The sequence below is a fragment of the Gordoniibacillus kamchatkensis genome, assembly GCF_000829455.1.
In the GTDB taxonomy this organism is placed as follows: domain Bacteria; phylum Bacillota; class Bacilli; order Paenibacillales; family NBRC-103111; genus Gordoniibacillus; species Gordoniibacillus kamchatkensis.
Map to the genome: position 1 here is coordinate 57,672 of NZ_JXAK01000018.1, position 48,494 is coordinate 106,165.

A 48,494-nucleotide genomic window follows, 5' to 3' on the forward strand; every position below is an offset into this window, starting at 1 on the left:
GATGTCCAGGCAAATGGTGATTGAATTTTCGGTACTATCCTGAAGAAGGTTGGCAGAATGATACTTGGTGCCTTTCCAAAGGCATCCGGCCAAGAAACATAACTTAACATAAAGCTTATTGTTCGATAGTTCGGAGCTAGAAATTTGATTGTAATGAACATCGAATAAAGAACGGTCTTTTTGCAAAAGAGCGTAATGCAACCAATCAGGCGAATCCAGCAAATGCTCGTAAGGTTGAATAACCTTTAAGATGCGGCTGGCTAGTTCGGCATGCCCCACCATTAATGATAAACGGAATAGTAATAAAGCATTAGACACCGAGTCTGAGAACGGGAGAAGCTTATCCATGAGTGAATAGATCGAGTCTGCCGTTTCCGTATAGTATAACAGTTCCATCAGTTTCTTGAGCGAAAAATAGTCCGTCGTATTCGCCTGAATTGTTTTCGTCAAAAAGTAGACTGCTTGGACGGGGTCGTTACTCTCAAGAGCAATATCGCTGAGAAATTTAGCAGGAAGGTAATTAGCGAAATCTTGTCGGATTATTTCGTTGGCAGAGAAGTTTTCAACGCGTGATTGGTATAAGTTTAAACATACTTTGAATTGCTCGGCAGCCAAATCGTTGCAACCGAAAGCATAATAAACCTGTCCAAGAAGAAAGCGAAAATCAATGTGTTTAGGCCATAACTTCATCGATATTTGAATGTTTTCGTAAGCTTCTTGAAATTGTTCTTGCTTCAAATATGCTGTTATGAGATTAACGTAACAAAAGGGGGTCCAGGGTTGGGGTGAACTAGATTTCTGCAATGCCCTTACATAGTTGTAAATGGCTTTCTTATTATCGCCAAGGGAAAAATATTCATTGCCTAAGGTGAAAAAGTCATAGGGCTCTTGAGAAGAATGGCGCTTGAAAATCTCCATATTTCTTTCGGATTTGCTCTTCGCTGCGACGACGCTGGAGATATACCCAGTATGAATAATGACGAATGAAGACGAGAGGGACGTTAAGCTGACTACTTCTGTTCGAAGCTGTTCATGTATGGGTCGTTCGTATTTGATGCCAAAATGGTTTGTAAATATCCGTAAACCAGTCGACTCCACAAAACTGGTAATGCTTTGCGGCGTTTCTCCTTGTCCGTTCAATATTTTGACAATGACCCCAGTTGGCCCCTTTATTTCGTGCTGTTTCAAAAACATCCTAATCATCTCGCCTTGCCCAGGTTGCAAATATTCATCGGCATCCATCACAAGAATCCATTGAGCTGTAGCTCTGCCGATGGCTTCGTTTCTTGCAGCTGAGAAGTTATTATTCCAGACGAAATCATATACGTGATTAGTATATCGGTAGGCAATCTCCTTGGTTCGGTCTGTAGAGCCGGTATCGACGATAACGATCTCGTCTGCTATACCTTGCACGCTGTCTAAGCAATGGGCTAAGGTATTTTCTTCGTTCTTAACGATCATGCAAAGGGAAAGTAATTTATCCATGAAATCCTCCAATTAGTAGTGCCTAAGTAATATATCGACAATCGCTCAGCTCTTTGTTAAATATTGAGTATCATGAAATTATCGAGATTTGTCGATATAGAAAATATAATGCAAATGTACTGCATACAGGTATTTTCTATTTTTTAGATTCGAATATAAACTGATTGTAAGGGGGAACAGCTATTTTGGCGCCTAATTATGAAATGGAATCTATATATAAAAATTTATTTGAGATGGATAAAGGTCTAAACTTGTCAGAGAATGCAGGAATTGTCGTTAAATACTTAAAGAGCCACGACAATATATTTTTTGATCTCTTGAAATTAATTTCTGAGAGAATTATAAACAAAGAATTAATATGTAATTTGTTAGCTGTTGAAGCGTTTAATAGGCAAGAATATGATTATGTTATTCCATTTTTAAAAGTAGTATTAGATATAAATGACTCTCATAGAGATACGTTATTTAATCTTTGCTTGATTTTATCACAATTCGGTGAGTTTGAATTGGCGAGAAAATACGCATATCGTATTTTAAACAAAGATAGTGAATTTTTTGAATTATTAAATCGGATCAATCGCTCGCAACAATTTGCTAATCAAAGTGAATCAAAGAAATATCCCGAATTAATCGCAACTAGTGACGTTGATAAGGTATTAGGAGAAGACATTCTGTCCACTTCCAGTTCAATGGTCGTAAGCGTTTTAGGCATGCATCGCAGCGGCACTTCACTTTTAGCTAGATGTCTGTTTGAGTTGGGAGTTTATTTGGGAGAAGAACACAATTTAATACCAGCTAACGAGGATAATCCGGACGGGTTTTGGGAACATAAGTGGATCGTTGATTTACATGATAAGATTTTAAGTGAATTTGGGTTGGAATGGCACTCTAGGGAAATACTTCCTGAAAATTGGTGGACATTCTCTAAAATCGACGAATATAAGGAAAAACTCCGATCCGTTGTAATGGAACAATTTTCGAAAAGGACAATTTGGGGTTGGAAAGACCCTCGGACCTCTTTAATGATACCCATATGGAACGAACTCCTGGAAAAAATGTCCGCAAGACAAAAATATATTATTTGCATCAGAAACCCTCTAGAAGTTGCAGATTCTTTGAAAAAACGAAACGAGTTTCCATTAGAAATCTCCTTAACTTTGTGGGAATATCAAACCCTTTCTGCATTATTTTGGACATCTGGGAAGGATCGCATTATCGTTCATTACGATAAATTATTAAATTCACCTATGCAAGAATTGGAGAGAATTACCGACTTCCTTGAACTGGATAGGAGTTTACTGAATAAGGTACAGTTGAACCAATTGATTAAACCGCAGCTGCGACATAGTTCCAAATGTTTATCTGATCTAACGACGCTTGGTTGCAATGGAATATATGAAATATATAAAGCGTGTATAGAAAATGAGAAGAATGAAAATCAAGATAAGTTCAATCAATTTGTCTATTCGAGCTACAGAAATTACTGTTTTTATTCGAGGGGGCTTTCTAAAGCGACTCCGAACTCCGGAGTGAAGATGCAGATTTTTTGGAAAACAAAATCCGAAGGGTTTAGCGAAGAAAGTTCGCTTAAGATTTCTACATTTACTGATAATAGATTCCATATCTATAGAATTAATTTACCAAATTGTGTATACGGCCCAATTCGTATCGATCCTACCGATCATGCCTCGGAAATAGAAGTTAGGAGCATAAAATTATTTGATGGAGAGGAGCTACTTTCTTCTTCAAATATACTAAATAACTTTGCGTATCTCTCTATTATGAATGGACTTATTCCAATAGAAAAAACAAGTGACTCCTTAGTGTTTATTTCGCCAAGTACAGATCCCCATTTCTTATACGATGTAATAGTTGCAGACAAGAACGCACTCATACTTGAAATAGAGATGCGAGTCAGTCCACACATTCAAATGAAATACTATAATAGTTTATTAAATCAAGTCCAGCCGCTAAATAAATATGTATAGACATGCAAAATATAAATCTATCAGGATATCCGAAGATCTGTAAAAGGACAAGTCTTTATGAGGTGAATATATGAAAACAAGCATTATTATTTTAACTCATAACAAATTAGAATTCACAAAATTGTGTATAGAAAGCATACGCCGATATACAGAACCGGATCAATATGAGCTTATAGTTGTCGACAATAACTCAACTGACGAGACTGTTGAATACTTAAAGCAACAAGAGGATATTATTGCAATTTTTAATAAAGAAAATGTTGGTTTTCCGGCAGGGTGCAATCAGGGAATAGAAATATCCACAGGAGATAATATACTGCTTCTTAATAACGATACTATTGTCACATCCAATTGGTTAGATAATATGATAGCTTGTTTATACAGCCGCGAAGATATTGGCGCGGTTGGTCCAGTAACCAATTCGTGTTCAAACAATCAGGCTATCCCAGTAAAATATAATTCAAAAAAAGAAATGCAACTTTTTGCGGAATTATTCAATAAAAGTAATTCAGATTTATGGGAAGAGCGTCTAAAGCTAATTGGTTATTGTATGCTTATAAAAAGAAGTGTTGTTGAAAAAATCGGATATTTGGATACTATTTTTTCGAGAGGGAACTATGAAGATGATGATTATTCCATTAGAATAATTGAAGCCGGATACAGACTTTTCCTATGCAAAGATACATTTATACATCATTATGGAAGTGTATCTTTTAAAGAAGTTCCTAAGGAGTATACAGAGCTGATGGCCAAGAATCGTAGATTGTTCATGGAAAAATGGGGGTTTGATATAGCCAAAAGTTCAATTTATCATCAAGAGTTTGCGAAAATGTTAGAGGTGGCTGACCACGAGAATAAAAATATTCTGGAGATTGATTGCGAATGTGGGGCCACTTTGCTTGATATAAGAAACCAATTGAAAAGCAATCGATTATATGGTTTAGAGTCTAATCCATACTGCGCTAATATTGCCAAAAAACTATTGTTTGCTGATGTGAAAGTAGGAAGTGTCGAGCAAAAAGATATTGATTACCCTAAGCGTTTCTTTGACTACATTTTACTATCCGATTCCTTCGCCAAATGTTTTGAACCAATACTTGCGTTAGCAAGACTAAAAGAATATTTAAGTGAGGAAGGTAAAATAGTCGCCAGCTTTACAAACCATAATCATTTTGAAATTATGAAAAAAATTTTAAATGGAAGGGCACGAAGACAAGACCTGCTCACTTTTTCCATAGATGAAATTCAAACCATGTTTTTTGCAGCAGGCTTTAAGACGGTTGAAATCACAGGTTTGCCATTGATGGCTAAGACAGAATATGACAAAGACTTTGTTCAAATATTGAAACACGTTTCAGGTAATAACAAAGATGATATTTACCAATATTACAAATTGCTTGTACTAGCAAGTTAGAGAAGGGAGCCAACGTGACAATGGCTGTAAGCAGTTTATTAGAAAATAGTGGCGAACCCGGCTTTCAAGAATTGTCTTTTGAAAACGAATTAATTAATACTTTTTCCAAACATGATAATCTCCCGCTCGTTAGTATCATTATTAGAACTTGCAATAGGTTAGAGTTACTAAGACGATGTTTACATAGCATAAATATGCAAATATACCCAAATATAGAGGTGGTTGTTGTTAATGATGGAGGAGATGATGTCAACGCCCTTCTAAAAGATACGTTAAGACACCCTTATATTTACATCAGTCATTCTAAAAATTTTGGCCGCGGGGCGGCGCTTAATAGCGGTCTTAGAGTATGTAGGGGAGAGTATGTGAACTTCTTGGATGATGATGATATGTTCATGCGGGTTCACATCGCTGTACTAATGAAAACAATTATGGACAAAAATGTCGATGTTGTATATGGCGATGCTATTCAAAGAATAGAAAAAGAAGTTAACGGGAAATGGCAAATAATAAGTCAGGAGTTACTTTATTCTCAAAAACATAATTTTCAGTTGTTGTTGAGGACTAATTATCTACCTATTCAGACTGTAATGTTTAAACGAGACCTTTTGTTTGATATTGGTCTTGTAAGAGAAGATCTTTCGGCACTTGAAGATTGGGAGTTTTGGATAAGACTTGCCGCCAAAACGGATTTTCATCATGTGAAATTGATAACGTCAGAATTTTCTCAGAGAATATATGGTGATAATATAACGCAGAATAATTCCGCCGATTTTGCAACAAACAGGATCCTTGTGCAGAATATTCATCAAAATGAAGTGGATTTAACCTGGATTGGACAAGAGTGGAAACCTCTTGTGTTCCCACAAAATGAAATACTTAGGATAGGTTTGTTTACAGACTCCTTGCAGGAAGCTGAATACTATTTATCAAAACTAGAGCCACTCTACCAAATTAGCAGTAGGGTTGGGTTTTATATTTTTTACACCGAAGAGTATGCGGATAGTTTCATAATTTTAGAGAAGCAAACAAGTCAAAATTCAAAAATTCACTTCAAAAAAATTGCTCAATTGGATGTAAATTCTTCGTTGTTGTATCAATTTCATTTCATTTTGAAAAGCAGATTTATCAATGTTTTCGAAATAATATTGAGAGATTTAGATATAAAGGCGTTACCTTGGGAAGAGTTTAAGCTTCGTCTAATGGCAGACCCGATTTATTTTGTTTTTGCCAGCATGCTCCCTACGCCATCCTTATCTATGTCTTTTCTAGATGACACCAAATCAGAAGAAAAGATTACATTATTTCTGGAGTATGTAAATCGTTTTTTTTCATTGGGCAATTACGAAGAATGCGAGCGTTTGCTAAAAGAATGTCTCGAAGTGTCTCCGAGAGACCACAGACTTTGGCATAACTGTCTCATCTTATATGTCCACACCGGCAAAGTTGAATTAGCGGGAGATTGTTTTAAATATTTAAATGAATCCGATAAAGATATTCAATATCTTAAAGCCTTGTGGTTGATGCAAAAAAACGACCTTAACCAAGCGATTCATATACTGGAGAATCTGCATATAATGTTTCCAGAAGATGAAGCAGTTTTGCAAAGTATCAATTATATGAAGGCTTTAACTTAACATCTTGAAATTACTGAAGGAAAACCCCAAAAAGTTTCTTGTTTGGCCTATCAAAATGTTTTAGATCTACTCAAGGGCTTGGCTGACCTGAACAAAACTAGCACCAATTTCATCTTTGATTAAGGTTATCGCTCCCTAGAATATGGTGTTTATAATTAGGACGAGATTCTTATTTAGTTCGTTGTATACATTGCCGGATTGTACAGCATGTATTGTCATTCGGGAGATAAGGGAGCTTATTTCTGAGAAAGAAATCTCCAATGACTTCCCTTATCTCCCTTTTCAATTGCTTTATAATAATCTCCTCATGATGGTTCCATCCTCTTAGAAAAAGGTCAATAAACACGAAGACATTAGTTAACAAATCGTAGAACTAATTTGGCCACTACATCTCGCCTCTTCGCTTGCCAAATTTTAGAAGCAGATCTTAAAATAATTATTGGAAACAAGAACCTGATGGCCTGTGGACAATGTGCATAACTCTGTGTATAACTCTGTTAATAAACCGTAAATCCCTAATGAAAACAAGCTTTCGCCACATATCGACATTGTTGACGTTATGTGAATACCCTAATATTCAAAAAATTTCGCGCATTGGCCTTGAAAGCCTTATCATTTTCGTTGACACGCCCTTAAGCGGGGTGATATAGTCAAGAAAGTAGGTAGGGCTACATTTATTTGATAACGAAGGGAATGTGTTACATGCAAGGTAAAGTGAAATGGTTCAACGCTGAGAAAGGCTACGGATTCATTGAGCGCGAAGACGGTGGCGACGTATTCGTACACTTCTCCGCAATCCAAGCAGACGGCTTCAAAACTTTAGAAGAAGGCCAAGCGGTCGAGTTCGACATCGTCGAAGGTGCTCGCGGCCCACAAGCTGCCAACGTGATCAAGTTATAATCATCCGGCCGCACGCGGCCCTTTATAGATGATTTACCTTACATCTGGCTTTCGAAGCATCCCGATGCTGTTTCGGGGTGCTTTTTTTATGCCAGAGGGAGATGCGCCGAAAAACATTATTCTGTTTTGTTATTGAGAACTTGGTCAATATTATGGCTTAAAAAATGAATTTCTTGTGGTGAGCATGAGAACCCAACATCCGCTCATCATCCGTCCCTGTCGCATAGACTTGCAGCGATCAAGTACCACACAGGATCGCTATTTCATTTTTACCACGAACAACATCCAAAGCTACTACTTCCAGCTTCTCGGTTGTGAGAAACTCATTAATAAAGTATGATGAGGCATAGTTGAGTTCCAAAAAAAGTATAGCAACAAATGGAGGATTTATGACTTTAGTTGACATCCATGGTTCGTGTTTGAGTCGTAATATTTTCAATTTTAATAAAAATACTAATATAACTGTCAATCAATATTTTAGTAGGAATAACATTGTTTCTAGTATGATGCCTCCAGCGGACATTTCTACAAGTAGAGAAGAATTGCTTTTCTTTGATAGTGAATATTCTCATCGTTGTTTACGATATGCTATTGAAAAGAAAGCTGTGCCATTACTTAAAGCTTCCATTGCGGAATTTCTTGTAGTGGATTTCTTTGACTTTTGCCAGCCGGTTGCAGCATACAAAAATACTACTTTCTCTACATACGATTATTCGTTTTTTAATACGGCGGCTTATAAAAACGAACCTGAAAAATTTAAAGAGGTTAATTTTTTTGAATTACCAAATTGGTTGTGGTATGGATATGTTGATTTATATTGGCAACTAATGATAGAGAAGTTTGGTGATAGAATAGTTTTAGTTAGACTGAACTGTTGTAATAAGTACATAAGCAAAGATGGGATAGTTAAGCCAACTCCATCTAACCTCCTAAAATATGGAACACCCAAATATAACAAACAGTTACACGAATTAGAGGAGTACATTATTGATAAATACAACCCTTATGTAATAGACGTTTCTAAATACTTTATTGCAGATGAAAATTATAATCCGGACGTATCACCGGTTCATTTTGAAGAGAATTATGGATTAAGCTCATGGCAATTAATGCAGACTATTATTTTAAATAAACCAAAACAGAAATATTATGATACCCTTACACCACGAGTGGTTGCAGATTTATTGAATAGACCAATTGACGATCAAAATTATAAAATTATTTGGAGTGAGTCGGAACATTTTTTTGTTGCATGTGATTTGCTTGATGACATAAGTTCACAAAGTGAGCATTTAGGTATAATAAAAAATAGAAAATGGCTAGCGTCCCTTTATAGCAAGGCAGATAACATTTTTTCAAAGCCATATCTCGAAATAACTGAAAAGCTATCGCTGATAAACCAATTTATTGACGATCTTAAACACCCAGAAACAGAAAATGACTTTACAAGAGAATACGTTCAAAAACTCAAAGAGAAACAATATTATTTGAATCAGCCTGTAGAGCAATTGTTGGAGAACTTTCTTAATGCTTTAGATACGGGCGATTTAAAGTGGGTACAAATGCTCAATTGCATAGGCATATTGCTGCCAGCAAATGAAGACGTTATTTATTATCAATTGGAATATAATAAGGCAATCGGTGAAAAAAATATGGTTACCAAGTTAAAGCAACGGCTAGGATTGATGGAGAGTTAATTGAAGATTAAAAGATAGGTTGGATTGTGAGGATAACGGGAGTAATACGATTCAGGAAAGATCAAAAAAAGCAATTCAAAGAAAATAGATAAAAACGGTATTAAAGGAGCCGTTTGCCGACACGGTGCAGTCCATTCTAGAGGTGAAGCTTGCGACGAAGTTAGGCTACTCTCAGCCTCACAAGCTGCTAATGCTGGAAAATAGCTTTCGCACATTGACCGCCTGAACGAGCTGATCACGGAGTGATAATGTATGGCACTTTTTGTGGAGGACCTATAAGTGGGTAAACGAACTGCCGAACAAATCCTTGGCGGTAATCGGTACTGAATGACACAGTTTCAAATGCCTAGACATCTATGTTCGTGTGCAGGAATGATCCCGGGCCACGATGAAAGCAGGGGAAAGAAGAGTTCGGTCGAAACATGCAAGGAAAACAAAAAACTACGAAACGCCCTAGTTGAATAAGTACGATCGGCCGACCGCAAGAAGGAATTCCTACTTTGGCAGTGGTATCATCACAAAGCAGCAAGATGGGGAAAGAATGGAGTCGCGGGGGCTGTAGGACATACTATTTTAACTATAAACGCGAAAACAAGTGTATGGGGAACTTGGATTTGATACTTCGAGCCAACGAAAATGCGATATCTTGAAAAAAAGTCCGCTCACGAGATTGGAATCCGTTGATCTCAACAGTTGTCTTCAAGAATAAACCGCTTAAATGATCGAGCCAATTTAAAAGAACCATTACTGAGGACTTAGGCTACTATAGCCTTGAAACAGCGTAGAGGAGCGACGGTCTAAAGTGCTAAGAGTTAAATCTTGTGCTTTTACTGCGCCCATCTTGAGCTGATTCCTGCTTCGGTAAAAGCGCTTCATCCCAAAGGACGGAGCAAGCCATTCATCCATGTGTCTTCGCGGGGCCGTAAGTATCGCGGTTTATAAAGATTTTGTAAAAACGCCTTCCCAATTATGGTATACTGGAGGTGTAAGCTGAAAGGAGGAGTAACAGGATGAAGATTAGCATTCGCGGTCAACACATGGAAGTGACGGAGGCACTTCGCAGCTATGTGGAGAAGAAGCTAAGTCGACTGGAACGTTATTTTGAAACTCCCCCCACTTCAGAAGGCTATGTGACACTCAGCGTGGTCAAAGGCATGCAAACCGTCGAGGTGACGATTCCGCTGCCGGGCATGTTGCTCCGTGCCGAAGAAAGAAACAACGACATGTATGCATCCATTGACTTGGTTGTGGACAAGCTGGAGCGGCAAATTCGCAAAAACAAAACGAAGGTCAACCGCCGCTTGCGGCAGGAAGCCGGGATGCGCGATTTGTTCCGCGTGGATCCATCCAGGTTTCAGGACGAGGAAGAAGATCTGGAGGTCGTCCGTACGAAGCAATTTACGCTTAAACCTATGGATGTCGAAGAAGCGATTTTGCAGATGAACATGATAGGGCACAACTTTTTCGTGTTCGCCAATTTGGATACCGAGCAAATCAATGTGGTTTATAAACGAAACGACGGGAAGTACGGCTTGATCGAGCCGGCTATGTAACCTGAAGACGATAACGAATACGAACGCAAGCAGGCCGAGGAGGCCTGCTTGTTTGTTTTCGCATGTTTTGGGGAGCCGCTTCCCATAATTGAAAAATCGTGCAAAGGCCTTTGGTTGCGGCGCTTTCTCCAAACTGGTACAATTTAAGGATAATGACGAAGGCCGAAAGGGGTTCACCGGATCGATGCTAGGACTAGTTAAGAAAATATTCGGCGATGCGAACGAACGTGAACTGAAACGATATTGGAAAGCGGTAGAGCAGATTAACGGCTTAGAAGCGGTAATGGAGCCGCTGTCGGACGGAGAGCTGGCTGCCAAGACCGCAGAGTTCCGCCGGCGTCTGGCGGAAGGGGAGACGCTCGACGATTTGCTGCCGGAAGCGTTTGCCGTTGTGCGGGAGGCTTCGAAACGGGTACTGGGCAAGCGCCACTACGACGTTCAGCTCATCGGCGGCATGGTGCTGCACGAAGGCCGCATTGCCGAAATGCGCACCGGCGAGGGCAAGACGCTTGTCGGTACGCTCCCGGTATACCTGAACGCGCTGGCCGGCGAAGGCGTGCATGTCGTAACCGTCAACGATTACCTTGCACAGCGCGATAGCGCGGAGATGGGGAGAATTTATTCGTTTCTGGGCATGACCGTCGGAGTCAATCTGCATGATTTGACGCCCGAGCAAAAAAAGGAAGCCTATAACTGCGACATCACGTACGGTACAAATAATGAATTCGGCTTCGACTATTTGCGCGACAACATGGTGCTGTACATCGAGAACATGGTGCAGCGGCCGCTGGCGTTCGCCGTCATCGACGAGGTGGACTCGATCCTGGTTGACGAGGCGAGAACGCCGCTCATCATTTCCGGCCAGGCGCAGAAGTCGACGGAGATGTATTATGCGGCGGATCGTTTTGTAAGCAAGTTGAAAGAGGAAGAAGATTATACCGTCGACATCAAGGTACGCTCCGTGACGCTCACGGAAGCCGGGGTGGCGAAAGCGGAGAAGGCGTTCAATCTCGAAAATCTGTTCGATCACCAGAACGTGCAGATCAACCACCACATCCAACAAGCGCTCAAGGCGCACGTCATCATGAAGCGCGATGTGGACTATGTCGTGCAGGACGGCGAAGTCGTCATCGTGGACGAGTTCACAGGCCGTCTCATGACGGGCCGCCGTTACAGCGAAGGGCTGCATCAGGCTATCGAAGCGAAAGAGCAGCTTGAAGTGCAGAACGAGAGCATGACGCTGGCCACGATTACGTTCCAGAACTACTTCCGGATGTATCGCAAGCTGGCCGGCATGACCGGTACGGCGAAGACGGAGGAAGAAGAGTTCAAGAAAATTTACGGGCTCGAAGTTATCGTCGTGCCGACGAACAAGCCGATGATCCGCGTCGATATGCCCGATGTCGTATACAAAACCGAGAACGGCAAGTTCCGCGCCGTCGTCGAAGAGATCGTCGTCCGCAACAAGAACAAGCAGCCGGTGCTCGTCGGCACGGTGTCGATCGAGAATTCCGAGCGCTTGTCCGAGATGCTGAAGAAGAAGGGCGTCAAGCACACGGTCCTGAATGCCAAGTATCATGCGCAGGAGGCGGAAATCGTCTCGCAGGCTGGGCAACCCGGGGCGGTGACGATCGCAACCAACATGGCGGGGCGCGGTACCGACATTATGCTTGGCGAAGGCGTACCGGAGCTTGGCGGCTTGCATATTATAGGTACGGAACGGCACGAAAGCCGCCGTATCGACAACCAGCTGCGCGGCCGTGCAGGCCGGCAGGGCGATCCGGGCTCGTCGCAGTTCTACCTCTCGCTGGAGGATGAACTGATGAAGCGTTTCGGCGCCGACAACATTATGGCCATGATGGACCGCCTCGGCATGGAAGAGGACCAGCCGATCGAATCGAAGCTGATCACCCGTGCCATCGAATCGGCGCAAAAGCGGGTCGAAGGCAACAACTTCGACGTACGGAAGGTTGTTCTCCAATATGACGACGTCATGAACCAGCAGCGCGAAATTATTTACAAGCAGCGCCGCGAGGTTTTGGATTCTCCTGATATTAAGGAAGTCACTCTCGGTATGATTATGCCGGTTGTCGAGCGCATCGTGAACGCCCATTGCCCGGAAGACCAAGTGCCGGAGGAGTGGGATTTGCAGGCGATTGCGGACTATGGCAACAACACGTTTCTGCATCGTCCGGTGTTGACGAAAGACGAGCTGTGGGGCAAGGAACGTGAGGAAATCATCGAATATATCCAAGGCATCGTCCGTTCCCAATACGATGAGCGCGAAGCGGAGATCGGCTCCGAATTTATGCGCGAATTCGAAAAAGTTATCGTGCTGCGCGCCGTCGATTCGAAGTGGATGGACCATATCGATGCGATGGATCAGCTGCGCCAGGGCATCCACCTTCGCGCTTACGGCGGCACCGATCCGCTGCGGGAGTACCAGTTCGAAGGCTTCGAGATGTTCCACGAAATGGTCGAGCATATTCAGGAGGAAGTTGCGACCTACATCATGAAGGCGCACGTCCAATCGAATCTTGAGCGCGAAGTGGTAGCGATCGGCCAAGCGGTCGATCCGAAGGCGGAGTCCGGAGGCAAGAAGCCGATCGTACGCGAGGCGGGCGAGCGCATCGGGCGCAACGATCCGTGCCCTTGCGGCAGCGGCAAGAAGTTCAAGCAATGCCACGGCAAAGATCTGTAACGCGCACAAGCGCGAGCCAAGCGGGCGCCCGGCGACGGGCGTCCGAGTTATGACAATCATGAGGAGTGGACGACGATGTTAGATCCGCAAGTGAAACAGGATTTACGAGAAACGGCGAGACGATTGGCCGAGCTTAGGGGGTCTCTTTGACTTAGATCTGAAGCTGGAGCAGATCGCCGATTACGAGGAAAAAATGTCGCAGCCCGACTTCTGGAACGACAACGAAGCCGCGCAGAAGCTGATCGCCGAAGCGAACGTGGTGAAGTCGGTAGTGGAGCAGTTCCAGAAGCTCAACTCGGATTATGAAGACCTGGAAGTGATGGCGGAGCTCGCCGAAGAGGAAGGCGACGAGGGAATGGCGGCCGAAGCGGCTGCAAGCGTCGCCGGACTCGTGAAGCGGCTCGAAGACTTCGAGCTGCAGCTATTGCTCAACCAGCCGTACGACCGGCTGAACGCCATCCTCGAGCTGCACCCGGGCGCGGGCGGCACCGAGTCGCAGGACTGGGCCGAGATGCTGCTGCGCATGTACCGCCGCTGGGCGGAGAAGCGCGGTTTCGGCGTCGAAGTGCTGGACTACCTGGAGGGTGACGAGGCCGGGGTCAAAAGCGTTACGCTGCTCATTAAAGGCTACAACGCGTACGGTTATTTGAAGGCCGAAAAAGGCGTCCATCGCCTCGTCCGCATTTCGCCGTTCGACGCCTCCGGGCGCCGGGCATACGTCGTTCGTATCGTGCGACGTGATGCCGGAGATCGATGACGACATCGAAATCGAGGTGCGTCCAGAGGATCTGAAGGTCGACACATACCGGTCGAGCGGCGCGGGCGGCCAGCACGTCAACAAGACGGAGTCGGCCGTGCGGCTGACGCACATTCCGACCGGGATCGTCGTCGCCTGTCAGACGGAACGGTCGCAGATTCAGAACCGCGATCGCGCCATGAAGATGCTCAAGTCGAAGCTGTATGAGCGGAAAATCGAAGAGCAGATGAAAGAGCTGGCCGAGTTGCGCGGCGAACAGACGGACATTGCGTGGGGCAACCAGATTCGCTCGTACGTGTTCCATCCGTACAGCATGGTTAAGGACCATCGCACCGACCACGAGACCGGGAACGTGGGCGCCGTCATGGACGGCGAGCTGGATCCGTTCATTGACGCTTTCTTGCGTATGCAGATTAAGGACAAGGAAAATCCTACATCATAAGCGATGTAGGATTTTCTTGCTCCATCAGAAAGTATAAGCTGCGCCTATACTTGGCTGATTCCGTGCGAGAAACGGGGGGCCGCCTGGAACGGACGGCCTTGGCCGTTTCTTCTTACTATGGAGAACAGGGAGCTGAGAGCAAGTATGGCAAGAAGAAAACCGTTATTTCCTCCCGGCAGCCCGTGGCTGCCCGCGGTCGAATATATGTTGCTAGGATTTGGATCGCTGGTGATGGCTGCTAGCTTTAATATGTTTTTGCAGCCGAACCAGATTGCCTCCGGCGGTGTCGCCGGTTTGTCGATCCTCGTCCAGCATTGGTTCGGCATCCAGCCGGCGCTGACCCAATGGGCTCTGAACATTCCGATTTTTCTGCTCTCGTTATGGGTATTCGGAGGCAAGTTCGGGGTGAGGGCGGCGGTCGGGTCGCTCGTGTTTCCGCTGTTTGTGCTGCTGACGAGCCGGCTGCCGCCGCTGACGACGAACACGCTGCTGGCCAGCTTGTATGGCGGGATCGGGACGGGACTCGGTCTCGGGATCGTTTTCCGCGGGCGGGGTTCGACGGGCGGTCTAGGGCTTGCAGCGCAAATCGTACATAAGCTGACGGGCATCAGCCTCGGCATTTGCGTGGCGATATTCGACGGGCTCGTCATCGTGGGAGCGGGCATCACTTTCACTCCGGAGAAGGCGCTTTTTGCGCTGATCGGGCTGTTCGTCATGAGTAAAACGATAGACATCGTGCAGGTCGGCTTCCGCTATTCCAAAGTGGCTTTCATTATTTCCGGCGAGACGGAGGCGATTCGGCGGGCGATTTTGTACGAGCTGGACCGCGGGCTGACGCAGCTGAGCGGCTGGGGTGGCTATACGCAGGATGAGCGGACAGTGCTGATGGTGGTCGTCGCGCAGAACGAGGTGCTGAAGCTGAAAGCGCTCGTGCGCGCGGCTGACCCGGATGCGTTCGTGATCATTAGCGATACGGCAGAGGTGCTGGGCGAAGGCTTCCGGCGGCACGGGTAACGGCTGTGGCAATGGATTGCTTCGATGTGGACGGGCCTCGCGGCCTGTAATTTTTCATTGAATTTTTATTCCGTCGACTGTATAATAATTCATAGTTTATTCATGGGAACGGATAGGGGAGAGGCACGTTGGCAACTATTACAGAGACTTCAGGGACGATTCGCGCGGCGATCGTAGGCTCGACGGGGTACGGCGGGGTAGAGCTGATTCGCCTGCTGCAGGCGCATCCTTATGTAGATATTACGTCGGTCATTTCGTCGTCGTCGGCCGGAGCTCCTATTGCTGATGGGTATCCGCACTTGTCGGAAATTCGCACGGACGCGCTCGATGCCGTCGATGTGGCGCTCATGAAAGAGAAGGCGGATGTCGTGTTTTTGGCGACGCCGCACGGCGTGGCGGCGAAGCTTGTACCGCAGCTGCTGGAAGCGGGGCTTAAGGTGATCGACCTGTCCGGCGACTTCCGCCTGCGTTCAGCGGCCGAGTACGAAGCGTGGTATAAGCACGCTCCGGCGGACGAGGCTTATTTGGCGAAAGCAGTATACGGGCTTTGCGAGGTGTACGGCGACCGCGTGCACGGCGCGGATTTTATTTCCAATCCGGGCTGTTACCCGACGGCAACGCTGCTCGGCCTCATACCGGCGGTTGCTGCGGGTTGGATCGATCCGGCGACGATTATCGTCGATGCGAAATCCGGCGTATCGGGAGCGGGTCGCGGCGTCAGCCTCGGCGTGCACTATTCGGAAGTGAACGAGAACTTGTCCGCGTACAAGGTGAACCGTCACCAGCATATTCCGGAAATCGAGCAGACACTCAGCGACGTAGCCGGAAGCAAAATCGTCACGACGTTCACGACGCACCTCGTTCCGATGACGCGCGGCATTATGAGCACGATTTACGCCAGCGTGATGGGCGGAGCGGGGGCGCGTTCGGAGGCGGATTTCATCGCGCTGTACCGCGACTACTATAAGGGGCGCCGCTTCGTGCGCATCCGGCCGCAGGGGAAGCTGCCGGCGACGAAGGAAGTATGGGGCTCGAACTATTGCGATATCGGCTTAGCCGTGGACGCCCGCACGGGACGCGTGACGATCGTCAGTGTCATCGACAACCTCGTGAAGGGGGCCGCCGGGCAGGCGATTCAAAATTTGAACCTGATGATGGGCTGGGATGAAACGACCGGGCTGCAGTTCGTACCGGCGTATCCGTAACCGCATAAGGCAGCCGAGTTGAATGGGAGAAAGGTGAGGACTGGATGAAGGAGCAATTCACGATTATTCCGGACGGCAACGTTACGACACCGGCCGGCTTCCGCGCGGGAGGACTGCACTCCGGACTGAAGAAAACGGACCGCAACGACCTCGGCGCCATCGTCTGCGACGTGCCGGCTTCGGCGGCGGCAGTATACACGCTCAACGCGTTCCAGGCGGCGCCGCTCCAGGTGACGCGGGATAGTCTCGCCGCCGGCGCAAAGCTGCAGGCGGTCATCGTCAACAGCGGCAACGCCAACGCGTGCACAGGAGAGCAAGGCGAAGCCGACGCTCGCGAGATGCGCGCGCTGGCGGCGTCCGCGTTCGGCGTGCAGGAGCGCCACGTGGCTGTGGCGTCGACTGGCGTCATCGGCGAGCCGCTGCCGATGGGCAAAGTACGCGCCGGGATCGCGGCGCTGCCTTCGCGGCTGAAGGCGGACGGGGGCGACGATTTCTGCCAGGCGATCCTGACGACGGATCTCGTGCAGAAGTCGCTGTGCGTCAGCCTCGAAATCGACGGCAAGCAGGTGCGCATTGCCGGAGCGGCCAAAGGCTCGGGGATGATCCACCCGAATATGGCGACGATGCTCGGCTTCATCACGACAGACGCAGCCATCGGCAGCGCCGAGCTGCAGAGCCTGCTGAGTGCGGTGACGGATTCTACCTTCAATATGATTACGGTAGACGGCGACACGAGCACGAACGACATGGTCGTCGTCATGGCCAGCGGTCTGGCGGGCAACGCCCCGCTGACGCCGGCGCACCCGCAGTGGGAAGCGTTCCGCGCGGCGTTTGAGCACGTTGGCGAACATTTGGCCAAGGCGATCGCCCGCGACGGGGAAGGCGCGACGAAGCTGATCGAAGTGAGCGTTACCGGCGCCGCCACGAGCGAGGCCGCACGTGCGATCGCAAAAACGATCGTCGGCTCGAGCCTCGTCAAGACGGCCGTTTACGGTGCAGACGCGAACTGGGGCCGCATCATCGCCGCAGTCGGCCGGGCCGGTCAGCCGGTCAACGTCGATACCGTCGACATCCGGCTCGGCGACATCGTCACGCTGCGCCAGTCGCAGCCCGTGAAATTCGATGAAGATGCGGCGCTTGCCTATTTGAAGGGCGATACGATTCACATCTTCGTCGATTTACATATGGGCGAAGGCCGGGCCACGGCTTGGGGCTGCGATCTAACTTACGATTACGTACGCATCAACGCCGCGTACCGGACGTAAGGGGGCGCAGCACACGAAATGAACGGAACAGCGGTAGCGGACAAATTTGTGATGAAATGCGGCGGCAGCACGCTGGCGGCTTTACCGGACGCATTTTTCGAGGATATGGCGGCGCTGAAGCGGCGCGGGAAGCTTCCGGTCATCGTGCACGGGGGCGGCCCGGCGATTTCCGAGACGCTGACGAAGCTCGGCATCGAGACGGAGTTCGTGAACGGGCTGCGCAAGACGAATGAAGCGGTGCTCGACGTTGTGGAAATGGTGCTGGCCGGCCAGATCAACAAGCTGATCGTGCGCCGCATCGGCCACGCCGGAGCCCAAGCGCTCGGTTTGTCGGGTCTCGACGGCAACCTGCTCGTCTCCGAGCCGGTCGACAATGCGCATGAGGTCGGGCTCGTCGGGCGGGTCGTCGAGGTCAATGCCGCGCTTGTGGAAGGCGTCGCCGAGCTCGGCTACATTCCGGTCATCGCCCCCGTCGGCATCGGCCGTGACGGCATGCAGCGCTACAACATCAACGCCGATACGGCGGCGGGTGCGGTGGCGTCGCAGCTCGGTACGGAGCGGCTCGTCGTAGTGACCGATGTGCCGGGAATTATGAAAACGATAGATGGCGAGAAGAAGGTGCTGCCGAGCGTGACCGTGGCCGAGATCGAGGCGATGATCGCAATCGGCGAGATCTATGGCGGCATGATCCCGAAGGTGCGGGCGGCGATCGACTGCATTCAGGGGCGCGTGCGCGAGGTTGTTATCGTGAGCGGGACGGAGCCGCGCATTTTGAGCCGTGTGCTCGAAGGCGAAGCGATCGGAACGCGGATCGTGCGCGAGTGAGCGGGATGCCGGCGGCAGCGGCTGTTGAGTACGAAGAGCCTATGCGTAGACTTCGAGCTGTCGGAAGAAGTTTAAAGGCCAAACGGGCTTTTAGCTGAGGGTGAATGTGCGAGGTCGGGTCGGCGTTTATGCGCGGCGATCACAAGCAGGCGAAATTGCGTACGAACCGAGCATTTCCGGGTGAACCGACGTACGAATCATCCGAACGAACTATTGGGAGGAGTGAACGGCATGAGTGAAAACCTGCAAGGATTGTTGTTCCCGAACTACAGCAAGTTCCCGATTACGTTGGTGAAAGGGGAAGGCAGCAAGCTGTGGGACGATCAGGGCAAGGAGTACATCGACCTGATGTGCGGGGTGGCGGTGACGAACCTCGGCCACGTGCCTGCGAAGGTAAAGGCGAAGCTGCAGGCGCAGCTGGATGAGCTGTGGCATGTGAGCAATCTGTTTCACATCCCGAATCAATACCGTCTTGCGGAGCTGCTGACGGCGAATTCGTGCGCGGACCATGTGTTTTTTTGCAACAGCGGGGCGGAAGCGAACGAAGCGGCGATCAAGCTGGCGCGTCGTTACTACCAGAAAGTAAAAGGCATGAAAGACAAGTACGAGATCGTCACGTTCAAGCAGTCGTTTCACGGCCGGACGCTGGCAACGCTGACGGCAACCGGGCAAGATAAGGTAAAGGAGGGCTTTCATCCGCTGCCGGAAGGGTTCACGATTCTGCCCTATAACGACATCGAAGCTCTGCGCGGAGCGGTAAGCGGCAAGACGGCGGCGGTGTTCCTGGAGCTAGTTCAGGGAGAAGGCGGCATCCATACGGCGGAACCGGCGTTCGTCGCCGAAATCGCGAAGCTGTGCGAGGAGCACGACGCGCTGCTGATTCTCGACGAAATTCAGACGGGCATGGGCCGTACGGGCAAAATGTTCGCTTACGAGCATTACGATATCGAGCCGGATATTTTCACGCTGGCCAAAGGGCTCGGAAGCGGCTTCCCGATCGGCGCCGTGCTCGGTAAAGCGAAGCTGAAAGACGCGTTCGCAGCCGGCAGCCACGGTTCGACGTTCGGCGGCAACCTGCTGGCCACGGCGGCTGGCATTGCAACCGTCGAGACGATGCTGGAGGAAAATGTGCCGCAGCAGGCCGCTGAGCTCGGCGAAAAGGCGGCTGTGTTTCTCCGCGGACGACTCGCGGGCAACCCGATCGTGAACGATGTGCGCGGCAAAGGGCTGCTGATCGGCATCGAATGCACCGTAGCCGTTGGCGACATTGTAAGCGACTGCCACCGCAGCGGCGCGCTCGTCATTACGGCAGGCACGAACGTGCTGCGCCTCGTGCCGAGCCTGGTCATTCCTGAGGAGCTGCTGCTGCAGGGGCTCACCATCGTATGCGAGGCGCTGGAGCGCGCTGCGGCGCAGGCCGGTGCGGCTGCCGGATCGAAGGCGTTCGTGTAAAAGCAAGGTTACCGTGGCGTGGCAGCGGCGTAAGGGCCGCACGAACCGGACAATTCGACGCTGGGTCGTACGAAGCGGCCAGCCGAGCCGCCGTGCGAGCGGCCGCTTGCAGAGGACAAAACCGCTGCCGGGCGCAACAGCCGGTGCGGGTCGGCTAAAACCGCCTTACACCGGCGCCCGCGAGGACAGCCGGCGTAAAGCGGCTGAACCCGGTGGGGAGACGCCGCGGACGGTGTTTAAACGATATGCGTAATCGGCGGCCGGAGGCGGCTGATGAAGCATTTTCACGATAAAGGAGGGGTTTCGGTGACGGCAACGTTGCAGGAGGAAATCGCGGCCAGGCTTAAGGGGAAAGATTTCCTCGGGCTGGTTGACTATACGAAAGAAGAAATCGAGTATTTAATCGCGCTCGGCATCGATCTCAAGAGCAAGCTGAAGGCAGGAGAGACGTATCAGCCGCTGAAGGGGAAGACGCTGGGGATGATTTTCGAGAAGTCGTCCACCCGCACGCGCGTTTCGTTCGAGGTCGGCATTTACCAACTCGGGGGGCAGCCGCTGTTCCTGAGCAAGAACGATCTGCAGCTTGGACGGGGCGAGCCGATCTCGGATACGGCACAGGTGCTGTCGCGTTACCTTGACGGCATCATGATCCGCACGTTCGGCCACAAGCGGGTCGTGGAGCTGGCGCGCGCGGCGACGGTGCCGGTCATCAACGGGCTGAGCGATTTGTCGCACCCGTGCCAGGCGCTGGCCGATTATCAGACCATTTTGGAGAAGAAGGGCCGTCTGCAAGGCCTCAAGGTCGCTTACATCGGCGACGGCAACAACATGCTGCATTCGCTGCTTGTCGGCGCGTCCAAGCTCGGCATCGATTTTGCGGCGGCGTCGCCGGAAGGGTATGACGCGGATCCGGAAATGGTTGCCATCGCCAAGGAAAACGCCCGCAAAAGCGGCTCCAATGTGCGGCTGGTGCGCGACCCGCGCGAGGCGGCGGAAGGCGCCGACGTTATATACACCGACGTGTGGGCGAGCATGGGCTTCGAGGAGGAGCAGAAGGAGCGCGAGAAGGCGTTCGCGAATTATCAAGTGAACGAGGAGCTGGCGAAGTACGCGAAGCCGGACTACCTGTTTATGCACTGCCTCCCGGCGCATCGCGGCGAGGAAGTGAGCGAGGGCGTCATCGACGGCCCGAATTCGATCATTTTCGATCAGGCGGAAAACCGGCTGCACGCGCAGAAGGCGATCATGGCCGCCATTATGTAAAACGGGGCGTCACCGGCGATGGCCCCGGTCCTGCCGGTGTTGGCTGCCGCCGGGGGAACCGATCCAACCGGTCTCGGTCTCGCAAGTTCTGCCTGCGTCTGGCGCTTATTGGACCGGCGTGCGGGAGAACAGCGACAATACTCGATTAGGGAGAGAAGCAGATCATGGCTAAGCAAAAAATCGTGCTCGCCTATTCCGGCGGCCTCGATACGTCCGTCATTTTGGCGTGGCTGAAGGAAACGTACGACGCGGAGATCATTACGTTTACGGCCGACATCGGCCAGAAGGATGAGCTCGACGGGCTCGAGGAAAAGGCGCTCAAAACCGGCGCGTCCAAAGTGTACATCGACGATCTGCGCGAGGAGTTCGCGCGCGACTTCATTTTCCCGATGTTCCAGGCGGGGGCTCTGTATGAAGGGCAGTACCTGCTCGGCACGTCGATCGCGCGCCCGCTTATCGCCAAGCGGATGGTCGAGATCGCCCGCGCGGAAGGCGCAACGGCGATTGCGCACGGCGCAACCGGCAAAGGCAACGACCAGGTGCGCTTCGAGCTGACGGCTGCGGCGCTGGCGCCGGAGCTGGAAGTGATCGCGCCGTGGCGGAACGAGGAGTTCCGCGAGTCGTTCCCGGGCCGCGCGGAGATGATCGCCTATGCCGAAAAGCACGGCATCAAGGTGCAAGCGACGGCAAAGAAGCCGTACTCGACCGACCGCAACTTGCTGCACATTTCGTTTGAGAGCGGCATTCTGGAGGATCCGTGGTTCGATCCGAGCGCGCCGGAGAACCGCGACATGTTCGTGCTGAGCGTCGATCCGGAGCTGGCGCCGGATACGCCGGAATACATTGAGCTCGATTTTGAACAAGGCAATTGCGTGGCCGTGAACGGAGAGCGGATGGACCCGCTGGCCGTGATGGAGAAGCTCAACGAGCTCGGCGGCAAGCACGGGATCGGGCGCGTGGACATGGTCGAGAACCGTTTTGTCGGGATGAAGAGCCGCGGCGTATACGAGACGCCGGGCGGATCGATTCTGTTCACGGCCCACCGCAAAATGGAGTCGCTCACGATGGACCGCGACGTCATGCATCTGCGCGACTCGCTGATTGCCAAATATGCGCAGCTCGTGTACAACGGCTTCTGGTTCGCGCCGGAACGGCTCGCGCTGCAGGCGCTCGTGACGGAAAGCCAGAAAAACGTGACCGGCACGGTGCGGCTCAAGCTGTACAAGGGCAACATCATCGGCGCCGGCGTGAAGAGCCCGGTATCGCTGTACAACCCGGATATCGCCACGATGGAAGCCGATCCTTCGCAGGCGTACAACCAGGGCGACGCGACCGGCTTCATCCGACTGAACGCGCTGCGGCTTAAGGTGGCGTCCGGCGTAGAGCAAAGCGCCAAGAAGTAAGGCGCCGGGCTAAGGCGCTGGCGCCAGCGGCTCTTGCGGGAGCAAGTGACCGCCTTATGGGAAGGCGAGAGTGCAGTTTCAGCTTGAAGCTTGGGTTCTTGAGGCTACAGCTGGGGTGGTCGGGGCTAGGCTGAGGCCCGGGTTTGCGGATTGAGGCTAATTCGGGGTTCCGGACGAACGTTGAGCTTGGGACCGATGCTGCTGGTGTTAAAGCCAGGGCCCGGGCAAAGGCTAAAGCTAAGGCTATGGCTAAGGTCAAAGGCCAATGCCAAAGCCAATGCTAATGCCAATGCCATGCCAATGCCAATGCCAATGCCAATGCTAAGGTCAAAAGCCAATGCCAAAGCCAATGCCAAAGCCAAAGCCAATGCCAAAGCCAAAGCCAAAGCCAAAGCCAAAGCCAAAGCCAAAGCCAAAGCCAAAGATAGAGGCTTAAGGATTAAGTGCCGCTTTGGGCGTAGGAGGGGCCGCGGGGGACGCGGCCTTCTCAGTTTGTCGAGAAGGCGGCGATCAGAATTTTGGGTTGGAGAGCGGCAATAGAGACCTTCTGAGATTGTGTTCCCTCCGCTTTATCGATTTAGTGAGGCGTCGGTTCCGGTTAGTTACTCACCTCAGGCATAGGTTGCAGGAAATAACGGAACATAGTTCCGCTATCGGCGGCATTTCCCGTTATTTCCCAGAATTAACGGAACGGTGTTCCGCTATTCGCCCAAAAATGCGTGCTAGCAGCGCAGATGGCCCGGCAATCGCGTCCGATAGCGGAATAGCGTTCCGTTATTTTGCCGCAATCATCCTCATTTTCGCAAATAGCGGAACGCTGTTCCGTTATGACTTCACGCGGGATGAGGATTCGTAGGGTAAGCCGGCAATTGGCGCGTTTTTTGAACGAGGAATTTTACTGTAAGGCTCTTGAGCAAGGGCAAAAAAGAATTCCATGTTGCCGGGAACCCGTTTGCCGAATCTACAGCGCCGGCCATCTTTCCCGACAGACAGGGCCGCGGGGGAGCGGCCAAGCGTCGTTGCACCGCGCCGCGGCGCGGCCGGCGAGCCGGAGAGCACGATGCGATACGAGAGGAGCAAAGGTAGTGTCGAAGCTTTGGGGTGGACGTTTTACGAAACAGACGGATAAGCTTGTCGAAGAATACACGGCATCTATTACATTCGATAAAGAGCTGGCCGAAGAGGACATTCAAGGCAGCCTGGCGCACGTGACGATGCTGGGCAAGTGCGGCATTTTGCCTGCGGAAGACGTGGAGAAAATCAAGGACGGCCTTATGCAGGTGCAAAGCATGATTCGCCGGGGCGAGCTGGAGTATACGATCGCCAATGAAGACATCCACATGAACGTGGAGAAAAAGCTGATCGATTTGGTCGGCCCGGTCGGCGGCAAGCTGCATACGGGACGCAGCCGCAACGACCAGGTTGCGACGGACATGCACCTGTATTTGCGCAAGCGTGTCGTTGATCTCGTAGAGCTGCTGCATAAGCTGCAGGAGGCGCTCATCGGGCAGGCGAAAGCGAATCTCGATACGATTTTCCCGGGGTATACGCATCTGCAGCGGGCGCAGCCGGTGTTGTTCGCGCACCATATGATGGCGTACGTGGCCATGTTCCAGCGCGACATCGAGCGGCTCCAGGACAGCTACAAGCGCGTCGACATGCTGCCGCTCGGAGCTGGGGCGCTGGCCGGGACAACGTTCCCGATCGACCGCCATTTTGTCGCCGAGCAGCTCGGTTTTGGGCGCATTTACGACAACTCGCTCGATGCGGTGAGCGACCGTGATTTCATTCTCGAGTTTTTGAGCGGCGCAGCCATTACGATGATGCATTTGTCGCGGCTGTGCGAAGAGCTCGTCCTGTGGTCGAGCACGGAGTTCGCCTTCATTGAGCTGGACGACGGCTTCACTACGGGCAGCTCGATCATGCCGCAGAAGAAAAACCCCGACGTCGCCGAGCTCGTGCGCGGCAAAACGGGCCGCGTCTACGGCAACCTGTTCGGCCTGCTCACGGTGCTCAAGGCGCTGCCGCTGGCGTACAACAAAGACATGCAGGAAGACAAGGAAGGCATGTTCGACACGGTCCGCACGCTGCAGGGAGCGCTGCAGCTGTTCGCGCCGATGATCGCCACGATGAAAGTGAACAAAGGCCGGATGCGCGAGGCGGTCAATCAGGACTTCTCCAACGCCACAGACATCGCCGACTATCTCGCTTCCAAAGGGCTGCCTTTCCGTCAAGCTCACGAAATTATCGGCAAAATCGTGCTGTACTGCATCCAGAACAAAAAATATTTGCTCGACTTGACAATGGACGAGTTCAAGCAGTTCTCGCATCTGTTCGACGACGCGATCTACCGTGTACTGCAGCCGGAGCAGGTCGTCGACGCGCGCGCCGTGTACGGCGGCACGGCGACGGCGCAAGTGAGCGGCGCGATCGAGCGCGCCGAGGAGGAGCTGCGGCGCACCGACGCGTGGGTGCAGGAGTATTTGAACAAGAGCAAGTAAGCGATAATCAAAACGGCACCGAAGACCCGACCAGGGCTTTGGTGCCGTTTTTTCTTGTCATCCATGCCCCATAATCCGTTATATTGTCCATGTCCCAAGTGTATAATGAAAGCGTTACCGAGAGAGGCGGGGCAGCGAAACGTTCCGAAAGGTAATGGGAATGTCTCCGCAAGATTATGCAATTCCAAACCATTCTGACGTCGTTTCCTTCTGCGTTCCGTGCAAGTAAAATGAGAACGCGCTCAATCGCGTCCGGTCCTTTCGCGGACTCCCGGTGACTACAACGGCTGCCGGCGATACATTCATCGGTGCTTAGGCTGCGCCGCGGCAATCCGCATTACCCGTAAGGGCGCGCCAAGATGCAAGCCGGACAGATCCGAAATAGAGGCGTTTTTAACACAAGCAAAAAAAGGAGGAGCTGAGTGAGATGGCAATCAGCAAGCACCCGTGGCTGCAATATGCCAACGATCTGCATGTGGAATTAGATCAAGTTGATGATGAGGGAAAGGATGCTGCGGGGCTTGAAGCGGAAATCAAGGAAATTCAAGCGCTGGATCGCAACGATCCGGCGAGAGAGGAGCGCGCCGCGCTTCTATTGGACAGGACGCAGACTTTACCGATAAAAGAAGGATACGGTTATGTGGAGCCGTCCGATTGGGACGGTATTCGGGCGGCCCGGCCGGCGAACCGGTTTCCCCCCAGCTCTTTTGCCGAAGAGCGATTGTTCGACAAAATTTACGGCGCTTGGTTGGGCAGATCGGCCGGCTGCTTGCTGGGGCAGCCCGTAGAAGGATGGAAGAGGGAACGGCTGACACGGTTTCTGAAGGATACAAACAATTATCCGCTTCACGCTTATATGTCGTCCGATGTCCCGCAGCACATTCTGGACAAATACCAGATCAAAAACCGCGGGCAAGTATACGGCAGCTCCTACATCAATTGGATCAATAACGTGAAACATATGATTGAGGACGACGATATGAATTATACGATTATCGGCCTGGCCATTCTGGAGAAGTACGGTTTCGATTTCAGCCCGAACGATGTGGCCGAATCGTGGCTTATGAATCTCCCTCTCCTCCATGTATGTACGGCCGAACGAGTTGCGTACAAAAATCTGGTCAATTTGATTGAACCTCCTCTTTCCGCATCGCATCGGAACGTATACCGCGAATGGATCGGAGCGCAAATTCGGGCTGATTTGTTCGGTTATGCCAACCCCGGCAATACGGAAAAGGCTGCGGAGATGGCGTGGAGGGATGCGTCCATCTCCCATATCAAGAACGGGATCTACGGAGAAATGTGGGTTGCCGCCATGTTAGCTGCCGCAGCGGTTCAAGATGACGTCGAACAAGTCATTCTGGCTGGGCTAGCCGAAATCCCGGAAAAATCCAGATTGGCGAGAGACGTGCAACGAGTGATCGAATGGAAGAAAGAGGGGATAAGCTGGGAAGAGGCGTCCAACCGCATTCATGAACAGTACGATGAAAATAAGCCGCATCATTGGTGCCATACGATCTCGAATGCAATGATCGTTGCTCTGGGGCTGCTTTTCGGCGATCGCGATTTCGAAAAATCGATCTCGATCGCTGTCACGTGTGCGTTTGATACGGATTGCAACGGGGCAACGGTCGGCTCCATTCTCGGCATGATGCATGGAGCGAAGGCGCTGCCGGAAAAGTGGATCGCTCCGCTGAACGATTTAATCAAATCCGGCGTAGACGGTTTTGGTCTGGTGAACATATCAGAGTTGGCCGAACGCACCGTCAAGTTGGTCCGGTCCAACCCATATGTGAAAATAAGAGGAAAATCCGGCTGCTGAAGCTGCGTGAGGAATCGAGCCCTTTTCAAGCGAGCTACGCTCTAGCTTGGGAGAAGCGGCTCTGTGAAGAGACCGGGCTTCGTACGGACCGTAAGTGCACTAATGCGGACTTATTGGTGACTTGTTTTCCTTGTCGAACTGCGAACAACCAATTTGGGCTCCAACTTGATGTGGGCGGTTTCGCTTTGTGAAACCGTCCCTTCGATTTCTCGATCAGAAGCTGACATGCTTTGGTGCCGAGATCCATAAGCGGCGTCGCTATCGTAGTTAAGTCCGGATCCAGCACGGATCCCAAATAGACGCCCTCATACCCGCCTACCGACACATCGTCCGGAATGTTCAAGCCGAGCCGCTTCAAGGCGATATAAGCCGACGAGGCGGTGATGTCGTTGCACATAAACAGCGCCGTCGGTCGTGAAGGCGAGAAAGCCGTCGACCATCATTTCGACCCGCCAATGACCCCTCCGCCTATCACGCCGCCTGCTCCATGTTACGCGCCTCTTACGACCGTGCGATACTGGATCGGCGTTATCCCTTCGTTTTTCTTGAACTTGCGGATAAAGTTAGTGGCGTCGATGTATCCGACTTCGTCCATAATGTCCTTCAGCGGCATATCCGAGTCCTTGAGCAGCTGTTTCGCTTTGTTCATTCGCATCATGTCAATATAGCGCATAAGCGGCTGGCCTGTGTGTTCCTTAAAGATCCTCGTTACGTAAGAGGGAGAGAGGCCGAAGCGGCTCGATATCGACTCCAGCGAAATCGAGCTGTCGCAGTAATGTTCGGCGACAAAATCCGTCAGCTTCTCGGTCAAGCCGGCGTGCTTGTGCTCCGTCTGCTTACCGATATAGGCGCACAAGTCATCGCAAAGGCTGGTCAGCATGCTCTCCAGCTCCTCCATCGTCTCGTATTGCGCTGCGATCAAAGACCGCAGCCGTTCGTCGATGCGGCTGTCGGCCTGCAGCTCCAGCTCGATGAATGTCTTGATCATCGTGTTGACGACGTCAAAACAGATGAGCTCCGCCGCGCGAAGCGGTATTTGCCGCTGCCCAATGTTGTCCGTAATATCGCGGATGACCGCGCGGGCTTCCTCGCTTTTGCCTTGCCTGATGGCACGCACGATGGCGGCTTCCTGCTCCAGCGGATGCCAGGAGACCCCCTTGCTGTCGTGATCGCGGATATCGCGGAACAGGATGACCCGGTCCCGGCCCTGCAAAAACCGGTGCCGTGCGGCATGCCCGGCTTGCAGGTACGACTGGTAGGTCATCGAGACGTCGTCGTGCATATCGCCGATGCCGACTGTGACCGACATATTCGAATATTGGCGGAACAGCCGGTTCGCCTTGACGCCGATCTCCCGCGCGTACGCAAGGTCGCCGAAGCCCTCGTCCAGGTTAAGCAGCAGGACAAAGCCGCGCTCGTCCGGCAGCTCCACGCCGTGGCCGGTCCCGACTTCCGCCGCCAGCTCCTCGATCATTTTCAGAAAGCCGAACGATACCATATGCCGCATCGATTCCGAGTAATCGCGGCGAAATTTGCCGTAATCGTCGATGAGAAAAAGCAGCACGACGAAGTGCGGCTTATCGAGCGCCAGCGGGGAGAAGGAGGCCGTATCCTCCAGGTCTTCCCGCTTCATTTTGCCGTGGATCAAGGAAAGCACGTATTGATCTTTCAAGGCGCCGGACTGGCTGCGCAGCCGGTTCATCAAGCCTTCGTTGCGCTTGTTCATCTCTCCGACCGCCCGGGAGATGAGATCGAACTCGTCCGCTTTACGGGGCAGATCGCCGATCTGATATTGCGTCTTCAAGTGAACGATCAAATGCCGCAGCGGACGGTAATTGTTGAGCGAGAAGCCGAGCGCGATCAACAGGCCGATGACGAACACGGCGGCGATCGTATATTGAAACAGCCTGCGGCTTTCGTTCACCTTGCTCATAAATTGGTCGGTCGGCATGACGGCGATATACGACCAATGATTTTGCTCGGATTTGACACGGATGACGGCATATTTGGCCCCGCCCGCCGTTATGGTACTGACCATCTCGTTCGATTTGCCGTCCGCAATGCTTTGCCAAACGGCCGCTTCCGCCTCTTCCGTTTCGTCGTTGGCCAGCCGGACGATCTGCTCGTTGCGCTCATTGGCGATGAACATGAAACCGCGGTAATCGTGAAGTGCGTTCCGGACGATCGTATCGATTGCCGATTCCTCGATCAGAAAAAGCACGGCGCCGTAACGGGTGTCCGAATTGGCGGGGAGCGGGTGCGCGTATACGGACAGCTGCAGGGAGCTGATTCCGTTGACTCGTACCGGCTCAAGCGGACGCATGACAGGGGAGGTCAGTTTTTGCAGCGAGCGGTCCAGCTCTTGCTTATTCCATCCGGCAAAAATGTAAACGGATTCAAAAAAGACGTTGGCGTCGTAAATGCCGCTGGCTGCGTACAGCCGATTTTCGTGCTCGGAAGGGAAATATAACAGAATATCGCGGATAAACATGTTGGTCGATTTGTACTTTCTGAGCTCCGACACGGTCCGGTGCAGAGCGAAGCCGTTCTCTTCCACCATAAACGGCGTAAGCGCGGAGTTGGCGGACAGCTGCACCGCCATCCGGTTCATCTCGCTCACCTTCATGTCCATGGCGTTCTTCACCTGCGTTAGCATGGCTACGGTGCTGTCCTGCACTTCCTTGCTCAGCGTGGCGAAAAAGCTTTTGTAGACGATGCCGCTGACGATCGACAGCAAAATAACGGTAAGCAGCACGTACGAAACGAAATATTTGTAAAACCTCGAACGCACGGTTTCACCGAACAAATTCGCAAGCATGCCATTCCCCTTCCTTTGCTTAAAACCGGCGAACGCTTCGCAATACGACCAATGCCAAAGGCAGGGCGCCGTTCGCACGACATCCCGGCCTTTGGCAGCAGAGCAGTGAATGGTAGGGGCCGATCAGTTTTTCTTGTACCGTTCGTAACCGGCTTTGTAAATCTTCATGTATTCGCTCAGACCCATTTTCTTGAGCGTATCCGTATACTTGCTCCATTCGTCGAACGAAGCGCCTCCGGTGATGAACTTGGTCGTCATTTCCTTGACGTACGTTTCGATATCCGCGCGCAGCACGGTCATCCGCTCGGTTTCTTCCTTCGTATAGTTGAACGGCGCCCATCTTTCCTTGATGAAAGCAGGCTCGACCTTCTTCGCGGCTTCGACGGAAGCCGGCATCCCTTCGGCGCCCTTGAAGTAATTTTGTTTCAGAATGCCCGGATAGCCGACGCCCGGCCAGACCAAATATTGCGATACCGCCTGGTCCTGCGTCAAGCCCTTCGGGTTATGCTTGATTTCGTCGGTGTAGTCGATCGTGCCGTCCGGCTTCTCGACGTACGTCTTGTCTTTGAAGCCCATGAAGAACATTTTGCTGCCTTCGTCGCTGTACAGGTAATCGACCCAACGAACCGTCGCTTCCGGATACTTGTTCTTCTTCGTAATCACGAATTGTCCCGGACTGCCGACCGGCGAGCCGATATAGGAATAAATCCGGTCCCCGTGCGGACCTTTCAACGCCGCGGCCCCTACGTAGCCCTTCAAGTTGCTGTAGACGGCTTCCGGATTATAATCGGCAATGACAGCATACACGCCCTTCGACCCTTTGGCAATGATTTGATCGGCGTTAGCGGTGAAGAAATCTTTGTCGATCAGGCCTTCGTTGTACAGCTTGTTCGTGTATTGGAGCATTTCTTTGTAGCGATCGTCGGCCGGGATAAAACGAAGCTCGTTCGTCGCCGGATCGACATCCACATACGGATGGGTCGTGCCGCGGTTGCCGAGCCCCCACGCTCCCTGCAGGTATTTGCCTAAATAGTCCCATCCCGGACCGCCGCCGAGCGGAATCGTGTTCGGATCCTTTTCCTTGATGGCTTTTAGGAACCGGTAAAAGTCGTCCGTCGTTTGCGGCTCCGGCAAGCCCGTCTTCTCCAGCCAGTCCGGTTTGTACCACATGAACGCTCCCGTTAGCATCGATTTGAACTCCGGGTCGGTCACGGTCGGAAACGAATAAATGTTGCCGTCCGGCATCGTAATCGCTTTCTTCACGTCCGGATATTGGTCGAGCAGCTTCTTGAAGTTGGGCGCATACTTGTCGATCAGGTCGTTCAGCTTGACGAACACGCCCTGCTCCCCGTACATCATCAGGTCGGAGGGCGTCAGCCTGTTGCCGTACAGCGCATCCGGGTAGTCGCCGCCTGCGAGCAGGATGTTGCGCTTCTCCACGAGATTGTCGCGGTCCACCGTATTCCATTTGACCTTCACGTTGGTCAGCTTCTCATACTCCTGCCAAAGCAAGATGTTGTTCCAGTCGGATGCCGCAAACCGTTTGGGCGCAAAAAACTCGAGATTGATCGGATTTTTGACGATCGGCATGCCGTCCGCGTTCACTTTATCCGGCTGGGCGCCGGCAGAGGCGCCGGCGGTTGGGGCGGCGTTCTTCTCTTCTGTATTTGCGCGGCAGGCTGCGAGAAGCGCGCCGGATGCAACCATGACGCTCGCCAGCAGCAAGACCGACTTTTTGTTGTTCATCGTTTCTACCTCCATCGTTATATTGCGAAAGGGATCTAGCCCTTTATCGCCCCGATTGTCATGCCTTGCACGAAATAGCGCTGCAGGAACGGATATAGCAGGAACACCGGCAAGTTGGCGACGATTACGACGGCATATTTGATCTGTTGGCCGTACATGATCTGTTCAGACAGCGAAGAGGCGCTGCCGGCCATTTTGTCCATCTGATTCTGGATCAAAATTTCGCGCAGCACAAGCTGCAGCGGGAATTTGCCGCGGTCGGTCAAATAAATGAGCGCACTAAAATAGGAGTTCCAATGATCGACGCAGTAGAACAGCGTCATAACCGCGATAATCGGCAGCGAAAGCGGCAGCATCACGCGCAGCAGGATTTGCGTCTTGGAGCAGCCGTCGATCATCGCCGCTTCCTGCACTTCGTACGGAACGTTTTCCCGGAAAAAGGTGCGCATGATGATGATGTTCCAGACGGCTACGGCGTTCGGAATGACGAGCGCCCACATGCTGTTGAGCATTCCCAGCTTTTTGATAATCAGATAAGTCGGAATCATGCCGCCGCTGAAAAACATGGTGAACACCATCATGATCATGATGACGTTGCGTCCGGCAAAATCTTTGCGCGAGAGCGGGTAGGCGGCCAAAATGGTCATGACGACGTTGATCGCCGTCCCGATGACTGCGTACAAAATCGTGTTGCCGTAGCCGATCAGAATGTCTTTGTTCTGAAATACTTTCTGGTAGCCGGCGAACGAAATGTCTTTCGGCCACAGCCACAGTTCGCCCCGCGACACGGCGAGCGGATTGCTGATCGAGGCGCTCAGCACGAAGACGAGCGGATATAAGACGATCGCCAGAATGACGATCAGAATGAAGTTGTTGACGATGGCGAACAGTTTGTCGCCGCGCGTTTCGCCCATGCCGGGAAAGCCTCCTTTGTAAGATGAATTACCACAGGCTGTTGCCGCCGACCCTTCTGGCGATGAAGTTGACCGTCACCAGAAGCACGAAGTTGACGATGTTGCTGAAGAAGCCGACGGCTGCGGAGAAGCTGTACTGCGCGCCCAACAAGCCGCTTCGGTACACATAAGTCGCGAAAACGTCGGAGCTTTCCAGATTCATGTCGTTCTGCATCAGGAACGCCTTCTCGAAGCCGACGCTTAAGACCGAGCCGGTATTCAGGATCAGCAGGATGACGATCGTCGGCACGATGCACGGGATGTTAATGTGCCAGATGCGCTGCAGCCGGCTCGCGCCGTCGACGCGGGCCGCTTCGTGCAGCTGCGGATCGACTCCGGACAGGGCGGCCAAGTAAATGATCGAGCTCCAGCCCATCTGCTGCCAGACGCCGGAAAATACGTAGAGCGACTTGAACCAGCCCGGTTCGGTCATGAACGGGATTGAATGGCCGCCGAACGCCTTAATGATCTGATTGACGATGCCGGTATCGGGCGTCAGGAAAATGACGAGAATCCCGACCATCACGACGGTGGATAAAAAATGCGGCGCGTATGTAACCGTCTGCACCGTCTTCTTGAAAAATTTTCCCCTCACCTCGTGAATCATTAGTGCCAGCAAGATCGGAACGGGGAAGCCGACGGCCAGCTGATAGACGCCGATGCCGAGCGTGTTCTTGATGAGGCGCCAGAAAAAGTAGCTTTGAAAGAAGCGGTCGAAATGCTTCATCCCTACCCATGGGCTGCCGGTGATGCCCTTGGTGGCGATAAAATCTTTGAACGCGATCTGTACGCCGTACATCGGTATGTAATGAAAAATAATGAAGTAAGCGAGCACGGGAGTGATGAGCAGGTACAGCTCCCAGTTGTTTAGCCAATGCTTGCGCGCGGTACGGATCAAGTCGTCGTCACCTCTTGAGTCGGATTCGGTTTTGTAAGCGTATTCTAAAATGGCGGCTTTATCAGCGTCCATCTGCAATAATTTCTTGATCGGCAATTTTTACGCCGCCGCCGATTCGTTTGTTGGCGAGGGCTTGTTTTTCAACCAATTGTGGTACGCGGTCATGTCCATAACGCTCGAACGGCTTGGTCGTTGCGAGACCGCGGTTTCTGCAACGCGAGGCTGCCTACCCGGGTCATGAGCTTGCGGACTCTATGGGAAGACGGGTGCGAGCGGCAAGTTTTGTTAAACTGGAACGGATTGTACCTTGGCCTCCGAGGTGCCGGCGTGAATTGGCCCTGATCGACGGCGAAACGGTCCGGAAAAGCGTTGAAGCTCCACAAACCGCCATTGCGGCGGTGGTGGAGGCTTCTTTTTTGGTCTTCTTGCAGCGGCGTCGCGCGTTATTACCGGACATTTACGCTGACGTGGCCCGTATCGGTTTTCAGCTTCACGGAATAGGCGGCGGTGCCGCTTTTGGCGATAATATGGCGCCTGTCTTTCGACTGGTAAGAAAGGCCGCTGGAACCGGCAACGTCAATTTTGCCGACATCGGTGGCAAGATCGAGCTGCGCAGACGCATCTGCAGGCAAATCGAGCGAGACGGCGCCGGTGTTCGTCTCCATCGTGACGGGGGAGGCGAGCTCCGCCAGCGAGCCGGCTACACGGCCGGTATCGGTACTCGCGGCAACCTGGCCGGTGGCGCTCACGTTCTTGAAGCTGATCGCGCCGGTGTTCGTGTGGAGCCGCAGGTCTTTGCCTTTGAACGACTCGAGGTCAATTGCGCCTGTGGAGGCGCTGGCGTCGAGGGTGCCGGCCTGCATGTCGCCGAGCTGGATGCGTCCGGTGTCGGTATGAACGGTGATGGTGTCGAACGCTTGCGGCGGCAGCGAGATCTCGAGCTGCAGCGGCGTTTTGAAGCCGCCGGAGACGATGGCTGTAACGAGCTCGCCGAACTCGAACCCGAAGTGGAGGCGGTTGCTGTTGGCGGCTCGGACGTTCCAGGTGCCGTTCGCGCCGGTGTCGGCGGTCAGCGTCCATTCGTCTTTGCGCGATTCCGGCACTTGGCCGGTGAGGCGGGCTGTAATCTCGCTGCCGCTGCCTGGCTTGAACACGATTGCGCCGATGTCGGTGGAAACGTTCAGCGATTTGATCCCGGCCGCCGGCACCGTCCTCGTTATATCGATCGCTCCCGGGGCAGCGCTCCCTCTCACTTCCTGCGTATTGATCACCCACATAACTCCGACCGCTCCTACTATAAAGCAGACGAGGCCGACCAGGAACACGAGTCCTTTGATGAAGCGCATCGGTTAAGCCCCCTTGATTATCGACCAGTTGAACTGGATATACTTGAAAGTCAGCTTGACAAACCATTTGGTTGCGAACTGCAGCACGACGGCAAACATAAGGCCGGCTCCGAACATGGCCATGCTGCCGAAAACGGACAGAAGCAGCGCAGTATGGTGCGGAAGGCCGCCCATGCCAAAGCCGAACAGAGGCGACAGCACCAGCAGCGGCGACAGCAGAAGTACGGCGGCGGTGACCCAGCAGCCGGCCAGCGCTCCGCACAGGCCGAGGAACGGGCCCAGGATAAACGCGAGGTTGAAGAAAACGAGCGCCAGTCCGGCGATCCACGGCTTGACGCCGCAGCCTATCGGCGCGCGGTAGGGCGGCGGGGCGAAGCCGGGGCCGTGCCGCTGTTGCTCTGCGTTTTACCGCTGTTGCTAAGCGTCATGCCGTCGCCGTTCTGCAACATACCACTATTAGCCGGCGTCGTACCACCGCTTCCCGTTCCCGGGCCGCTGTTCTTTACCACTGCGTCGACGCCGCTTTCCTCGGGGCCGCTTTTATTCGTCATTACGTCGGAGCCGCTTGCTTCTGGGCCGCCGCCGGATTCGCAGCCGGCCATCAAGAGCAGCGCTGCCACTCCCGCGGCAGCAATTGCTTTTGCATATCGATATCTCCTAACCACCGCCATACATCCCCCGATTCTCGTTATCCGTATCCTTACAGACGTGCGCCGCCTGAAAACGTTGCAATAACGAGCGCGGAAATCGAAAAGGTCATGCTCCTCCTCGCAATAGCGGAACACCGTTCCGCTAAACCCGGTATTTCCCGATATTTCCCCAAAATAGCGGAATCAGCGTACGTTATGCCCTCGCTCAACCCATATAAAAGCTTCGAATGGGAGCGGAAACCTTAAAATAACGGAACGCCGTTCCGCTAACGGCCGCAAAACTAACTGGAAAGAGGCAAATAGCGGAACTTATTTCCGTTACCATCGCGCTGTGTAAACCGTCCCCCGTCCCTACGCAAAAAAGCGGCCTCATCGCTGTTCGTTAGCGATGAAGCCGCCAAAAACTTTACTGCGTATTCTGCCGATAGCCGGCGCCTGCTGCACGTGCGACACTTGCGGCATTCACGTTTTCCGCACGTGCAGCAACACCACACGTACGGGCCGCGACGCCTCGCTCCATGCACGCTCGTCTACCCCGGCTAGCACAGCTGCTGTCCGACGTTTTTGCCCAATACGCCCTACTCCGGATGCAGCCTGCGCATGAAATCTTCCGCCGCGCTGTAGCCCTGCGTTTGCAAGTACCAATTGTGCGCGGCTGCCTCCACGAGCCCGGCGACATCGCGCCCCGGCTGCAGCGGAATTTGGATGTGCGGCACTCGAACACCCATGTACTCCGTATATTTTTGCTCGAGCTCCAGGTCGTTGTACAGCTCGTTCTCTTTCCATCGGATCAGCTCGATGTCCAGCACGATGCGCGTCTCGTCCTGGAACGCGCCGCGGCCGTATACGCGCACGACGTTCATCAGTCCGACGCTGCGCAGCGCGAGAAACTCGCGCGTCGTCCCGTTGTGCGTGCCGAGCAGCGTTTGCGGATTGATTTTCTTCAGCACGACGGCGTCGTCGGCGACAAGTCGATGGCCGCGCCGGATGAGCGTCAGCGCCGTTTCGCTTTTGCCGATGCCGGACTTGCCCCGCAGCAAAATGCCGATGCCCGCGACGTTCACACAGACGCCGTGAACTTGAATTTCGGGCGCAAGCATTTTGGCCAAGTAGGCGTCGGCCAGCGTCATGAACTCGGTCGTCGTACGCGGCGTGCGCAGCAGCGGAATGCCTTCCTTACGGCAATGAGCGGTCAAATATTCCAAGCCGTCCTGGTTCCAGGTGACGACGAAACAGGGCGGATGGTAATGGACGACGTTGCCGATCCGCTCATCCCGTTCCTCGTGCGTCAGCTTGTGCAAATACGTAATTTCCTTCTTCCCCAGCACCTGCACGTGCTCGATCGGAAAAAAGTCGTAATACCCGGCGAATTCGAGACCGGGGCGATGAACCCGCGATTTGCGGATGGGCCGGTCGAGCGCTTCCATTCCGGCGACGACCTCAAGCTGGAATTTCGCTACCAGCTCGCGAACGACTAAGCTTTTGCTTACTCCCGTTGAAGTTGTGCCGGCGTTTGCTTGTTCGGCTTCGTCTCCCATGACAGCCACCAACCCTTTCCCTTGCTCTGATGGCAACGCTATCATAGAGCCGGGAAAGCGTCAAGATGGTCGTGCGAAGCTATGCGCAGACCTAGCTCAGCCGGGCTCCGGCAGGGCGTATTTTCCCCTTTATTGGTTCGATATGAAGCATATAACTGCCACTTATGGGCTACTTCATCATGATCGCTTGCGGAAACTTGTTGTTTGAAAAGCTTTTCAAGTCGCATCGCGGAGCGCCATGAAAACTAGCACTTGACGTGCAGCGGGGCAACGCGCCGGGAGAGAGGCCGCGACTTTGTCATGCCGCTGCTCCTGCAGAGGTGGCTGGAAGCCATCTACTAATACTACCGACTGCGCGCGGAATTCCGGACTCATGACGAATTTAGCAGGAACTTTGCGAGAATGTTGAGAAAGCCCCTAATTTGGTTTTCGAACAGAGTGTCTCAGCATATGGTTTGTCTCACAATAGGAGCCGCCAACCAATCGGTAAGACGAGCTTCCCATTTTCTTCGGATAGCGGAAATTTGTTCCGTTATCGCCCAATTTCCCGGGTATTTCCCAAAATTAGCGGAACAGGAGTACGTTATTTCCACATTTTCGGCGAGAATCGCTCTTGTTCTGCACCGATAACGGAACCGTGTTCCGTTAAGATGTAGATGGTCCCCCTCTTACCGGGATATAACGGAACCATGATCCGTTAATGGCAGCCGAGAAAAGTTGTGCGACGACACAAGCATATAAAAGCTCATGTTCGGCCCGCCCGTAGCAGTTGCCAAATCCTCTCACACTCTTGTTCTAGCTTTCACCCCGCCTTTATCAGAAAGCCAAATGTCTCCAGCCATAGTCAAGCATAAGCCCAGCCAACCACAAACGCCTGCGCCCCCCTCTCGGTCCACCACCTCAGGAACGAGCGGCCTGAGGCCCGGTCGAGCTTCTCACAATCAGCTCGTGCGGCAAATACTCGCGAAGCGTCGAATCCGGCTCGCCCTTTATAAGCGCGTTCAGCTTCTCCACCGCTCTGTAGCCCATGTTGTAGACCGGTTGCGCGATCGTGGACAGCTTCGGGATCGTGAACTGAGCCATGCGGATATTGTCGAAGCCGATGACCGACATTTGTTCCGGCACGCGAATGCCTTTCTCATGCATATAAGACAGCACGCCCATCGCGAATTCGTCGGACGTCGTGAAAATGGCGGTGATGTCCGGGTACTGCTGCAGCAGCCTCTCCGCCGCATAATACGCGTCGTCGTGCCAATGCTTGGCGAACGCCACTTGCTGCACGCAAGCCTCAAGCTCATACTCGCGCAGCGCCCGCTGGAACCCTTCGTAGCGCGGGAGTCCGGCGATCTCATCGGTCAGCTCAAAACTAATCATGCCGATGCTCGTATGTCCGAGAGAAATGAGGTATTTGACGGCGTCGTAAGCGGCCGCCTCGTCGTTGATTTTCACCGACGGCAGCTCGTACTCGAGGGAGTGCGTCGCGACGAGCACAAGCGGGATGCGGTACGCCTCGATCTCCTCGTAAAAATCGGGATAGACGACGTCGCTCGTATACAAAATTCCGTCCACCCGCTTCTCGTTCAAGTTCTGCATATACGAAAAGAGCCGCTTCTCGTCGCGGTCCGTGTTGCAAATCATGATGCTGTAGCCGAGCGCCTTGGAGGCGTCCTCCATGCCCCGTATGACGCCTGCGTAATACGGGTTCTGGATATCCGGGATAATGACGCCGAGCGTATTCGTTTTCTTGTAGATCAGCCCCCGCGCGAGCCCATTCGGTTTATACTGCAAGGCTTTAATGGCTTCAAGGACTTTCTCCCGCTTATGTTTGACCACGGAATTCGGGGCGTTCATGACGCGCGAGACGGTGCTGATAGACACGCCGGCCATTACGGCTACATCGCGGATAGTCGATTTCATATTTGGCACCAATTCCTTTGAAAAGCTTTTCGTGCACATTATAGATGAGAACGCTTACAATCGTCAACTTGAAAATTGCGCACCCCTTTCGGCCGCGGATCGCAGGTTGCGTTTACGGTTTGCGGTTTGCGGTTTGCGGTTTGCGGTTTGCGGTTCGCGGTTTGCGGTTCGCGGCTTGCGGTTCACAGATCGCGGTCCACAGATCGCGGATCGCGATTCGCGCTACACCACGGTCAAACAATCAGTCCCGCCGCAGCTCGCCGGCGAACCGTTCCGTTATGAGCGCATACGTCAGCTTGTCCTCCAGCGCCATCCGCAGCCGAGTCAGCAGCTCGCGCTTGCCGGGTGCGCGGTGGATGAAATTATCGAATGCGGCCACCGTTCGCAGCCCTTTCGCGGACAGTTCGTCGAGACGGCTTCGGTAGACGGCGGTGTCCGGCTCCCGCCCGTAAGGCAAAATCGCCAGATCGACGATGAGCTTGTCGCAGGGGACGCCGCACCGGTTCATTTCCTTCAACAGCTCGGATAGATTGTCCTCGTACCGCTGTACGGACGCCCCCGGCTTATATGGAACAAGCACAATCTCCCGGAACAAGCCCAGGTGATCGCGGTACGCGGACAAGTGCGGTTCGCTCAGCCAAAGCGAGTTGAGCACCGGCCGGCGCAGACGGCGCGCCATCAGGAGCATTCGCTCCGGCACATACGATTCGAGCCAGACCGCAACGTCCGCATCCATCCGCTCCAGCTCCGTGCTGTCGTCCAGGTGGACGCAGCAATCGTGCGTAATCACGACACAAGGCTGGCGCAAATAGCGAATCAGCCGCATAACGGTACCTCCTTCCCCAAAATTGCATCATACTGGAGGAACATGCGACTATACGGATTCCCCCACTTGCCTTGGACACTATCGTTAGCATGGAAGCGGGGCCGAATCGCACCATGAATATAGCCGCCGTGCTTATTCCCGCCCAAGCCCCGCCTCGCGCGCGAGCAGGATCGCTTGCGCCCGGTCGGCGACCTGCAGCTTGTTGAGGATGTTGGACACATGATTGCGCACCGTCTTTAGCGTAAGCCCCAGCTTGCGGGCGATTTCGGCATTGCCGGAGCCGCGGGCGATCCACCCGAGCACTTCGCGCTCGCGTTCCGTCAGTTTCGGGAACAGCTGGTTTACAGCCGGCTTGCCGAGCATCGCGTCGAAGTAGTACATCATTTTGCGCGCGATGGAGGAGGAGAAGATCGCTTCCCCGCTGCCGACCACTTGAATGGCCCTGACGATCTCCTGCTTCTGCGCTCCTTTCAGCATATAGCCGCGGGCGCCGGCCCGCATGGCCGAGAACACCGATGTATCGTCATCGAACATCGTCAGCACAAGGATGCCGATGTGCGGGCTTTGGCCCGTAATTTCCCGCGTCGCCTCGATTCCGTTCATGCCCGGCATGCTGACATCCATCAAAACGATGTCCGGCTGCAGCTCTTCCGCGAGCCGCACCGCCTCATCCCCGTCCGACGCTTCGCTGACGATTTCAAATTCCGGGATCGACTGCAGCGTCGCCGTCAGCCCTTCCCGGAACATCGGATGATCGTCAGCCAGCAAAATCCGCAGCTTTTCCCCTTCCGTCCCGTGCATAGCTCCATCCTCCTTCTTCCATTGGCAATCGCACAAATATGGCGGTGCCCTGCCCCGGCTCCGAATGCATGCGGTAGGAGCCGCCAAGCTCCTCGGCCCGCTCCTTCATCGAGCGGAGCCCGATGCCCGGTTTGAGCTTCTGCGGCAGCCCGCGTCCGTTATCGCGAATGTCCAGCGCCAGCGTAGCGCCGTCCTCGACTCGCAGCACGATCGAGCTGCTCGTGGCGCCGGAGTGGCGAACCGTATTCGTCAGCGCTTCCTGCACGATCCGGTACACGGCCACTTCTACCGCCGCCGGCAGCGTAAATCCGCGGTCGGCTCCCTCGAGCCTGACGGATAGCGCCGGATCCTCGTACTGCATGACGAGCTCTTGCAGCGCGAACGCCAGCCCGAATTCGTCGAGCGCCGGAGGCCTCAGCGCATACACGAGCCGCCGAATGTCGGCGATCGACTCGCGCATTTGCGCCTGCACCGTCTCCAGCGCCCGCCTGGAGCGCTCCGGCTCGCGCTCGTGAAGCTGCAGCGCCTCGTCGAGGCGCAGCATCATGCTGGCCAGGCCCGAGCCGAGCCCGTCGTGCAGATCGCGGCGCAGCCGGCGGCGCTCCTCCTCACGGGCGCTGACGAGCCGTTCGCGCGACCGCCGCAGCTCCTCCGTCAGCCGCTCCGCCTGCACGGCGATCGAGATATGCCGCACGAGGTCATGCAGCATATGCCGTTTGCCGGGCGGCAGCGCCTCCTGGACGTTGTCGATGCCGAGCACGAGCTTGCCGACCTGCTCGCCTTGCACCGTTAGCGGAATCGAGCTGCACGCGGCTTGCGGCTTGCCGAAAGCGGCGATCCGCTCCGTTCCGTCGCTTGTCTGCATAGCGATGGCGGCGTAGGGCAGCCGCAGCGCATGAGCCGTCGTTTCGACGACGGCAGGCAGCAGCGAGCGCTGCGTCAGCGCGCCTTCAAGCCGCTGCGACAAGCCGGCGAGCACTTGATACGGATCGTCCCGTTCCCCGTAGACAAGCCGGTTAACGCTGATCTGCACCCGTTCCCGCAGCGGATGGAACAGCACGGCGGCGAGGCCGGCGACGAGCAAGCCGACGACTCCGTTCGTCCGGCCCTGGAACAGCAATCCGAATACTCCAACCAGCAAAGCATACGCCAAAATGCCGACACCGCTCAGCACGACATATACCAACGTTCGATTATATGAAACGGCGATATTGCGAAGCCTGTTTTCCAGCACCATGACGCCGACGGAGAACGGGATAAAGAGCAGACCGACGTAGAGGATGCTTTGCAGCGCCATTTTGACAATGCCGTTCTCCATCGTAATCTGGAAAGTCCCGGACACACCCGCGATAATGTAGCACAGCATCCCGCCCGTGAACCATGCGGTTTGCCGGCGCTGCTCCATCGTGCCCTTCCTGCAGAGCTGCCAGTAAGCGGCGATGACCGAGGCGTGGGCGAACAGCATGTACGCGTTCCTCAGCCAAAACGGCCAAGACCGCATGGAGAGAACCGGCAGGAAAGGAAGCCACATGCTGCCCGCTTGCAAAATGACCCAAGATAAAGCGGGAACAAGCGTCCAGCGCGGCCGGAAACGTCCTTCAGGGAGCAGGAACAAGAAAAAGACGTACATCGTCCCGAACCCGTCCAGTATTCGGAAGAGCGGCTCGACGAACGGATGAAGCGCGAACACCATATCGTCGGTGCTGAAGGCGGTCCCCGTCACGACGAGCAGCAGCGAGGCCAGCACGCAATAATTGTCGCGCCGGCCGTAGCGGTACAAGAGCGCTCCCATCAGCCAGGACGACAAGTTTTGGATGGCGAGCAGGACGACGGTCAGCCCCCCATAGAGCGCAGGAGAGATGCCGATCGTCGCGAGCCGGTTCAATTGCGTTTCGTCCATTTGGAAAAAGCTGATACATCCGCCTCCGCTACAGGGGTTATGGTAAACGTCGATCCCCATAGCATGGCTGTAAAATGAAACGATCAGGCACATACATACGGCGGCCCACCATGCAAGGTGCAGAGTTATCCGCGCTGTACGGTTGAGGAAAGGTTTTAGACCATTCCAATAGGCCATCATGCAATCTTCCTTTGCTCTGCAGGACTTTGCGTCCAGTATACCACGGGCGTATTCACGTCGGCTCGGGAATTCCCGTCGGCTACCGGTTCCTTCCGAATTCCCGGATGCTCCGGGAACGGCGCCCTTGTGGGCGGGACGGTCCGGAACGTAGGATGAACCGCATAACGAGATCGACGATCGTTCGTCAAAATTCATGAAGGAGTGTTGTAACTTATGATTTCCGTACCGCAAACGTTTTTCCGCCTGAGCGGCTGGGCGCTCATCGTGTCCGGCATCCTGATCTCCATCGTGCAGTTTGTGCATCTGGACGATACCCCGGCCAACATGGCGCAGCTCAGCTATTTCGTCAAAGTTGCCGTCTGGACGCACGTTGCCCTGTCGGTGTCGGTCGCCTTGATGCTGTTCGGGCTTGTCGGCCTGTTTCTGCGCGGCGGCTCCGCAATCCGCTGGTGGGGCTGGCTCGGCTTCGCCTTTATGTTCGCTACGTTCTTCTTTGACGTGATGCATGCGGCTCTGCAAATTTACGATTACCCGATCGTGTTCGGCAACATCCAAAATGAGCAGCAGCTCAAGGAGGCGTCGGACTTCGTCATGAAGGCGCAGCTGGAGAGCGGTATCGGCTCGGCGCTGATGCAAATGCTGATGCCGCTGTCCGTGCTCGGCACCCCCCTTATGGCCATCGCCCTCCTTCGTGCGCGCATCGTGCCGAAGTGGGCGGCCATCGCGCAAATCGCCCTCCTTTTGCTCATGTTTGTGCCGATTCCGGGACTTATGGCCATCGTTTTCCCCGTTTCGTTCCTCGTTTACGCCATATACGGGGCCGCGCTTGCCTTCGGAAAGCGGAGCGCAGCGCAATCGCCGCAACCGGTGCATCCCGCTTAAAACCGAACCGGCGCCGATTCCTCCCTGGTTCCCAAGTTGCCTCAAGCAAAAGCCGCCGTCTACCCTAGTCGGAAGACGGCGGCTTTTGCTGTCTCGCCGAACAGCGAGCCGAGCCATGCAACGGCCATGGAAGACATCCGATTGTGGTTGGCGGCACCCTTCGCTAAAAATGCGCAAGCCCCCGTACGAGCCTCGACCGGCTCATACAGGGGCTTTTGCCTCGGCGGACCGTCACCCTTGGATGCCCGGCGCGTAGCGCTCCCGCACGATATTCATATGGTGCTTGGCGTGGCCGAGCACGATGTATGCCAGCGCGGCAGCGGTGGTGCGCCCGCCGTTCACGTTGCCGGCGCGCTGCAGCTGCTCGGCGGTTAAGCCCCGCAGCAGAGCGATTGTCGCCCGGCGGACAGCCTGGAACTCGTCCAGCAGCTCGCCGATCGGGCGGCTGTCGAACGAGGCGCCGCTCACGAACAAGTTTTCGTCGAAGCCGGGCAGCGGTGTCGTATCGCCTCTGGACACGCGAAGCAGCCGGTAAGACATCACCCGCTCCGTATCGCTCACATGGCCGAGCAGCTCTTTGAGGCTCCATTTGCCTTCCGCATAGCGGTGCGCGGCCTGCCCCTCCGTCAATTCGCGGAAATAGGCGGCGACGTCGGCTTCCTGCTCCGCATAAGCGGCCAGCAAGTCTTGCCCCTCCGGAACGAGACTGATGTAAGTTTCAAAATAAGCAAAATAATCGCCGGTCTGCGGCTTCGGGACGTGTAACTTCATGACGCACTGCTCCCCTCATCGCGAATAATGGTTCATGATTCCAGTGTACCACGAATCAGTCCGCCCGGCACGCTCGTTCCCGTCCCTTCTAAAAGCCTTGCTCTTCCGCATATTTGCCCCAATGCGGGCGCCGGCCGTCGATGTCCTCGAACGGATACTCGTCCGACAGCCCCCATGAGCTGAGCAGCTGGCCCGACTTCTCCATTACGTTCGGATCGGCGGCCAAACAAGCAATGGCGCGGGCGACGAAATACGGTGTCTCCGACTGCAGAAAGTGCACGTCTTTGGCCGCGGCGTCGCGCCAGTTCGCCTCCGTCACGCCAAAATGCTCGAGCATCGCCTCCGAGCGGAGGAAGCCGGGAGTGACGGCCAGCGCGGCGACTCCGTGCGGCTTCAGATCGGCGGCCATCGCCTGCGCCAAATGCGATACGCCGATTTTCGCCATGCTGTAAAACAAATGGCCGCGGTAATGGTAACCGACCCCGTCCGTCACTTCGACAATGAGCCCGCTCCCTCGGGCAATCATAAGCGGCGCGACATAGTAGGCGGTGATGATATGGGAATGGACCGCCTGCCGCTGCATCAGCAGGCCATTCTCCAGCGACGCTTCCCAAAAGCTCTCGCCCCATGCGTGAAGCGGGTCGCCGCCCCATACGTCGTTAACGAGCACGTCGAGCCGTCCGTCTTGCTCGCGGCGGATACGTTCGATAAGCGCCTGCACCTCATCTGCATTCGTATGATCGACGCGCACCGGAATGCCTTGGCCTCCGGCGGCGGTGACCAGCTCTGCCGTCTCCTCGATCGTTTCCGGCCTGTTCATTGGCGACGGGCGCTCGCGCGTCGTACGGCCTGTCACATAAACGGCCGCTCCCGCCCGGCCCAGCTCGACCGCGATGGCGCGGCCGGCTCCTCTCGTCGCACCGGCGACAAGGGCGATGCGCCCTTGCAATGGTTGGATTGACATGATTCGTTCACAGCTCCTCTCAGGGACTCGGTTTGGCTACATTTGTTATCATAACTGCACAATCATGTCATCCCATGTCATATATCCGTGGTACAATAAAAAACAACATAACCGGTGAAGGAGGCGGCGGGAGATGAGAGCGGATCGGCTGCTGCAAATTATGCTGCTGCTGCAAACGCGGCAAACGATATCCGCCAAAGAGCTGGCGCAGCGGCTGGAGGTATCGGAACGGACGATATTCCGCGATATGGAGGCGCTAAGCGCAGCCGGAGTGCCGGTATATGCAGAACGCGGAGCGCAAGGGGGATGGCGGCTGGCAGAAGGCTACCGCACGGATTGGGCCGGCTTCCGCAAAGACGAACTGCTGTCGCTGCTCGCCGCAAAGCCCCATCGGCACCTGACCGATCTCGGCCTGGCCGGCCACTTTGAGGCGGCGCTGCTGAAGCTGCTCGCCGGTTTGACGCCGGCGCTGCGCCGCGACGCCGACTATATGCGCCAGAGGCTTTATGTCGATGCCGCCGGCTGGCATCCAAGCGGCGAGGAGGTGCCATGGCTGCCGCTGCTGCAGGAAGCTGTCTGGGAAGGACGCAAGCTGCGGCTGCTGTATGCGTCCGGTTCCGGAAACGAACATTCGGCGGGGGAACGGGTCGTTCATCCGCTCGGGCTTGTGCTGAAGGGCTCGCTCTGGTACTTGGCGGCGCTGCCGGACGACGACCGGCAGCCCAGAACGTACCGCGTCTCCCGCATCCGCTGGGCGGAGCTGCTGGAGGATACGGCGGAGCGGCCGCAGGACTTCGACCTTGCCTCCTACTGGCACCGCTCCGTCGAGCGTTTCCGCAGCGGGCTGCCGAGCTATCCCGTACGCGCGCGGGTGCAGGGAACCGTGCGCAGCCGGCTCGAGCAGACCCGATTCGTCAGCATCGCCGAATGGAGCGAGCGCCCGGATAGCGGCGGCTGGCACGAAGCGCTGCTGCAGTTCAACACGCTCGAATCGGCGTGCGACATCGCGCTCTCGTTCGGTGCGCGGCTGCAAGTGCTGGAACCGGCGGAGCTGCGAGCCGCGCTGCGGGACGCCGCTCTCGCCGTAGCAGATCTGTACGGGGAGACGGAGCCGCAGCGGAGCGCCGACTGAGCCGGCTGGAGGCAGAGACGGCCGGCACGATCGCAGCTTACATGGTAGCGGACCGGCCGCTTCGTAAGCGATATCATTGTATGCAAAAAAGACCGGATTCGCTGCGATCCGATTCCGGTCTTTTTACCGCCAAGCGCTAATAATGTTTCACCGTCAGCGCGTCGAGGCTTTTGAATTCGTAGCCTTGCCGCCGCGCTTCGTCGATGATCGCCGCCATCGCTTCGGCGTTGTCGCTTGAAACGGCGTGCAGCAAAATGACCGCACCGGGATGAAGCTGGCCGACCACTTTGTCGTAGGCGTGTTTCCAGCCTTTCTGCCGCTTCGTCTCCCAATCTACGTACGCGATCGACCAGAACACGTTCGTATAGCCGAGGTCTTTGGCAACAGCCAGCATTCTGTCGCTGAAAATGCCTTGCGGCGGGCGCATGTACGCCATTTGCAGCTGGCCGGTGACGGCGGCTACTTCCGTTTTCAGCTTATCCAGCTCCGATCTGATGCTTTCCGGCGGCATGGCCGACATATCGGGATGCCCCCAGGAATGATTGCCGATCAGATGCCCTTCCTGCACCATCCGCTTGAGCAGCTCCGGCTGGCTCTGGACGTAATGTCCGGTGACGAAAAAGCACGCCGGTACCTTTTTCTCCTTCAGCACGTCGAGAATCCGCACCGTATAGCCGTTCTCATAGCCGTTGTCGAACGTTAGGTACAACTCCTTCTTCGTCGTATCGCCGAGGAAAATCGCTCCGTGCTTCTTCAGCAAGCTTTGGAACTCTGCGCCGAGCGACGGAAGCTTGCCGCCGGTGCTTTTCCTGAAACCGAAATGCTGCGCCTTCGTACCGTAACCGTCGGGTGCTTGCGTATGAACGGAATCGCTTGCTTGCGCCGACACCACAGCTCCCGGCGACGCGGCACAGATGGCTAGCGCCATCGCAACGCAGACTGCGCGTGACAAGATCGCCTTGGTCATTCCTCTACCTCCATAGCATGCATATTCGCGGGGATTGCCCCTTGCTGTAATATCCCATGGGAGCGGTTCGCTTATTCCGTGCCGGCAGCGGGCGGGGTTTCATGGCCGCGAATTGCGTTCGCCGTGGCGGCGTGCCGGTCGCAGCGGGGGACCGCGGCTGCCGTGTCCGGGCTTGTCCATCCACCGGCCCGCTCAAGCTGTCGGCCTGCGGAGAGCCGCTTTGCGCGGCAGCCCGGCCCGAGTACTTCAAGACCGAAAAGGCAATTCTAAAACAGATTGACGATCACGACATCCGGGTAAGGAAGGGGGACATGTACAGATGGCGCAGCAGACGACAACGCTATACGAGACGCTGGGCGGCGAGGGCACGATTGGCAAAGTGGTCGATTATTTTTACGAACTCATATTGGCCGATCCGACCGTGAGCAAGTTTTTTGAAAACACCGACATGGAGAAGCAGCGCAAGCATCAGACGAAGTTTATCAGCTTCGCGCTTGGCGGGCCGTATCAATACACGGGGGCTTCCATGGCGAAGGCGCATGCGGGCATGAATTTGCAGCCGGAGCATTTTGACGCAATTGCAAACCATTTGGGTGCTGCGTTAGAACATTTCGGCGTTGCGCGGAAGGACGTTGACAAGGTGCTGAACCATATCGGCACTTTGAAGGACGATATTTTATATAAGTAACTTTGCGGCTTGATCGAACGGGACGCCCTTCTGCGGAAGCGGCGTTTTTTTTTGCCGCCGGTACGATTGCCTCCGAAGACGGACAACGTTTATGAATCGGGTAGGAGGCTACCCATTAGTTGAGTAGCCGACCTCCCACACCACCGTACGTACCGTTCGGTATACGGCGGTTCCTTAGTTCACGCAGTTACTT

The 48,494-nt window shown here is 53.9% G+C and carries 36 protein-coding genes and 2 pseudogenes (1 of these 38 only partly in view); 22 read left to right on the top strand and 16 right to left on the bottom strand.

What is annotated here, in order from left to right; genetic code table 11:
- Nucleotides 1-1,485 carry the 5' portion of a glycosyltransferase family 2 protein gene (locus SD70_RS33225; RefSeq protein ID WP_052487339.1) on the bottom strand. Its footprint begins 393 nt before the window's first position, so the window shows 1,485 of its 1,878 coding nt (coding positions 1-1,485); it begins with the start codon at nucleotides 1,483-1,485; its stop codon lies beyond the left edge, outside the window.
- A 185-nt stretch (nucleotides 1,486-1,670) separates the two neighbouring features.
- On the opposite strand from SD70_RS33225, the gene SD70_RS12125 reads away from it, so the two are divergent.
- The 16 genes and pseudogenes from SD70_RS12125 (at nucleotide 1,671) to SD70_RS12195 (ending at nucleotide 23,001) form a co-directional block, all read left to right on the top strand.
- Nucleotides 1,671-3,473, top strand: a complete 1,803-nt coding sequence (locus SD70_RS12125) for a sulfotransferase (protein WP_041047824.1) — start codon at nucleotides 1,671-1,673, stop codon at nucleotides 3,471-3,473.
- A gap of 70 nt (nucleotides 3,474-3,543) precedes the next feature.
- Entirely contained in the window at nucleotides 3,544-4,887 is a 1,344-nt protein-coding gene (locus SD70_RS12130) for a glycosyltransferase family 2 protein (protein WP_041047825.1), read from the top strand.
- A gap of 20 nt (nucleotides 4,888-4,907) precedes the next feature.
- On the top strand, nucleotides 4,908-6,524 hold the full coding sequence (locus tag SD70_RS12135) for a glycosyltransferase (RefSeq protein ID WP_041047826.1): 1,617 nt from the start codon (nucleotides 4,908-4,910) through the stop codon (nucleotides 6,522-6,524).
- 702 nt (nucleotides 6,525-7,226) lie between these two features.
- On the top strand, nucleotides 7,227-7,424 hold the full coding sequence (locus SD70_RS12140; RefSeq protein WP_041047827.1) for a cold shock domain-containing protein: 198 nt from the start codon (nucleotides 7,227-7,229) through the stop codon (nucleotides 7,422-7,424).
- 350 nt (nucleotides 7,425-7,774) lie between these two features.
- Nucleotides 7,775-9,121 (top strand): DUF6270 domain-containing protein, encoded by a 1,347-nt coding sequence (locus SD70_RS12145; RefSeq protein ID WP_156157996.1) that lies wholly within the window; start codon nucleotides 7,775-7,777, stop codon nucleotides 9,119-9,121.
- A gap of 327 nt (nucleotides 9,122-9,448) precedes the next feature.
- A complete protein-coding gene (locus SD70_RS40315; RefSeq protein WP_156157997.1) occupies nucleotides 9,449-9,586 on the top strand; it encodes a transposase in 138 nt (45 codons plus the stop codon).
- A gap of 545 nt (nucleotides 9,587-10,131) precedes the next feature.
- A complete protein-coding gene (hpf, locus tag SD70_RS12150) occupies nucleotides 10,132-10,674 on the top strand; it encodes a ribosome hibernation-promoting factor, HPF/YfiA family (RefSeq protein WP_041047829.1) in 543 nt (180 codons plus the stop codon).
- 184 nt (nucleotides 10,675-10,858) lie between these two features.
- Nucleotides 10,859-13,375, top strand: a complete 2,517-nt coding sequence (gene secA, locus SD70_RS12155) for a preprotein translocase subunit SecA (RefSeq protein WP_041047830.1) — start codon at nucleotides 10,859-10,861, stop codon at nucleotides 13,373-13,375.
- 75 nt (nucleotides 13,376-13,450) lie between these two features.
- Nucleotides 13,451-14,574 (top strand): annotated as a pseudogene (gene prfB / locus SD70_RS12160) (peptide chain release factor 2).
- A gap of 144 nt (nucleotides 14,575-14,718) precedes the next feature.
- Nucleotides 14,719-15,588 (top strand): YitT family protein, encoded by an 870-nt coding sequence (locus tag SD70_RS12165; RefSeq protein ID WP_041047831.1) that lies wholly within the window; start codon nucleotides 14,719-14,721, stop codon nucleotides 15,586-15,588.
- Nucleotides 15,589-15,716: 128 nt separating this feature from the next.
- Nucleotides 15,717-16,793 (top strand): N-acetyl-gamma-glutamyl-phosphate reductase, encoded by a 1,077-nt coding sequence (argC, locus tag SD70_RS12170; RefSeq protein ID WP_231571174.1) that lies wholly within the window; start codon nucleotides 15,717-15,719, stop codon nucleotides 16,791-16,793.
- 44 nt (nucleotides 16,794-16,837) lie between these two features.
- Entirely contained in the window at nucleotides 16,838-18,058 is a 1,221-nt protein-coding gene (gene argJ, locus SD70_RS12175) for a bifunctional glutamate N-acetyltransferase/amino-acid acetyltransferase ArgJ (protein ID WP_041047832.1), read from the top strand.
- Nucleotides 18,059-18,076: 18 nt separating this feature from the next.
- A complete protein-coding gene (argB, locus tag SD70_RS12180) occupies nucleotides 18,077-18,883 on the top strand; it encodes an acetylglutamate kinase (RefSeq protein ID WP_041047833.1) in 807 nt (268 codons plus the stop codon).
- A 231-nt stretch (nucleotides 18,884-19,114) separates the two neighbouring features.
- Nucleotides 19,115-20,335 (top strand): aspartate aminotransferase family protein, encoded by a 1,221-nt coding sequence (locus SD70_RS12185; protein ID WP_041047834.1) that lies wholly within the window; start codon nucleotides 19,115-19,117, stop codon nucleotides 20,333-20,335.
- Between the two features lie 306 nt (nucleotides 20,336-20,641).
- Nucleotides 20,642-21,598: an ornithine carbamoyltransferase gene (gene argF, locus SD70_RS12190; RefSeq protein WP_041047862.1), complete on the top strand. Its 957-nt coding sequence runs from the start codon at nucleotides 20,642-20,644 to the stop codon at nucleotides 21,596-21,598.
- Nucleotides 21,599-21,762: 164 nt separating this feature from the next.
- Nucleotides 21,763-23,001, top strand: coding sequence for an argininosuccinate synthase (locus SD70_RS12195; protein WP_041047835.1), 1,239 nt, complete (start codon nucleotides 21,763-21,765; stop codon nucleotides 22,999-23,001).
- A 125-nt stretch (nucleotides 23,002-23,126) separates the two neighbouring features.
- On the opposite strand, the gene SD70_RS35995 is transcribed toward SD70_RS12195, so the two are convergent.
- On the bottom strand, nucleotides 23,127-23,423 hold the full coding sequence (locus SD70_RS35995; protein WP_156157998.1) for a hypothetical protein: 297 nt from the start codon (nucleotides 23,421-23,423) through the stop codon (nucleotides 23,127-23,129).
- A 663-nt stretch (nucleotides 23,424-24,086) separates the two neighbouring features.
- On the opposite strand from SD70_RS35995, the gene argH reads away from it, so the two are divergent.
- Together argH and SD70_RS12210 are read left to right on the top strand one after the other, a co-directional pair.
- The gene (gene argH / locus SD70_RS12205) at nucleotides 24,087-25,502 is read left to right on the top strand and encodes an argininosuccinate lyase (protein ID WP_041047837.1); all 1,416 of its coding nucleotides are present in this window, start codon (nucleotides 24,087-24,089) and stop codon (nucleotides 25,500-25,502) included.
- A gap of 427 nt (nucleotides 25,503-25,929) precedes the next feature.
- Nucleotides 25,930-27,324: an ADP-ribosylglycohydrolase family protein gene (locus tag SD70_RS12210; protein ID WP_052487341.1), complete on the top strand. Its 1,395-nt coding sequence runs from the start codon at nucleotides 25,930-25,932 to the stop codon at nucleotides 27,322-27,324.
- Nucleotides 27,325-27,358: 34 nt separating this feature from the next.
- On the opposite strand, the pseudogene SD70_RS40320 reads toward SD70_RS12210, so the two are convergent.
- From SD70_RS40320 to SD70_RS12235, 6 genes and pseudogenes are all read right to left on the bottom strand, one after another.
- Nucleotides 27,359-27,733: pseudogene (locus tag SD70_RS40320) on the bottom strand (substrate-binding domain-containing protein); the annotation flags it as partial.
- Nucleotides 27,734-27,814: 81 nt separating this feature from the next.
- Nucleotides 27,815-30,142 (bottom strand): helix-turn-helix domain-containing protein, encoded by a 2,328-nt coding sequence (locus SD70_RS12215; protein ID WP_041047838.1) that lies wholly within the window; start codon nucleotides 30,140-30,142, stop codon nucleotides 27,815-27,817.
- A gap of 123 nt (nucleotides 30,143-30,265) precedes the next feature.
- Nucleotides 30,266-31,888: an extracellular solute-binding protein gene (locus SD70_RS12220; protein ID WP_041047839.1), complete on the bottom strand. Its 1,623-nt coding sequence runs from the start codon at nucleotides 31,886-31,888 to the stop codon at nucleotides 30,266-30,268.
- Nucleotides 31,889-31,923: 35 nt separating this feature from the next.
- Nucleotides 31,924-32,802 (bottom strand): carbohydrate ABC transporter permease, encoded by an 879-nt coding sequence (locus SD70_RS12225; protein ID WP_041047840.1) that lies wholly within the window; start codon nucleotides 32,800-32,802, stop codon nucleotides 31,924-31,926.
- Between the two features lie 28 nt (nucleotides 32,803-32,830).
- Nucleotides 32,831-33,739 carry an ABC transporter permease gene (locus tag SD70_RS12230; protein WP_041047864.1) on the bottom strand — a complete coding sequence of 303 codons (909 nt, stop codon included), beginning with the start codon at nucleotides 33,737-33,739 and terminating at the stop codon, nucleotides 32,831-32,833.
- Between the two features lie 446 nt (nucleotides 33,740-34,185).
- Nucleotides 34,186-35,085, bottom strand: coding sequence for a DUF4097 family beta strand repeat-containing protein (locus tag SD70_RS12235; RefSeq protein ID WP_041047841.1), 900 nt, complete (start codon nucleotides 35,083-35,085; stop codon nucleotides 34,186-34,188).
- Between the two features lie 153 nt (nucleotides 35,086-35,238).
- Here SD70_RS12235 and SD70_RS37950 point away from each other — a divergent pair, with 153 nt between their 5' ends.
- Nucleotides 35,239-35,820 carry a hypothetical protein gene (locus tag SD70_RS37950; protein ID WP_231571176.1) on the top strand — a complete coding sequence of 194 codons (582 nt, stop codon included), beginning with the start codon at nucleotides 35,239-35,241 and terminating at the stop codon, nucleotides 35,818-35,820.
- A gap of 493 nt (nucleotides 35,821-36,313) precedes the next feature.
- On the opposite strand, the gene hprK is transcribed toward SD70_RS37950, so the two are convergent.
- The 5 genes from hprK to SD70_RS36885 all read right to left on the bottom strand — a co-directional run bounded on the left by hprK (nucleotide 36,314) and on the right by SD70_RS36885 (nucleotide 42,717).
- The gene (gene hprK / locus SD70_RS12250) at nucleotides 36,314-37,273 is read right to left on the bottom strand and encodes an HPr(Ser) kinase/phosphatase (protein ID WP_052487343.1); all 960 of its coding nucleotides are present in this window, start codon (nucleotides 37,271-37,273) and stop codon (nucleotides 36,314-36,316) included.
- Between the two features lie 900 nt (nucleotides 37,274-38,173).
- Nucleotides 38,174-39,190, bottom strand: a complete 1,017-nt coding sequence (locus SD70_RS12255; RefSeq protein ID WP_041047843.1) for a LacI family DNA-binding transcriptional regulator — start codon at nucleotides 39,188-39,190, stop codon at nucleotides 38,174-38,176.
- A gap of 241 nt (nucleotides 39,191-39,431) precedes the next feature.
- The gene (locus tag SD70_RS12260) at nucleotides 39,432-40,016 is read right to left on the bottom strand and encodes a hypothetical protein (RefSeq protein WP_041047845.1); all 585 of its coding nucleotides are present in this window, start codon (nucleotides 40,014-40,016) and stop codon (nucleotides 39,432-39,434) included.
- A gap of 132 nt (nucleotides 40,017-40,148) precedes the next feature.
- Complete coding sequence (locus SD70_RS12265; protein WP_197081015.1) at nucleotides 40,149-40,817, bottom strand: response regulator transcription factor; 669 nt, start codon at nucleotides 40,815-40,817, stop codon at nucleotides 40,149-40,151.
- Nucleotides 40,774-42,717, bottom strand: a complete 1,944-nt coding sequence (locus SD70_RS36885; protein WP_052487344.1) for a sensor histidine kinase — start codon at nucleotides 42,715-42,717, stop codon at nucleotides 40,774-40,776. Before SD70_RS36885 ends, SD70_RS12265 begins: the two co-directional genes overlap by 44 nt.
- A 393-nt stretch (nucleotides 42,718-43,110) precedes the next feature.
- Here SD70_RS36885 and SD70_RS36890 point away from each other — a divergent pair, with 393 nt between their 5' ends.
- Nucleotides 43,111-43,779, top strand: a complete 669-nt coding sequence (locus SD70_RS36890; protein ID WP_041047846.1) for a hypothetical protein — start codon at nucleotides 43,111-43,113, stop codon at nucleotides 43,777-43,779.
- Between the two features lie 231 nt (nucleotides 43,780-44,010).
- On the opposite strand, the gene SD70_RS12280 is transcribed toward SD70_RS36890, so the two are convergent.
- Both SD70_RS12280 and SD70_RS12285 read right to left on the bottom strand, forming a co-directional pair.
- The gene (locus SD70_RS12280) at nucleotides 44,011-44,550 is read right to left on the bottom strand and encodes a DinB family protein (RefSeq protein ID WP_041047847.1); all 540 of its coding nucleotides are present in this window, start codon (nucleotides 44,548-44,550) and stop codon (nucleotides 44,011-44,013) included.
- 88 nt (nucleotides 44,551-44,638) lie between these two features.
- Entirely contained in the window at nucleotides 44,639-45,508 is an 870-nt protein-coding gene (locus SD70_RS12285) for an SDR family oxidoreductase (protein WP_041047869.1), read from the bottom strand.
- Between the two features lie 139 nt (nucleotides 45,509-45,647).
- Here SD70_RS12285 and SD70_RS12290 point away from each other — a divergent pair, with 139 nt between their 5' ends.
- Complete coding sequence (locus SD70_RS12290; protein ID WP_041047848.1) at nucleotides 45,648-46,646, top strand: helix-turn-helix transcriptional regulator; 999 nt, start codon at nucleotides 45,648-45,650, stop codon at nucleotides 46,644-46,646.
- 136 nt (nucleotides 46,647-46,782) lie between these two features.
- On the opposite strand, the gene pdaA is transcribed toward SD70_RS12290, so the two are convergent.
- Entirely contained in the window at nucleotides 46,783-47,574 is a 792-nt protein-coding gene (gene pdaA, locus SD70_RS12295; protein WP_156157999.1) for a delta-lactam-biosynthetic de-N-acetylase, read from the bottom strand.
- Nucleotides 47,575-47,932: 358 nt separating this feature from the next.
- Here pdaA and SD70_RS12300 point away from each other — a divergent pair, with 358 nt between their 5' ends.
- Nucleotides 47,933-48,301 carry a group I truncated hemoglobin gene (locus tag SD70_RS12300; RefSeq protein ID WP_041047850.1) on the top strand — a complete coding sequence of 123 codons (369 nt, stop codon included), beginning with the start codon at nucleotides 47,933-47,935 and terminating at the stop codon, nucleotides 48,299-48,301.
- Nucleotides 48,302-48,494: the final 193 nt, after the last annotated feature.

Coding starts and splice junctions, on each gene's coding strand:
- SD70_RS12130 (WP_041047825.1), top strand. CDS start 3,544: ATGAAAACAAGCATTATTATTTTAACTCATAACAAATTAGAATTCACA.
- SD70_RS12135 (WP_041047826.1), top strand. CDS start 4,908: ATGGCTGTAAGCAGTTTATTAGAAAATAGTGGCGAACCCGGCTTTCAA.
- SD70_RS12140 (WP_041047827.1), top strand. CDS start 7,227: ATGCAAGGTAAAGTGAAATGGTTCAACGCTGAGAAAGGCTACGGATTC.
- SD70_RS40315 (WP_156157997.1), top strand. CDS start 9,449: ATGACACAGTTTCAAATGCCTAGACATCTATGTTCGTGTGCAGGAATG.
- hpf (WP_041047829.1), top strand. CDS start 10,132: ATGAAGATTAGCATTCGCGGTCAACACATGGAAGTGACGGAGGCACTT.
- secA (WP_041047830.1), top strand. CDS start 10,859: ATGCTAGGACTAGTTAAGAAAATATTCGGCGATGCGAACGAACGTGAA.
- SD70_RS12165 (WP_041047831.1), top strand. CDS start 14,719: ATGGCAAGAAGAAAACCGTTATTTCCTCCCGGCAGCCCGTGGCTGCCC.
- argJ (WP_041047832.1), top strand. CDS start 16,838: ATGAAGGAGCAATTCACGATTATTCCGGACGGCAACGTTACGACACCG.
- argB (WP_041047833.1), top strand. CDS start 18,077: ATGAACGGAACAGCGGTAGCGGACAAATTTGTGATGAAATGCGGCGGC.
- SD70_RS12185 (WP_041047834.1), top strand. CDS start 19,115: ATGAGTGAAAACCTGCAAGGATTGTTGTTCCCGAACTACAGCAAGTTC.
- SD70_RS12195 (WP_041047835.1), top strand. CDS start 21,763: ATGGCTAAGCAAAAAATCGTGCTCGCCTATTCCGGCGGCCTCGATACG.
- SD70_RS12210 (WP_052487341.1), top strand. CDS start 25,930: ATGGCAATCAGCAAGCACCCGTGGCTGCAATATGCCAACGATCTGCAT.
- SD70_RS12215 (WP_041047838.1), bottom strand. CDS start 30,142: ATGCTTGCGAATTTGTTCGGTGAAACCGTGCGTTCGAGGTTTTACAAA.
- SD70_RS12220 (WP_041047839.1), bottom strand. CDS start 31,888: ATGAACAACAAAAAGTCGGTCTTGCTGCTGGCGAGCGTCATGGTTGCA.
- SD70_RS12225 (WP_041047840.1), bottom strand. CDS start 32,802: ATGGGCGAAACGCGCGGCGACAAACTGTTCGCCATCGTCAACAACTTC.
- SD70_RS12235 (WP_041047841.1), bottom strand. CDS start 35,085: ATGCGCTTCATCAAAGGACTCGTGTTCCTGGTCGGCCTCGTCTGCTTT.
- SD70_RS37950 (WP_231571176.1), top strand. CDS start 35,239: ATGGTGCGGAAGGCCGCCCATGCCAAAGCCGAACAGAGGCGACAGCAC.
- hprK (WP_052487343.1), bottom strand. CDS start 37,273: ATGGGAGACGAAGCCGAACAAGCAAACGCCGGCACAACTTCAACGGGA.
- SD70_RS12255 (WP_041047843.1), bottom strand. CDS start 39,190: ATGAAATCGACTATCCGCGATGTAGCCGTAATGGCCGGCGTGTCTATC.
- SD70_RS12260 (WP_041047845.1), bottom strand. CDS start 40,016: ATGCGGCTGATTCGCTATTTGCGCCAGCCTTGTGTCGTGATTACGCAC.
- SD70_RS12265 (WP_197081015.1), bottom strand. CDS start 40,817: ATGCACGGGACGGAAGGGGAAAAGCTGCGGATTTTGCTGGCTGACGAT.
- SD70_RS36885 (WP_052487344.1), bottom strand. CDS start 42,717: ATGGACGAAACGCAATTGAACCGGCTCGCGACGATCGGCATCTCTCCT.
- SD70_RS36890 (WP_041047846.1), top strand. CDS start 43,111: ATGATTTCCGTACCGCAAACGTTTTTCCGCCTGAGCGGCTGGGCGCTC.
- SD70_RS12280 (WP_041047847.1), bottom strand. CDS start 44,550: ATGAAGTTACACGTCCCGAAGCCGCAGACCGGCGATTATTTTGCTTAT.
- SD70_RS12290 (WP_041047848.1), top strand. CDS start 45,648: ATGAGAGCGGATCGGCTGCTGCAAATTATGCTGCTGCTGCAAACGCGG.
- pdaA (WP_156157999.1), bottom strand. CDS start 47,574: ATGGCGCTAGCCATCTGTGCCGCGTCGCCGGGAGCTGTGGTGTCGGCG.
- SD70_RS12300 (WP_041047850.1), top strand. CDS start 47,933: ATGGCGCAGCAGACGACAACGCTATACGAGACGCTGGGCGGCGAGGGC.